The organism is Clostridium neuense, from assembly GCF_045310695.1.
Taxonomy (GTDB): domain Bacteria; phylum Bacillota; class Clostridia; order Clostridiales; family Clostridiaceae; genus Clostridium_S; species Clostridium_S neuense.
Genome location: NZ_JBJIAA010000007.1, coordinates 173,014 through 230,684 on the forward strand (window position 1 = coordinate 173,014; position 57,671 = coordinate 230,684).

A 57,671-nucleotide genomic window follows, 5' to 3' on the forward strand; every position below is an offset into this window, starting at 1 on the left:
AAAAATATTTATTTTATTGGAAATGCTTTTGGAAGTAACAAGTACTACTGGTGTAGGATTTAGCATTACACTTCCTTTAAAATTTAATTTATTCATATTCAAGTCTCCTGTTCTAATAAAAATAATTAACTTATGAATCTAGAACTAACATCAATAATTTTAACATATGATTAACAATTTAAGAAATTCTTTTTTTAAAAATAATACTGTGGTATAGTTTTTATATAAGACTATGCCTAAATTGTACCAAATGAAACTTTGTTTTAGATAATTTTAAAAATGTAAAGAATTTAACTTATTTAAAATGGAGTATTATATAAAATTGTATATAGTCGATGAGGAGAAAGTAAAGTGAAGATTAGAATAAGTAAGAAGAAAATTAAATATTTAGTAGGATTTGTAGGTTTAATTATTTTATTCATGGTGTTTCATTTTTTATTTAATAGTTCTCAGGATAATTTAGAGATACACGGAAAAATAATAAAGGAGATAAATAATAATAATACTTCTAGCAAACTAAATGAAAAAGATTCTAAAAATAAAAAAACAACATTATCTAGAAATTATGTTATGGTAAAAATCTTGAATGGTGATCATAAAGGAGAGACTATAAAATTAGATAATTTAGTAAACGATAAAACTAGCCATCAGTCATTTACCAAAAAGGGTGATGAAGTGTTAATTAATATCTCAGAGGATAAAAATGGACATATTAAAAGTGGCTCATACATATATGATGTTGTTAGATATAAATTTATATATGTACTTGTGATTGTATTTGTATTGCTGATAGCACTTATTGGTGGCATGAAAGGTATAAAATCAATAATAGGTATTGCAATAACAGGCTTTGCTGTTTTAAAGATAATGCTTCCACTTATAATGGCAGGCTTTGATCCTATAGTAGTATCTGTTTTTATATGTATTGGAGTTAGTATTTTAAATTTGCTTATTATTAGTGGAAAAAACAAAAAAACCCTTGCAGCAATAGTAGGGACTTGTGGTGGAGTTATAATTGCAGGAGTCATTGCTGCTGTATGCATCTCAGCACTTAGACTTTCTGGACTTACTGATGAGGAAGAACAAAATATTATTTACATAGCTCAAAATGTGAATTTTAACTTTAGTGGATTGTTTTTTGCAGGAGTGCTTATGGGGGCACTTGGAGCTGTTATGGATATCAGCATGTCTATTGCATCATCTATAAATGAAATAAATCAGCAAAAGGAAATGAGCATGGTGGATTTAATTAAATCTGGTATGAATGTTGGAAAGGACATAATGGGTACTATGGCGAATACCTTAATACTTGCTTATGCAGGAGGTGCAATGTATATTATGATATGGATATCATCCTACGACCTTCCTTTTCATAGGATTTTGAATCAAGATGTAATAGCGTCAGAGGCTGTTAAATCCCTAGCAGGAAGTATAGGACTTATTTTTACAATACCACTTACAGCAATTTTTTCTTCATTTATATTTAAAAGAGAAAAAAAATATGATCAAAAGGTTGATAAAATTATTGAATAATTTAAAGGGGGAAATTTGTTTTGGAAAAAATACTCGTAGTTGAAGATGAAGATAGGATGAGAAAACTTATTTCGACATATCTTAAAAGAGAAACATATGAGGTTCTTGAAGCTGCAGATGGAATAGAAGCAATTGATATATTTAATAGTGAAGAAATATCCTTAGCTATTTTAGATATAATGATTCCTCTTGTAGATGGATGGAGAGTATGCAGAACAATAAGAGAAAAATCTAGTATACCAGTAATAATTTTAACTGCCAAAAGTGAAGAAGAGGATAAACTTTTAGGATATGAGCTTGGAGCAGATGATTATGTTACGAAGCCATTTAGCCCTAAGGTTTTGGTTGCAAAAGTTAAAGTTCTTTTAAAGAGAGTTAATGCAAAAGAATTAGGTAGTGAAAATGATTTTGATGGACTTACTATAAATGAAGCGTCTCACGAAGTTATGCTTCAGGGAAATCAAATTTATTTGTCACCTAAAGAATATGAACTTTTAATATACTTTTCTAAAAATGCAGGAATAGTTTTAAGCCGCGATAAAATTCTAGATAATGTATGGGGGAAAGATTATTATGGTGATTTAAGAACAGTAGATACCCATGTTAAGAGGCTAAGAGAAAAACTTCAAGACAAGGCTTATCTTGTAAATACTGTAAGGGGAAGCGGTTATAAATTTGAGGTGAAAAAGTGAGAGTAAATGTAAAAAATAGTATAACCACTAAATTGTTTTTAATTACGCTTAGCTTTTTTATATTATTTATAGTATTTATTCTGTTATTTGAGTCTATATTTTTTCAAAAAATATATGAAAACAAGAGAAAAGATAATTTAAATAAAGCTGCATATACCTTTAAGAATTATTATAATAGTGGAATAAATAAGATGAATTCAAATGATATTGCAAGTTATATGAGAGAATTTGAAGAAAAAAATGATTGTACTGTTGCAATTTTGAATAGTTATGGAAATCTTAAGTATCTTACTAGTAAGGATAGTGAAGAGGGCAATTCTATTGATATTAATAGAATTAAAGAAATAATGTATAAGTGGGTTTCTGATCCGGGATCATTTATTGATATGAAAAGGACAGGAAAAAGCAAAACTTATGTATTTGAGAGCAAAGTATATAACATGAAGAATATAGTTTGTGTGGTCCCAAATACATCAACAAATGAATATATTTTTGCTATATCATCATTTACACCAATAACTGAAGCTTCAGCTGTAATGAAAGAAATTTTTATATATATTTTTATTGGAGGTGTAGTTTTAGTTTTAATAATGGCATTTATATATTCTAATATGATAACTAAGCCTCTTGTAAAGATAAATAAAGCTGCATCAAAAATGGCTAATCTTGATTTTAATGAAAAATGCAGTGTAGATAGAGAAGATGAAATTGGAAGTATAGGTAGAAGTTTGAATTTCCTTTCTAATAATTTGGATAATGCATTAAATTCTCTTAAAAATGCAAATGAAAAGTTAAAGAAAGACATTGAAAAGGAAAAGGAATTGGAGAAAATGAGGAAAGAGTTTGTGGCAGGTGTTTCTCATGAACTTAAAACTCCTGTAGGTCTTATAGAAGGATATGCAGAGGGACTTAAAGATAATATAGTTACATCAGATGAGGACAGAGAATACTATTTAAATGTAATAATAGATGAGGCCTTAAATATGGGAAATTTAATTTCTGATATGCTTGACTTATCTCAACTTGAAAGTGGTAATTTTAAACTTAATAAAGTATCAATAGATATAGGCGAATTAGTATGGAAGTGTTATCAGAAGTATTGTACTATTTTTAATGAGAGAGGTATAGAATTAGATATAAATATTGTAAATGCAAATGTAGTGGCAGATAAATATAGAATTGAGCAAGTGCTTAATAATTACATAAACAATGCCTTAAAATATGTAAGAAATAAGATATCAATAAACATGGTTGAAAAAGAAAATGAAGTTATGGTTAAGGTAATTAATGATGGTGATAAAATATCCGAAGATGAAATAGATAAAATTTGGGATAAGTTTTATAAGGTAGATAAGTCTAGAAATAGAAAGTCTGGTGGAACAGGACTTGGACTTTCAATAGTAAAAAATATAGTTGAACTTCATGGAGGAAAATATGGTGCAGTTAATACAGAAGATGGGGTGGAATTCTATTTTACATTAAATAAAATATAAAGGCTTTGTTTTAATAGGTAACAGTTAAAACAAAGCCTTATTTTTTAAAGTGTAATTAGTATATAAAGATAAAACCCCTTGAAATTTCAAACGGTTTATCTATAAATTAGAAGGGGCTGTCGCACTAAAAAATTATTAAACCGTAATTTATAAATAATGTTAATTATAAATTACGGTTTAACATTTTTGTGCGACAGCCTCTTCTACTGCTAGTTTGAAAGCTTAAGTGATAGAGTTTTTGTAGTATCATCTCTATAAACCTCAAGGTTTACTACATCACCTGCATTGTGCTGAGATTTAATTGAATTTAATTCCTCTACACTTTTTACTTTTTTACCATCAAATTTAGTTATTACATCACCAGCCTGTATTCCTGCTTTTTGAGCTGGACTAAAATCTTGGACTTGTGTCACATAAACCCCTACAGGAAGGCCGTGAGCCTTCAATTGACTTTCAGAATAAGTTTCAGTTGTTATACCAAGCATTAGTATTGGTTTTGATAAGCTTGAAATCTTAGGTTTAACTAAATCTATAGGAATTGCAAAACCTATTCCTTCGACACTAGTTCCACTGCTAGTGCTACTGCCAATTTTAGCACTGTTTATACCAATTACTTGTCCTTGAGCATTTACAAGAGGACCACCACTATTTCCAGGATTAATTGCCGCATCTGTTTGAATGTAAGTTTGCTTTTTAGATGATGTTTCATCTACACTTATTTGCCTATTTAAAGCACTTATAACTCCGTTGGTTACTGAACCTAGCAAATCTTGACCAAGAGGGTTTCCTATTGCATATACAGGATCTCCAACATTCATGCTGCTTGAGCTTCCAAGTTCTGCAACCCCAGGTACCTTAACATTGCTGTCTGTTATTTTTATTACTGCCAAATCCATCGATTCGTCGTAATTAACAACTTTTGCAGCCACTTGTTTTTTGTTATTAAATATTACTGTTATTGTGTCGGCACCTTGTATGACATGATTATTTGTTAATATATACCCTTCATTATTGAAAATAATTCCGGAACCCATACCATCTTCTTCACTACTTCCACTATTACGATTATTTCCGTAAAAACCAAACATGCTATCGTAATCTGAAGTGGATACTTTTGTTTTAGTTGATACACCAACTACTGCAGGTGCAACCTTTTTAACTATTTGAGCTCCTGTTAGGCTGCCACCTTGGCTTGCGACTGTAGAAGTATTGGTTGCTTTAAGAGTTGATGAAGAAGCATCTGTATAAGAATTTCCTGCATTTTGTGCTAGAGTTTTATATAATGGAGTATTTCTAAATGCACTTGATTTAGGAAGTATATAAAGTGCTCCAGCAGTTGAAATTGTTCCACCTATTATAGAGCATGCAAGCCCTACTATAATATATGAAGTGAATTTATTTCTTCTCTTGGGTTTTTGTGGTGGAATAAAATCATTATTTATTTTAAATTCAGTTGGCATTTTTAAATTATCAGTATTATCATTATTAAAATTATCCATAAATATTACCTCCGATTAATTGTTATTTAACATGCTTTAATGATAATATTTTTGTGTGACACTTTTGTGACAAATTTGTTTAAGTAGTTTTAACAAAAAAGTTACTGGATAGATTTAATTTTACATTGAAATTATAAATGATTAATAGTAAACTATTATCAGTAAAGGAGGAATATTATTGGATTTTATAAGGGAGATAATTCGTAGAGAAGCTTTTAAAAAGTTTATATTTTTTTCTATTTTGATTTTAATATTGTATTTTGCTAGAAAAATGTTAAATTTAGTTCTATTGACCTTTTTGTTTACATATTTAATAAATAGTGCGGAGGTTTTTATTGTTTCAAGGCTATCGAAATATGTGAAAATTAAAGAAGGAATTGTCACAATAATTCTATATATGTTAATAATAGCATTTATTGTTATAGCTTTTTATAAATATGTTCCAGTTGTTATAAATGAAGCTAAAAATCTTGAAGCACAAGCCGAGAGTTTTTATAGATCTAATGCTTTAGACAAATATGCTTTTATAGGTAAGTATGTATCTCCTATAATTGATAAGATAGATATTCAAAAGTACACTGAACCTGGCGCTAAATTTATCATTGAATTTGCAACAAGTTTAGGTAAAGTTAGTGTAAATGCATTTCTAGCATTAATTTTAAGTCTTTTCTTCATAGTTGAAAAAAGAGAAATTATAAAATTTGGAAGAAAGTTTGAAAAGAGTAAGCTATCAAGTATGTATAAATACTTCATATATTATGGAAATAATTTTTTAAATTCTTTTGGTAAAGTTATTAAAGCTCAAATAATAATAGCATTTGTAAATACGATTTTATCGGTGATTGGCCTTGCTGTAATGGGATTTCCAAGTCTTATGACTTTGGGACTTATGATATTTATATTGAGCTTAGTACCAGTAGCGGGTGTAATAATTTCATTAGTGCCTTTATCACTTATTGCGTTTAAAATAAATGGGCCAATAGAGGTTTTATATGTTTTAATAATGGTACTGATCATTCATTCCGTTGAAACTTATTTCCTTAATCCTAAACTTATGTCATCCAAAACTCATATACCTATATTTTTTACTTTTGTAATACTTTTAGTTTCAGAAGAGTTTATGGGTACATGGGGGTTGCTTTTAGGCATACCTCTGTTTATGTTTATACTTGATGTTTTTAGTGTAAATATTGCTGAAGGGGTTTCTAACAATATAAGAACTGCACTGCCGTTTAAAAAGAAACAGTAATTTTATTTATAATATTCAGAAAAAAGAGATGGTGAATTTGAAAATGCCCACACTAATTAAAAATTTTTTTAATAATAAAATTTCAAAGCAAATAAATGAATTCTTTAAAAGTAATATCGATGTTATTGTGTTTTTTGTAATATTATGTATAAAGCTAGTGAGCTATGGTAAAAGTATATCACCTGAGTATTTTGATTCAAGTGTTATTGTACCCATAATTGCATCTTTACTATTACTATTTAGTTTTTCGTTTTTGTTGAAAAATAAAAAAAGGATAAGATATTTATTTATTATCGATACCATAGTTAGTATTCTCATAATAGCAGATTTAGCTTATTATAGGTATTATAAGGACATAATAACTGTTTCAGCTGTTAGAGATGCTAAGCTACTAATTGGTGTAAAGGATGCTGTGGCGGATGTTATAAAGATTAATGACTTTTTATATTTAGCCGATATTGTAATTTTTATTCCTTTATTTAAAATGTACTATAAGAAAATTAATGTTAAAGTTCAGTCAATGATAGCTAGAACGGTTGTTTTTTTAATGATATTTACTATTGGGACAGTAGTGGATGCTAAGACCTTTAAAAAGGTTTCAGCAGAACAACCAACACTTTTAACTGCCATGAGTAATAGAATCTATCTTACTAAAATGATAGGAAATTTAAATTTTCACATAGTTGATGCTTTTAATTTTACGAGCACAAAGATAAAAAATTCAAAAAAGCTTCCAGAAAGTGAAGAAAAGCAGATAAAAAGTTATCTTGAAAGTAACAATAGTGTAAGTAATAAGTTTAGTGGTATAGGAAAAGGAAAGAATCTTATAATGATTCAAGTAGAAGCGCTTCAAGGCTTTGCTATTAATAAACAAATTGGTGGCAAAGAGATAACACCTAATTTAAATAAATGGGTAAATAAAAGCATGTATTTTGATAATTATTTTTATCAAGTTGCTGGCGGAAATACTTCAGATGCTGAATTTATGTCTCTTAATTCACTTTATCCAGCACAATCTGGCGCAGCATATTATACCTATGGTGGTAATACCCTGAATGCGTTACCTAAAGAATTAGGAGAGAAGGGGTACTACACAGCGGCGCTTCACGGATATAATGAAGGCTTTTGGAATAGAAATGTAATGTATAAAACTGAGGATTTTAATGATTTCTTTGGACAGTCTAAGTATACTGATGATGAAAATGTAGGGTTGGGATTAAGTGATAAATCTTTCTTAAATCAATCTTTTGATAAGCTCCAGCAATTTAAACAGCCATATTTTTCTTTCCTTATTACTTTAAGTAGTCATTATCCATTTAATGATGTTAAGGGATATGAAAATGGTATGGATACTTTAGATGTTGGAAATTATAAAAATACATTGTTTGGAAACTATTTAGAAGGTATACATTATACAGACAAACAGCTTGGAGATTTTTTAGATAAGCTTGAAAGTTCTGGCATAGCTGATAATTCTATTATTGTACTATACGGTGACCATTTTGCTATTCCTAAGCAAAATATAAATGATTTATATAAATTTGAAGGTTCAAATAGCACAGATGATTTAGCTTGGTATCAGTATCAAAAAGTACCTTTGCTGATACATTTTCCTAAAGATGAAAATAAGGGTATAAATCATGTTTATGCTGGCCAAATGGATATATATCCGACTATAGCTAATATGTTTAATATAAAAAATAGTTATATGTTTGGTAAAGATATATTTAATACATCAGATAGAAAGGTTACGTTCAGAAATGGATCTTTTACTGACGGAAAGGTATTTTATGTTTCTTGGACTAATACTTATTATGATATAAAAACGGGAAGTAAAATTAATGAAACTCCTGAACTTAAGAGTGCCAAGGAGAAGAGTTCTAAGGAATTAGAATATTCTGATGAGTTATTAAATCATAATTTATTAAAATCATGGACAAAGAAATAAGGAAGTTATCATATGATAACTTCCTTATTTTTGAGCAATTTAATTGCGTTTAAAAATTATTTTAATATTTTAAGTACTTCAACTTCATAATTACCGTCAGGTGATTCAACAGTTGCCTTTTTATTTACTTCCAATTTGTATAGAGATTTTCCTAGTGGAGAGTCAATGCTTATTTTCATATTTTTTACATCTGCTTCCACTGAACTTACAAGAGTTACTTCTTCTACTTCATCTATATCATAAAATTTAACCATTGCAGTTTTATTTAAATCAAATACATTTTCATTTACAGAAGTTTCAACAACAGTAGAAGTTTTTAAAAGCTCTTCTATCTCTTGAATTCTAGTTTCATTCATAGACTGATCGTCTTTTGCTGCACTATAATCAGCATTTTCGCTTAAATCACCTTGAGCTCTTGCAACCTTAAGTGCTTCTTTTATTTCTACTCTTTTAATTGTCTTTAAGTATTCAAGCTCTTCTTCAAGCTTCTTTTTTCCGGATTCTGTTAAAATAACTTTGTTCAATTATAAACACCTACTATCTTAAAATTATGTATTCGTTTTGATAGAAAATAATATATCATACACTATTATAATAATATTACTAAAATTAATTTATTTCAAGAGAATATAAATAAACTTTTGTCAATGCTAAGTTATAATCTGAAAATTAGTTGTCCTCTACATCATATAGATATTTTGCAATTTCTTCAATAATATCTAATTTTATATCATTTGGTAAACAATTAAACTTGTGTCTTAAGCTATCTGCTTTTTCACATTGTAATGCTGATATATCAATGGATTCCAATTTTAATGCTTTTATATTTGAATTATCAGAGTACAAGGAAGAAATAGCAAAATCTAATATTTGCTTAAATACGTCATATTCATATATACTTACCTTAAAGTAATTTAAATTTTTATTTCCATATTCCTCAAACCTGTTAACCAAATTTCTTAAAATCGCTAGAGTTAATTTATTGGACTCACTAATCTCACCAAGCAGCCAACTTGAATATTGAAAAAGCGTGTCTATGTCCGATACAGATATGGATATTGTACAGGTCATGTTTTCTATAATTTTAGTTGATTTATCTTTGTAAATATATATAAAATTATTGTGATAAAATTCTTCTATTATGCGTTTCAAAAGTTGTTTATTAGTTGCAAGAAGATCAAATTTGCAGCCATATACAAATCCTCTCTCAAGGCTTACTTGTCCCCAAACTATAGTCGCATTGCATGTCAAATTTAGATTTCCTATAGGAAATTTAAATGTGACTTTGTCTCCAATTTGCAGTCGTTTTAGTAAATTTAATTTTACACCACTTTCACTTATATCTAGTATTTCAACCTCATCAATTTTGTTTGTACCATTTACCATAAAAAAAGTTGTCAAACATCTAAATCTGATTCTCTTAAAGTTTCTTTGCTCTGTAAAATTTTTCATCTCATCCACCCTCATGTAAATATAAAAGTTATTATCATTAGGTATCTTAAAATCTTAAGATACCTAATAAAAGAAAATAAACCATATATATTATTATAAAGTATATTTACAAATAAATAAACAAAAATTAAACAGCAGTGCTTTTATTCCACTTACCACATCTATCGCCAAAACATCCTACTATTTCGTCATTGTTCTTAATTTGAACTACTTCACATTTATTTTCGCATCCACTGCATTCAAAGCTGGTTGATACAAAGTTTATATTTGCTAAATTAAAGCCTTTGAAATTTGTTTGAACTTTATATCTTTCTATATGATCCTTAGCTATTATAGCTGCTCCGACAGCCCCCATGACTTTATGATTAGGCGGAACTATTATTTTATATCCTAAGGATTTTTCGAAAGAGAGTTTTATTCCTATATTTGAGGCAACACCGCCTTGAAAGAAAATTTTAGGTAATATTTCTTTGCCTTTTCCTACATTGTTTAAATAATTTCTTACTAGGGCATCACATAGCCCGCATATAATATCATCTTCACTGTAACCAAGTTGTTGTTTGTGAATCATATCAGATTCTGCAAAAACAGCACATCTACCAGCTATTCTTATAGGAGAAGTTGATCTTAAAGCGTGTTCACCGAATTTATCTATTGGGATTTCTAATCTTTCAGCTTGTCGATCCAAAAATGAGCCTGTTCCAGCAGCACAAACTGTGTTCATAGCAAAATCACTTACAATTCCATTGCGCAAAATTATTATTTTTGAATCTTGACCTCCTATTTCAATTATTGTTTTTACATCTTTATCTAAATTTAAGGCTGCTATGGCATGAGCTGTGATTTCATTTTTAACAGTGTCGCCTCCTATGAGATATGAGGCTATTTGTCTTCCACTTCCAGTAGTTCCAACACCCAATATTTGTTTATCTGTATATTTGTCTTTTAAAATTCTGAAACCATTTTGTATTGCTTCAATTGGTTTTCCTTTTGTTCGAAGGTAGATACTTTCTACTACTTCTGCATTTTTATTTAAAAGAACTATATCTGTACTTACTGATCCAACATCAACACCCATGTAGTACATTATTTTCTCTCCTTTCAAGTAAATCTATAAATGCTTCAATTCTTGTAATGTATCCTGCTTCACCTGTCATTTCGTCAACTATAAGACTTAATATAGGAAAATTTTCGTCTTTTGAAATTTTAGGCAATATTGATTTTGCTACAATTTCTGGCATACATCCTAAAGGAAAAATTTGTATAGCACCATCGAAATCAGAATGACTTGACATAACTGCTTCTCCAATACATTCCCTTGCATGACCTCCTATATAATAAGGTAAATATTTTCTTGAATTAAATCTCAAGTCAATAGAATTTAATTTTAGTATAGAAAGCATGGCATCCTTAAACCACCAACTTGGGCTTAAATGTCTTGAAGTTGATACGCCATAATCCATGAGCTTATCTTCGATATAAAAATTTGAAAAAGGCTCTATAATAGTATATATTTCGCCTATTATAGCAATTTTTAAAGGATGTTTTTCTTTGTCTAGTTTTACGTTGTCAATTTTATTTTTACAAAGCTTAAGGAATTCTAAAAGCTTATCAGGTTCATTATATGAAAAGGCTTCTTTTTTGCAGTTTCTTAATATCTTTTTACAATCGCCAAGGTTTGCTTCATATCCAGCCTTTTTATGGGCTTCTTTTTCAATATAGTCTAAGAGGTTTATTATTCTATAAGCTTTATAAAGTGTTTTTAATTTTTGGTTTATACTTAGAGAACTTTCATTAGATATTTTTGATATTCTTCTGAAAAATTCTTCTTTACCAATAGCGCTTGGTTTATCTAGTACAATAAAATTAACATTATAACCTAGCTTTTTTAGTAAGTTCATTTGAAGTTCGCAATATTCTCCAAATCTACAAGGACCACAGCTTCCGGTTATTAGGACAGTATCAGCACCATTTCTTATGCTCTCTATATATCCTCCCATCATTATTTTGAATGGAAGGCACATTTCTTCAGGAGAATATAATGATCCTAATTCTAAACATTTTTTGTTACTTTGTGGAGGGAGGACATAGTCTATCCCTAGACCATCAAACACAGCTTTTGCTGCGTAGCATGTATTACCAAGATGAGGAAACGTTATTTTCATCTACACCGCATCTCCTTTCAAGCATATCTGCAAAAGCCTCTAATCTAGTATCAAATCCAGCTTCTCCTGTTTGCTCATCTATTTTTAGTATTAGCATTGGAAAAGACTTTAGTTTGTTTTTTATAAGTTCTATTAGTACAGAATCTATTCCGCATGAAAAAGACGAAATGTATATAATGCCATGAACAAGATTATTTTTTGCTGAAAAAACTGAGAAACCATAAGATTCTCTAGCAAAAGTCCAGAATGGTTTTTTAAATAAACTTGATGTTTCATTATTAATTAAATTTTCGTCTATAGCCTCTTCGGTAATTACACCTATACCTAGTTTATGTAATTTTTTAATTAAGTTTAGATTTGAATAGGTGTCATATATGTTATAAGGATGGCCTACTAGTGCAATATTAATGTTATAGTCTTTATCTTGAATTCCCAAAATTGAACTTTTTTGTGCAAGGAGAGCTTTTGAATATGCATTCTTTATTTTGTAGATGTTTTTTGTAAAAATAGCACCAGAGTTTTTTATAAATGTTATAAAACTTTTTTTATTATATGAGTATATTGGAAAAGAAATAATTTTAGGCATATTTGAGATATCATTTACAATCATCTCAGGAAGTCCGCAAAATTTTGGACATATAAACTCAGATTCTTTTAATTGCATAATTCTGGGAATAAGTATTATATCGCATTTATCTTTTAAATATGCAACATGTCCGTGAAAAATTTTAATTGGTAAACATGCTTCGTCGATTGAATATTTTATTCCTAAATTTAAAATATCCTTGTTTGTGTCTGGAGATGTTATAATTTGGGCACCTAATTCACTAAAAAAGGTTTTAAAAAAAGGATAGTACCTATAAGATAATAAACCTTTAGGAATTCCAACTTTCATGGTATATCATTCCTTCCTGATGTAATTTGATACATTTAGATATTTTAACCATAAACGTTATTTTTTATTCACGACTGCAACTAAAAATGGATAGGGTTAATATCCTATCCATTCAAGAAGTTTAATAGATTTTCATAATTATTTTTTGCGTCTTTATATCCTTCATTATATAAATCAATAAGTTTCTTTTTGTTTTTTTCGGTTCTTCCAACCATAGGAGGTTTCTGTGGTTGAATTATAAATGCTTTGCCATCCTTATTTAGTTTGTTTATATATTCAATAGTATTATTGTAAAGTTTATATCTTTGTATAAGTGAATTATATAATCCTTTATAATTGCGATATTTTTTGGAAGCAATCCATTTTAATTTAAATGGTTTTTTTATGTAGCCATGGCTTCTGGTTAAAATAATTACATTTTTTGTGTTACCGTCGCTTATAGATTTTTTTATTGGTATTGGATCAGAAAGTCCACCATCCATCAGTGTGAAGTTATTCACTTTTACGGATTTAGCTATAAAAGGAAGACTGCTGGAAGCTTTTATTATATCAAGAATGTTTTCATGTGTATAATTGCTCTTATTAAAATAAACTTCTTTTCCTGTAATACAATCAGTAGCTCCAATTACAAATTCTCCATCATAGTTGAAAAAAGTTTGAAAATCAAAGGGTAATAGTTTGGATGGAATTTCGTTAAATATAAAATCCATTCCAAAAATAGATTTATGTTTAATTAAGTTTCTATAACTTAAGTATCTTGGATCGGAAATAAAATCTATTGTTGCAGATTTTGTTCTTCCTCGCTGTTTTGAAACATAGGAAGCTCCATTGCATGCTCCCATTGATACACCTATTATGTAGGGAAAGTAGAGGTTTTTGTCCATAAAAAAATCAAGAACTCCAGATGTGTATACTCCGCGCATTCCTCCACCTTCTAATATGAGACCTATATTATTCAAAACATCATCTCCTTTCAATAATATGCCTTGTTTTTTATTATTATTAGAAACTAAGGATAAAAAGTTACTAATATCACAATTATAACAATATATTTTAATTTTAAAATAGTACATATGCTAAACTTTTACAAAAAATTAAAATATACTTTTAATCTATAAGTTTAATTCCCAGCTTTTTATAGAAATTAGTGGTAATTGTATCGCTTATATAAAGTTTATTATCTTTCTGAAATTTATGAACATAGTATCTCATACCCTCTCCATAAATGCCATCTGGATTACCATTATAATAGCCTTTATTTTTTAAAATTAATTGTAAATCATATACATCTGAACCGCGCATGCCTGGTTTTAAAAAGCGTGGATTTGAGCTAAAGTTACTGTAAGGATTACCAGCTACTATTACTTTTGTTCCTATTGGTATTATTTTATATAATTCAAAAACATCATTATTTCTCATTCTTATGCATCCATGGGAAGATGACCAACCAATTGAATTTGGAGAAGTAGTTCCATGTATTCCATATTTGCCCCAAGGCACATTAAATCCCATCCATCTTCCTCCAAAGCCTTCGCCCCAGGTATCTTTGTTTATGATTGTCCAATTTCCTATAGGAGAGGGGGTAGTTGATTTTCCTGATGCAATGGTGTAGCTTTTTATCATTTTGTCATCTTGGAATATAGCTAAAGTGTTAGTACTTACATCTACAAGTATTGTTGTCTTCTTTTTTGGGTCATAGTTAGATATAATACTTGTTTTTGATTTATATAAAGTAAATATAAAAATTAGTTCTAACAATAATATTGATAATAATACGGCTAGTATTTTATTGAATTTAGTCATTAAATTTCCTCCAATAAATTTCTTATACTTATATTGTACATATATACTAAAATATATTTATTTAGATGCCATTTAATGTATGTTTTATTGTAGATGTGTAAATTTATTCGTGACAGCATTAGTATTTTACGGTATAATATACTATATTAGCTAGTTGATTATTGGGGGGGCGGAGTTATGATAGACGAAGATAAATCATCTATAGTTTTGCTTGTGCAAAATTCACATAGGGTATTTTGTTATTTCAGTGTTTCAGCTGTTGAAATAAAAGGATTTCAAGATAGATATGGGGAAAATTCATGGAAAAATTCCAAACCAGTATTAAAGGTTTATGAAGTGATAAATGGTATTGTTTCTGAAATTAAAACAATTTATATTGATGCTTTTGCTAATAATTGGTTTATAAATTTAGAAAAAGATGATATAGATGTGTTTGTGAAGCTTGGAAGAGTTCTTGTAGATGATACTTTTGTAGCTTTAGCAGTATCAAATACAGTTACAACACCTAGGGATAAACAGTCCGGTGATTCGGCAGTTTACTATGTGGATATATCAGAAGATTTTATTGCTCCAAGCAACAACTTGCCAACATGTGGTGTAAATAAAAATGAAAATTGTATGCATAAGGAACCAAAGCCATATCCATTTGTTGATGGAAAAAAAAAATTAGACCATATCCCAAGCTCATGATTTGTTACTCTAGATATAATAATGATTATTTTGAAAAAACTTCAAAAGAAATTATAAATAATTATTTTAAATTTCCTGCTTGTACGTCTAAGGTTAAATAAGTTGATTGGAGTGAATAAATTTGAAAAAAGGATATGTTGCGTTTGTACTTCATGGTCATATGCCATTTATAAGGCATCCTGAGATTAATGATGCACTTGAAGAAAGATGGCTGTTTGAGGCTATGAGTGAGTGTTATATTCCACTTATTCAAGTTTTCGATGGGATTTTAAGTGATAAAATAAAATTTAAAATGACAATGTCTATAACACCGCCTTTAATGTCTATGCTTCAAGATGAATACTTAAATGAAAGATATCTTGAATATCTTAACAAATCTATAGAACTTTCCAATAAAGAATTAATAAGGACTAAAAATAATTATCAAGAAAATAAGGTTGCACATTTTTATAATGATAGATTTAAAGGACTTCTTGAAACGTACGAAAAATATAATAATAATCTAATGAATGCATTTAAAAAGTTTGATAAACTTGGATGTCTTGAAATAATAACTTGTTCGGCCACACATGCATTATTACCGCTTATTTCTGTAAATCCGGAAGCGGTTAGAGCACAAATTGCAACAGGTGTAGAATCTTACACTAAAATTATGGGGCATAGTCCAGAAGGTATATGGCTTCCTGAGTGTGCATATACCTATTCATTGGATAGTGTGCTTAAAGAATATGGCATAAAATATTTTATATCAGAAAGTAAAGCAGTACTTTATGCTTCTCCGAGACCTATGTATGGTACAAATGCTCCTATAGCAGTACCAAATGGGGTATGTACTTTTGGAAGGGATATGGAATCATCATATCAAGTGTGGAGTGATTTTATGGGATATCCTGGTGATTTTAGTTACAGGGAATTTTATAGAGATATAGGATATGAACTTCCTATGGATTATATAAAACCATATATAAATGCATCAGGTATAAGAATAGATACAGGTTTTAAATACTATAAAATAACTGGTAATTCTGAATATAAGGAAATATATAATAGGGATGAGGCAATGCAAAAAGTATGGCAGCATGCATCACATTTTTCTAAATGTAGAACTGATCAGATAAGTGAGATTTCAAAGCATATGGATAAGCCTCCTATTATAACGTGCCCATATGATGCTGAGTTATATGGACATTGGTGGTTTGAAGGACCAGATTTTATAAATGCATTTATAAGAAAGAGTGCTGAAGATTGGACGTCGTATGAACTTACAACTCCATCTGAGTATCTTAAAATGAATCCTATAGTTCAGTGTTCTACTCCTAATCCATCAAGTTGGGGGGAAAATAGCGATTACTCTGTATGGATAAATTCTTCTAATCAATGGATATACAGAGATTTGCATAAGTGTGAGGAAATAATGATAAGGCTTGCTAATACTTACACTGATCCAAGTGAACTTCAAGAAAAAGCTCTAAATCAAGCTGCAAGAGAACTTATGCTTGCTGAATCATCAGATTGGCCTTTTATTATAAAAAATAATACTACAGTTGATTATGCAGTTAGAAGAATAAACAGTCATCTAAATAGATTTAAAGCAATCTATGATGACATAACAAAAAATAATATACAAGCAAAAAACTTAGAGAAAATTGAAAGCATAGACAATATATTTCCAAATATAAATTATAGAATATATGCTAAAGCAAACGGATAAAATATAGGAGGGGTTTTCGTGGCAAATTGGTGGATGGTAAATTATAAAGCCAATGAAAGTTTAATTGATTTTTGGATAAAAAATGGCATAGTTACAGTTGGATGGAGTGAAATTGGAAATCCTTTAGAATATGAAACTAAAGATAAGCTTTTGATGAGATGTGATGAAGTTTATAGCAATGTAATGCCTGGTAAAAGAATACAATATGAGAGTCAAGTTTGGAGATTTTCAAGAGAAATAAATAAAAATGACAGGATAATTACATATAATGCTCTAACGAAAGAATATTATATAGGAATAGTTTTAGAAGAGTATAGGTATATGGCAGAGGTATATCCTAAACAACCTAATGTTTTAAAAGTAAAATGGGTAGAAAAACATATACATGAAAAACTAATTTCTAAGGAACTTAAGGATTCCTTAAGTCAAAATTATATTGTATTTAGAATATTTAATTGTGATGCAGAAATAGAGAGACTTCTTGTAAGTAATGGAAATGTTAAAGAGGCCCTGGATAAGGAAAATGAAATATATAATGCAGCTTTAGAATGTATTAAAGAATTACTTAAGAATATGGACAAAAACAAATTTAAATTTCTTGTAAGAGAGCTATTATGTATTATGAAATATAAGGTGAGTAATAATTATGACAATGACAGAGAAAATTCTTACCTTATTATAAGCGAAGATGAGCTTAGTTTTACAAAGAACATAATAAGAGTTTGTCATCTTAATGATGATGAAGTAGTGGACTTAAATACAATATTAAATGTTTTAAATAGTTACGGAGATAATGTTAATAAGTATCTTATTATTTCAAATAATTCTATATCACAAGCAATTAAAAATAGTATTAATGATAAAATTTTTATGATTAACTTATCAGTAGATGATATTGTCTTAAAGTTATTTGAATATTACGATGAATTAAGTGAAGACACTAAAAAGCTGCTTTTATTAAGGAAAGTATATATTTAAAAAGTAGTTTTAGGATAAATAAAAAGAGAGTATTTCTATTTCGAAATGCTCTTTTTTATTTATTTTACTAGAAAATATTTAGAACTTTAGAAAAATTAATGCCTTAGTAATTTTTATTAGTTGTATGCATATGACATTTTAGAGTATAATTTATCTATAAAAAATATAAAAATTTAATTGATGTTAACAACGGGAGATTTTATGGAAGAGAACATGTTGGATTTAAAAGAAGTTAAATTGAGTAATGGACTCCAAATTATATCCATTAAAAAAAATACTCAATTATTTTCACTGCATTTTGGAGTTAAGATAGGCTCACTTTATGAAGACAATAAAGAAAAAGGTATATCACATTTTATTGAGCATATGGTATTTAAAGGAACCTCCAATATGAATAACGAACAGTTAAATGAAGCTTTCGAAGAACTTGGTGGGGAGTATAATGCTTATACTGATTACAATTGCACAGTATATAGTGTAACTGCTTTAAATGAAGAGCTTGATAGGAGCTTATACTTAATTTCAGATATGATAAGAAATGCTGTATTTGATAAAACAGAATTTAATAAAGAAAAAGAAGTTATATTATCTGAAATTAGAAGTGTAAAGGATGATATTGAAGACTACAGTTTTAATAAAGTTCATGAAATTGGTTTTTCAAGGGGACCGCTGAAATATGATACTATAGGTAGTGAAAAAAATATAAACAAGTTTACAAGTGAAGATTTAGTTGATTTTTATAAAAGGTATTACTTGCCAAACAATTGCTGTATTGTAATAGTTTCCAATATAGGACATGAAGAAGTTATATGTAATATTGAAAAGTATTTTGACAGTTGGGCTAAGAAAGATATAATAAAAAGAAATATTTTGGCTGAAAAAAATTTGCCTGTAAAGAAGGTTTCATATAGAAATGATATAGAGCAAAGTACTATAATATATATGTTTACATTTCATGGTTTAACAAGAATGGAGGAAATGGCATTAAAAATACTTAATTATAGATTGGGAGAAAGTGCTAATAGCATTCTATTTAGAGAGATTAGGGAAAAAAAAGGACTTGCATATGATATATATTCTGAACTTAACACTTCAAAGTATGTGAAGACGATGTACATATACACGGCTGTTGGAAAAGGAAATATTGATTCTGCTGCTATGTGTATAGATAAATGCCTTGAAAAAATAAAATGTGAAAAAAACTTTATAGAAAGCAAATCTATTGCAGTAATGAAAAAGGTACTTAAAACTGCAGTGGTATCTACAATAGAGGATACTACTGATTTGTCTAATTATGTACTTCATCAGTGTTTGGATGGAGAAAACATATATGAGTTTTTAGAAGATATAAAAAATGTAGATTTAGTGAATTGTAATGATATAACTATGGTTGCTAATAAAGTTTTAAGTAATCCAACTATTCATATACTGACTTCAAAGGAAAGTGATTAGATTGAAGCATACTATAACGAAAATTGAGGCACAGAAAAATAAAAGGGAAAGAGTAAATATATATATAAATGAAGAATATTCTTTTTCGTGCAGCATGGAGTTAGTTTATAGATACAATTTAGAAAAGGGCAGGAATGTAGATTTAGATTATATTAAAGAAGTAGCTAATGAGGATAATTATATTTATTGCAAAGAAACAGCTCTTAGGATTATAGAAAGGACCTTGAAGACGGAGAAAGAAGTTATAGATAAATTGCAAAATAAAGGTTTTGAAAAGAACGTAATTGATAAGGTTATGGATTTTCTGAGGCAATATGATTTTGTAGATGATTATAAATATGTAAAGTGCTATATGAAAGAAAAACTTAAAGTCGATGGAAAAAAGAAAATAAAATTCAATTTACTAAAAAAAGGAATAGCAGAAAGTACTATAGATGAAGGATTTAGATTTTATGATAAAGATGAGGACGAATATATAAATTCATTAAGAAAAATTGCTGAAAAAAAGTACAATAGTCTTAAAAAGCAGAATCTGGAACAGATTAAACTTAGAAAAAAGCTGTGTGACTATTTGCTTAGAAAAGGATATTCGTGGAGTGAAGTAAAATTAGTTTCAAATGAGTTGTTTAATAGTAGTGACTTTGAATAATGTAGGAGATGATTTTATTTGAAAGTAAATCCTGTGACTATTTTTATAATTGTTTGCTTTGTATATCCACTTTTAAAAGGTTTTTTATTTAAGTTTTCTTCCTATGACCTTAAAAGGGACTGGGAAGGTGTAGTAAATAGCGTAGCTTTTATAGTAGCAATTTTTATAGGTATAAGATATTCTAAAAAATTGTTTTCAATGGAGAATATAAATAAACTATATAGTTTTCTGCCAGCAAATATATATAGTTTTGTAGAAAAGAAGCCAATGGTATTGTATTTTGTACTCATACCAATATTAGTTTATTTAATTTATATTATTATTAGAACTTTATTTAATTTTATAAATAGGCTTATTTTTTATAGATTATTCGATGGAATAGATAGAATGATTTCCAATAAAAGTAGTATAGTAAAGAGACTACTGGGTGCAATAGTACAAATTCCAAGATCAATATGTTATGTTATAACGGTATTATTTGTATTAAATATATTATCTATGGTAAATTTAAATAAAAATTTAAATGGGTATTTACAATCGTCTGAAGTATATGGATATTTGTGTAAACAAGTTATTCTTCCCGTTACAAGTTCAAATTTAGCTAAAAAACTTCCATCAATTATAGATAATTCTTTTAAAATTGTATACAAGCAAAAGGATACGATTAGCGTACCAGATAGTAATGATTCATCTAATAGCGTAGATAATGGAAAAACAATTGTTTATTATAATGGGGTAACTCTTGATGAGGGAGTTGCTTCAGATAGTCAAATTGATAATTTTGCAAAGAATCTTGTTCTTAATGAAGTTGGTACTGAAAGTAAAGCGAGAAAGATATATGAATGGATAGGGAATAATATATCATATGATTATAATAAGGCTAATTTGGTTCTTAACAATGATTACGATGTGAAGTCAGGTGCTATTTATACTTTCAATACTAGAAAAGGCATATGTTTTGATTATTCGTGTTTATATGTTGCTATGGCACGAGCGAATAATATGAAAGTAAGGCTTGTAACTGGACAGGGCTTTAATGGAGTGTCCTGGGTAAGTCATGCATGGAATCAAGTTTATATACCTGAAAGTGGTAAATGGATAAATGTTGATACTACTTTTGCAAAGGGTGGAAATTACTTTAATAAAGCAATGTTTTCAATGGATCATAAGGATGCTAAAATTATAGGTGAATGGTAAGGGGAGATGCAATTTAAAAAATATTGATAAAACTTGTGTGATTAACGATTAAAGGGATTACTTGTTTATAATTTGTTGCTCACTTAAATACATTGTCCAAATATTTAAATGGACATATGCTTTATTAATTATAAACAGTATTCCTAAAATTATATAAATTGCATAATGGGCTAGCTATGTTACTTTAAGCAAAGATGAACTTAACAAATGTATTGGTTTGCTTTGAAAAATATTTTGATTGAATTATTTAAGCTGATCTTAATTTCCCAAGCAATATATTTATTGCTTTTTCACATTCTGTATCAGCATTATTTAGAGCCCAAGCTCTGTTAAAGTATATTAAGGCTAGCTTGTTTTCTTTAAGCATTGCATAGCAGTAGCCTAAATTAAAGTAATATCTACTGTCTTCTTTTCTTTCTAAAGCCGCTCTTATAAGTTGAATAGCGTTTATATATTCTTTTAATTTTATAAAACAAACTGCTGCATTATACATTGAAGCGGTTTCGTTTTCTTTCATTTCAATAGCTTTGCAGTACATTTCAATAGCTTTTTTATAATTTTTTTTATTGTAATATTCTATTCCTTTGTCAAAATAGGCCATATAGTTTCCTCCTAATAAAATTATTTTATACATATAATTTATAACCAATATATGTAATAATATTCAAAAGTATTTTATTTTGAGTGACAAACCTTAATTTTTAAAATATATAGTGAAGTTAGCTCAACTACAAAATATATATGCACCATAATCACCAGAAGACGGCATTTTGGTACAAATAAATTTAAAGTTTTGAGGTGCTTTATTTTTATAAATAGAATAAATTAATTAATGAAGAATTAAAGGAGGATAAAGTTCAATAGTTATTATTATTAAATAACTATTATAATCTTGTTGTTTTATAAATTTATGTGTTATAATTAGGTTGCTTATAAAATTAATATAATGTAGGTAAATTGTTTCAATTAGCGAAATTCATGTGGATTAAATTGCCTAAAAGTAATGTTTTTATATAAATAAGTTTGATATTTTAGGTGATTTGTATTTAATTAATACAAAATAGGGTGATATGGAAATGCATCGCTAATATTGTATGTTTTAAACAAATTCTATTAGAAAATTTGTAGTATAAAATTATATGATAGGAAGGTAAATATGAATAATATTTTTAAATTGGGACTTGATGTAGGTTCAACTACTGTAAAAATTGTCATGCTTAATAGCAATGAAGATATTATATATAATAAATACAAAAGGCATTTTTCTGATATAAAATCAACTATTGTAGAAATTATAACAGAAGCCTATGACAAATTTAAAGATGAAAATGTAAAGGTCATGGTTACTGGTTCGGGTGGCTTATCAGTTTCAAAATGGCTTAATGTTGGTTTTACTCAAGAGGTAATTGCTTGCACAAAAACTATAGAAAAATTTATTCCTGAAACCGACGTTGCTATAGAACTAGGTGGAGAGGATGCTAAAATAACATACTTTGGTGGAGCTGTTGAGCAAAGAATGAATGGCACATGCGCTGGGGGAACTGGTGCATTTATAGATCAAATGGCAACGCTTCTTAAGACAGATGCTGCAGGACTTAATAAGCTTGCTCAAAAGCATAAATGTATATATCCAATTGCTGCAAGATGTGGAGTTTTTGCTAAAACTGATGTTCAGCCACTTTTAAATGAAGGAGCGGCAAAGGAGGATATTGCTGCATCAATATTTCAAGCTGTAGTTAATCAAACTATTAGTGGACTTGCTTGCGGAAAACCTATAAAAGGTAAAGTTGCTTTTTTAGGAGGACCATTGTATTTTCTTTCTGAGCTTAGACAAAGATTTATAGAAACTTTAAATTTAGGAGAAAATGAAGTGATTTTTCCTGAGAATTCTCAGTTGTTTGTTGCAATGGGTGCAGCTTTAGCTGCTAAAAACGAGGATTTTATTAGCTTTAAGGAAATTAAGAAAAGGCTTTTAAAGCTTAGCAGTAAGGAAACTTATGAAGTTCAAAGATTAAAACCACTGTTTAAGGATGAACATGATTATGTGAGCTTTAAGGATAGACACGGCAAAAGTAAGATAAAAACGGAGAAGCTTGAAGAATATAAAGGGGAATGTTTTTTAGGAATAGATGCCGGTTCTACGACTACTAAAGCTGCACTTATATCAAAGGAAGGTGCACTTTTATATTCTTATTATGGAAGCAATGAAGGAAGTCCACTTAAGCTTACAATAAAAATACTTAAGGATTTATATGAAAAACTTCCACAAGGTGCTGAGATTGTAAATAGTGCTGTTACAGGATATGGAGAAGGGCTTATTAAGGCTGCACTTTGTGTTGATATTGGGGAAGTTGAAACTGTAGCACACTATAAGGCAGCAGACTTTTTTCTGCCAGGTGTAGATTTTATACTCGATATCGGTGGACAGGATATGAAGTGTATAAGAATAAATGATGGAGTTATAAGCTCTGTTACTTTAAATGAAGCATGTTCATCAGGATGCGGTTCATTTATTGAAACTTTTGCTAAGTCTTTAAACATGACGGTTGAAGAATTTGCAAAGGCTGCACTTAAATCTTTAAATCCAGTAGATTTAGGGTCAAGATGTACTGTTTTTATGAATTCAAGAGTTAAACAAGCCCAAAAAGAGGGAGCTAAGGTAGGAGATATATCAGCAGGACTTTCATACTCTGTAATAAAAAATGCATTATTTAAGGTTATAAAGGTTAGAAATCCAGAAGAACTTGGTACCAAGGTAATAGTTCAGGGAGGAACTTTTTATAATGATGCTGTGCTTAGAGCTTTTGAGCTTATATCTGAAAGAGAAGCTGTAAGGCCAGACATTGCAGGACTTATGGGTGCTTTTGGAGCAGCAATAATAGCTAAAGAAAAATATGTTAGTGGACATGAAGCTACTATTTTGAAGCAGGAGGAACTTGAAGGTTTTAGCACTGAGATTTCCATGAAGAGGTGTGGAAAATGTGCTAATAATTGCCTCTTGACTATAAATGAGTTTTCTGATGGAAGAAAATTTATAACTGGTAATAGGTGTGAAAGAGGTTCAGGAAATGATGTAAAAAAGAATGATATACCAAATTTGTATGATTATAAGTACAAAAGGGTATTTGGATATATTCCTCTTAAAGATCCTAAAAGAGGTACAGTTGGTATACCAAGAGTTTTAAATATGTACGAGAATTATCCATTTTGGTTTACTTTCTTTACAGAACTTGGATTTAGAGTTGAACTTTCACCTAGATCTTCTAAGAAAATATATGAAATGGGTATGGATACGATACCTTCTGAATCAGTATGTTATCCAGGAAAGCTAAGTCATGGTCATTTGGTTAGCCTCATGAAAAGGGGAATAAAATTTATATTTTATCCTTGTGTTCCTTATGAAAAAAAGGAGCAGCTAGGTGCTAATAATCACTATAATTGTCCTATTGTTACCTCTTATGCTGAGGTTTTAAAGAATAATATTGATGGATTAAGATCTAAAGATATAATATTTAAAAATCCTTTTGTAGCTTTAGATAATAAAGAAAAATTAAATAAGAGACTTTATGAGGAGCTTTGTGATTTCGGAATTTCAAAGGATGAAGTTGAAAAGGCTGTAAGTAAGGCATGGGAAGAGCAAGAAAATGTAAGGCAGGATATAAGAAAAAAGGGAGAAGAAGTTCTAAAATATTTGAAGGATACAGGTAAAAAGGGAATAGTTCTTTCTGGAAGACCATATCATGTAGATCCTGAAATAAACCATGGTATTCCAGAACTTATAACAAGTTATGGGATGGCAGTGCTTACAGAAGATTCTGTTGCACATCTTGGAAATGTTGAAAGACCACTTAGAGTTGTAGATCAGTGGGTATATCATTCTAGACTTTATGCAGCAGCAAGTTTTGTTGCAACACAAGATAATATAGAACTTGTTCAATTGAATTCATTTGGGTGTGGGCTTGATGCAGTTACTACAGATCAAGTTCAAGAAATACTTCAAAACTTTGGAAAAATATATACTGTTATAAAAATAGATGAAGGAAACAATTTAGGAGCTATAAGGATAAGAATACGATCGCTTAAAGCTGCTATCAGTGAAAGAGATGCTAATAATATAAAACCTATAAGAATAAGTAAACCTACTAAGAGATTAGTTTTTACAAAAGAAATGAAGAAAAAACATACTATACTTTGTCCACAAATGTCACCAATACATTTTCAATTTTTAGAGCAAGCTTTTAGAAGTGAAGGGTATAATGTTGATGTACTTCCATCTGTTGATAAGGAATGTGTTGATGAGGGCTTAAAGTATGTGAATAATGATGCATGTTATCCATCTATAATAGTTACAGGACAGATGATAGCTGCTCTTAAATCGGGAAAATATGATGTTAACAATACATCTTTACTAATTTCTCAAACTGGGGGAGGATGTAGAGCAACAAATTATATTGGTTTTATAAGAAAAGCAATTAAAGAAGCAGGATTTGAAAATGTACCTGTAATTGCAATAAGTGCTCAAAAGATAGAAAAGAATCCGGGAATTAAATATTCTGTATCAACTGGAATAAAAGCAATTAAGGCAGTCCTCTATGGAGATCTTTTTATGAGAGTATTGTATAAGGTAAGGCCATATGAAAAAGTAAAAGGATCAGCAAATGCTCTTTATGATAAATGGGTTAAAGTATGCAAAGAGGATGTTAAAAATACAAAGCTCAATAGTTTTAAAAATAATATAAATGATATAATACATGAATTTGATACTTTTGAAATAAATGAAGAAGAAAAACCTAAGATTGGCCTCGTTGGTGAGATACTTGTTAAATTTCATCCTACAGCAAATAATAATATTGTGGATACTATTGAAGCAGAAGGAGCCGAAGCGGTTATGCCTGACCTTATGGATTTTGTCCTTTATTCAGCTTATAATGAGACTTTTAAGAATAGATATCTTGGAACTCCTAAAAAGGCTAAGGTTATTGGTGATGTTTTGATTAAAGCAATAGAATGGTTTAGAAAACCTATGAAAAATGCATTAGCTAACAGTAAAAGATTTGATTCTCCTAAGTCTATACAGGAGCTTGCAAAAGGAGTATCTGATATAGTCTCTATTGGAAATCAAATGGGGGAAGGTTGGTTCCTTACAGCAGAGATGGTAGAACTTATAGAGAGTGGTACGGAAAATATAATATGCATGCAGCCATTCGCTTGTTTACCTAATCATATAACTGGAAAAGGTATGATTAAGGAACTTAAAAGAAGATATCCTAAGGCTAATATATCTCCTATAGATTTTGATCCGGGTGCAAGTGAGGTTAACCAGCTTAATAGAATAAAGCTTATGATGTCTACAGCATTTAAAAACTTAAGTAGTGATGTTGACAGCTGTGAGGCTAATTCAAAGCAAGAAATAGCTGCTTCTAGAAAGTAAGTAAATAAATAGAATTTGTTATTTAAAGTTAGGTGCAGAAATGTTATTTCTGCATCTTTCTATACCAGCTTCTAAATAAATAAGGCTTACTATCCTTTAAAATATCCCAAAATAAATCAAGAGAATTTACTGTTTCCAAATCCCCAATAAGGTGTTTGGGATAGTAAACTTTTTTTGTATAAGAATTTCTTGGATCTATAACTCTTATTGAAGTGTCTTCTTGAACAAATATATGTGCGAATCTTACATCTATTTTTTTGAAGCCATTTTCTTTTATATAACATAAAAATTTGATTATTTCTATAATTAAATTTTCAGAGGTTCCATTTTTTTTAATATATTCTCTTATATTTGTTCCACCTATATATTCTCTTATCATATAATGATTATGAAATTCAAAGGGCTTTGGATAATAGGGACCATCTGAAAGTTTTTTTAGAATATAGTATTCTTCTTTACAGGTTTCCGGATTTTTAAATATTTTTACAACTTTGCCATTGTTCATAAGATATACGCTGCCACTATGACCTTTACCAAGAAAAGTACATTCATCGAGTCTTATTACAGTATTATTGTGGCAATTTTTTTGTTTCAATTTTTACACCTTCTTTTAATCTAACGTAAGAGATAAATTAAGAGTACCTTACTATTAGAGTATAAAAAATGAAAGGTAAGTGTTACATTATTTTTATATTAAAATATATTGACATAAGTTAAAAATAGTCTATAATATATACATAGTTGTTTTATATAATTATGCTTTGATGAAGAGGAGTAGGAGTATAAAGCATTAAGAGAGGGAAGTTATATTGCTGAAAGGCTTCCTATGTGAAATACTTTGAAGGTAGCTTCGGAGCACTTCTATTGAAATTATAGTAGATAGAAGCGGGGATTCTTACCGTTATGTATTGAGAGCTTGAAAATAGATTTTATATTTCAAGAATAAAGGTGGTAACGCGCACAGTCGTCCTTTTTGGGATTACTGTGCTTTTTATTTGCATGAAATTAATTTAAACTATTTCAAATGAAAAGTATAAAATAGAAAGGGAGATTTTTTATATGGATGATTCAAATAATATTGCAAAAACTTATAATCCAAAAGAATTTGAAGAAAGAATATATGATTATTGGGAAAGTGAAGGATTTTTTACACCAGAGGTTGATAAATCAAAGAAACCATACAGCATAGTAATGCCGCCTCCAAATATAACGGGAAAATTACACTTAGGCCATGCACTTGATAATGCACTGCAGGATTTTCTTATTAGAACAAAAAGAATGCAGGGATACTGTACATTGTGGCTTCCTGGAGAGGATCATGCAAGTATAGCTACAGAGGTTAAAGTTGAAAAAGAATTATTAAAAGAAGGCCTTAAGAAAAAAGAAATGGGTAGAGAGGTTTTTCTAGAAAAAGTTCATGAATGGTCTGATGAATATAGAGGTAGAATAAGAAATCAGCTTAAAAAAATGGGAGTTTCTGCTGACTTTACAAGAGAAAGCTTTACGATGGATGAAAAATTAAGTAAGGCTGTTAGAACTGTATTTGTAAAATTATACAATGAAGGACTTATATATCAGGGTAACAGAATAACAAACTGGTGTCCTAAATGTCAAACCGCATTGTCAGATGCTGAAATAGAATACGAAGAGCAGTCAGGATTTTTTTGGCATATTAATTATCCTGTTGAAGGTAGTGACGAATGTATTGAGATTGCAACTACAAGACCAGAGACACTTCTTGGTGATACAGCAGTTGCAGTAAATCCAAAGGATGAAAGATATTCTCATCTTGTTGGAAAAACACTTATACTTCCACTTGTTGGTAGAAAAATACCAATTGTTGCAGATGATTATGTTGATATGGAGTTTGGTACAGGAGCAGTTAAAATAACCCCTGCACATGATCCTAATGATTATCAAGTTGGAAAGAGACATAATTTAAAAGAAATAGTTATTTTAAATAACGATGGAACTATAGCGGATGGTTATGGAAAGTATTCTGGACTTGATAGGTATGAAGCAAGAAAAATAATGGTAGAAGATCTTAAAAAAGCAGGCCTTCTTGTAAAAATTAGAGAGCATGTTCATAATGTTGGTACTCATGATAGATGCGGCAGTGTAATTGAACCAATGATTTCTAAACAATGGTATGTAAAAATGAAATCACTTGCAGAGCCTGCCATAGAAGCAGTCAGGAATAAAAAGACTAAATTTGTACCAGAAAGATTTGATAAGATTTATTATAACTGGATGGAGAATATTCAAGATTGGTGTATATCAAGACAGCTTTGGTGGGGACATAGGATTCCAGTATGGTATTGTAAGGATTGTGGTGAGATAACAGTATCAGTTGAGGCACCTTGTGAATGTAGCAAATGTAAAAGTAAAAACCTTGAGCAAGATCAAGATGTTCTTGATACTTGGTTTAGTTCGGCACTTTGGCCTTTCTCAACTCTTGGATGGCCAGATAAAACTGAAGATCTAGAATATTTTTATCCAACAAATACACTTGTTACAGGCTATGATATAATCTTTTTCTGGGTAGCAAGAATGGTATTTTCAGGACTTCATAATATGGGAGAAGTTCCGTTTGATCATGTATATATTCACGGACTTGTAAGAGATGCTGAAGGAAGAAAAATGTCAAAATCACTTGGAAATGGTGTAGATCCACTTGATGTTATAGATGAATATGGCGCTGATGCACTTAGGTTTACTCTTATAGTAGGAAATTCAGCAGGAAATGATATAAGATATAAAACTGAAAAAGTTGAAGCAGCAAGAAACTTTGCAAATAAAGTATGGAATGCATCAAGATTTGTACTTATGAATCTTGACAAGGATATAATGGAAAAATATAAAAATTGCACTGAATACACTTTGGCCGATAAATGGATAATATCTGAAGCTAATAATCTTGCAAAAGAAGTAACTGAAAATATAGATAAATTTGAACTTGGAATTGCAGCACAAAAGGTTTATGACTTTATGTGGAACGAATTCTGCGATTGGTATATAGAACTTGTAAAACCAGCAATGTATGGTGATGATGAAAAAGCAAAGGGTGTAGCATTTAATGTGCTTTATAATGTTCTTACAGTAGGACTTAAATTACTTCACCCGGTTATGCCTTATATAACTGAAGAGATATATCAGCATATTGGTGGAGAATATAAGTCTATAAGTATTTCTAAATGGCCAGAATATGATGAAAAACTTCATGATGAAGCTTCAGTTGAGGCTATGAATTATGTAATAGAAGCTGTAAAAGCTATTAGAAATGTAAGAGCTGAAATGAATGTTCCACCTTCAAAGAAGGCTAAAGTAATAATACTCGCTGGAGATGAAAGCAAAAAAGCTTTTGAAGAAGGAAAAAGTTATTTTGAAAAACTTGCATCTGCTTCAGAGGTTGTGTTCATAAATTCGAAGACTGAAGTCCCAGAAAATGCTGTATCAGCAGTAACAAAAGGAGCAGAAATATTCTTACCGCTTTTTGAACTTATAGATAAAGAAAAAGAAATTGAAAGATTAAATAAAGAAAAAGAAAGATTAGTAAAAGAAATTGAAAGGGTTAGTAAAAAGCTTTCTAATAAAGGTTTTGTAGCAAAAGCACCAGCAGCGGTTGTTGAAGAGGAAAAGGCAAAGGGTGAAAAATATGAAAAAATGCTTAAAGCTGTAGAAGAAAGAATAAATGCCTTGTAAAATATATTAATATTTATTACAATATAATAAGTATATAGGAGTAGTTCCTATATACTTATTATATATTTTGGTGGTGATTTTTTTGACTTATGAAGAGACTATGAATTATATACACAGTACTTTAAAATTTGGAAGCATTTTGGGACTCTCAAGAATAGAAAAACTTTTGGACTTTTTAGATAATCCCCACAAAAAACTTAAGTGTATACATATAGCGGGTACAAATGGTAAAGGATCTACAACAGCAATGATATCTGAGATTCTCATTAATGCTGGATATAAAGTTGGAATGTATACATCACCATTTATAGAGGAATTTGAAGAGAGAATACAGATAAATAGGGTTAATATACCTAAAGAAAAATTGTGCAATATAATGGAAAAGGTTAAAGAAGCTGCTGAAAGGGTTAAAAAAGAAAGCACGGAATATCCTACGGAGTTTGAAATAATAACCTGTGCAGCTTTTCTTTATTTTTATATTGAAAAAATAGATTATGCAGTAATTGAAGTAGGACTTGGAGGGAGATTTGATGCAACTAATGTTATAAATCCAATTCTAACCGTTATAACATCTATAAGTTATGATCACATGCATATATTGGGAGATACTTTGAGTAAAATAGCTTATGAAAAGGCAGGAATAATAAAAGAAGGGGTTCCGCTTATTTTATACCCGCAAGTAAAGGAAGCGGGTGACATAATAAATGATGTTGCTAGAAATAAAAATGCCGAAATTATAAATGTCGATATAAATTCTGTTCATTACATAGAAAATGAAATAGAAGGGAAAAAATATTTGCAGCACATAACTATAAAAACTTTAAAAAACGAATATGATATTAGACTTGCACTTCTTGGTACTCATCAACTTTTAAATTCTGCAGTTGCGGTTTATGCAGTAGAAAAGCTTAAGGATATGGGGCTTAAAGTTGAAAAGAAAAATATAGTTGAGGCACTTTTTAGCGTTAAATGGAAAGGCAGACTTGAAATAATAAGTACAAATCCACTTGTACTTATTGATGGTGCACATAATATTGATGGGATTAGAAAATTAAACGAGAGTATACATACTTATTTTAATTACAATAGAATAATACTAATACTTGGAATACTAGCCGATAAACAAGTTGAAAATATGGTTGAATTAATAGCTAAGGATGCATATAGGGTTATAACCGTAGCACCTAATAACGATAGAGCAGAAACTGCAGAGGATTTATGTAATATAGTCAAAATATATAATAAGAATTCTGAATGGGAAAAGAACTATGATAAAGCTTATGATAAGGCAGTTTCATATTATGAAAATGGAGATTTGATTCTCGTATGTGGTTCGCTATACATGATAGGTGATATGAGAAAAGTGATTTTAAATAAAAAAAGTAGGGATATAGGAATTATAAAGTGGTTTGGTGGATATAATCCTGCAATAAAAAAATTTAATGACTTTGGTTTTATAATGAGAAATGGCAAGGAAGACATATATTTTAATAGAAATCACATACACTGTAATGTAGGAGAACTTGCTAAGGGAAGAGCTGTTAGTTTTGAAGAAGGATTAAATTACAGAAATAAAAGGGAACAGGCAATAAAAGTAAATTTGCTAAGATATGAAGATGATATAGAGCTTCTAAAAAAATGTGTAAAAAGTGAAATGTTTTCTAGCATTGAATTATATGATAGATTAGAAATACTCTGGAGGTTTGAGTGGGATTTTATACAAGAGAATTGGGATAGTTTTGATGTTATTTTGAAAATCACATATTTGTATAGGCTGTGTAGAGAAAACAAGGAATTTCCTATAATTGAAAAAATAAGTGAAAAGAATAGGTTAATAAGGGCTATGTTGTTACTTTTATGGAGTAAATTTAATGATGGAGAAAAGGCAATAGTGCTAAAAAAAGCAACAAGGCTTATAGAAGAGTATAAAGATGAGATTATTGGTGATAAGAATGAGAGAAGAAAAATATTGGAATTAATAATTCCAACTAGAGAAAAAGGAATTATTGATACATTGAAACCGCTAAGATTTTGGAGTATGATGGAATTTGTAGAAGGCTGCAGTGAAAAATCAATTGCGCGTGAGCTTGAAAACCCAAGGTCACCATTAATTGAAATTGCGTATGTGATAAATTCATATACAAAAATAAAATAATTTAGGCAACTTGAATTGTTTTGCCTTTTTTATAAGAAAATTATTTAAGTATGGTTGGTATAAAAGTTTGATAACCATACTTATTTGTATGTATTTTTATATAAAATTACATGTTGTAATTATATTGTAATAAATTTGTACATACTTATTATAATATTCGGTGGTATTATATATGTGGAACGAATTTAATTATAATTTTATATATCTTTTATATTTTTTTTATAATTAGTTCTTTAAACAAGATCTATGAATTAAAATTAAATTAGTTTCTATTTAGACATACTTTGCATATAGAAGGTGAATTTATTGAAAAACAAAAAAGGAATCATATTTATTGTATTAACTTGTTTTATTGTTTTAGGCTGTTGGGGGGCTTTTTTTCAAGTTGGTAAGTATTACTATGAAAAATCCAAGGTAAATGCAGAAATTAAAGTTACTCCTAAAGCAAAAAAGGTGAGTAAGAAGGAGAAGGAAAATAAAACTAATGTTAGAAGTGGAGTTGAGGTATGCACTGTTGATACTCCTCCAGGAGAATTTGAGCCATGGGAACTTCAGAAAAATAGTAATAAAAAAATAGCATATATCACTATAGACGATGGACCATCTTATAATACACCTAGAATATTAAACATACTTAAGGAAAATAATATAAATGCAACATTTTTTTTAATTGGACAAAATGCTGAAAGATATCCGCAGTTTGTGAAGCAAGAAGTTGCTGAAGGAAATTCTGTAGCTAATCATACTTATAGCCATCCACTAAGATATAGAGGAGATATTCAAGGATTTATGGATGATGTAAATAAATGCGATAAAGTACTAAAAAATATACTTGGTGATAAGTACATTCAAAAGTTTATGAGATTTCCTGGAGGTGCCTTTAGCACTCAAGTATCGCTTCAACCCTATAGAGAAGCAGTAAAACAAAACGGTTATAGATTCTTAAATTGGAATGCCTTGACGGGAGATGCAGATAGAAATCTTGAACCTGTAGATTATCTTATAAATCATGTTAAAAGTGACATAAGAGGGCATAAGATTGTAGTTGTATTGATGCATGATGCACCAGCTAAGGTTACTACTGTACAAGCTCTTCCAGAAATAATACAATATCTCAAAGAACAGGGGTACACTTTTGGAGTATTTAAATAAAGTGGGGGTCTAAACTGCTTATACATCTAGATGACAAATTTCAAGAAATTATGACACATGAATAGTTAGCAATTAAACTGGTTTGATATAGAAATGTTATGTTTTTATAGGCTTTCCACCATTTCTATATCTTTGTTTTAAATTGTAATTATTTGCTGATGTTTTGAAAGGTTTTTGTCATATATATAAAATATATGTTAAAAATACTTATTATGTATTTTTAATAACATTATTACATTGTTATAATATTAGAGGAACTTATTATATACAGAAGGTGAACTGATTGATAAAAAATAATAGAAAAATAAAAATGCGAAGGCGAAGAAGTGTTTTTTTATGCATTATTGTGATTTTAATACTTTGTACAATTTGCATATTTGTAAGAAATTATAGCGGAGCAGCATTTACAAAAGTATCTAGTAAAAAGGTTGTGACTCATAAAAAAGTTGCTGCCCAAAAGAAGAAAAAATTAGATTTGGAAGACAAAGATAAGGGCATAGAAGTTTTTAAAATGAAATCCGACCCAGGAGAAGTAATGCCATGGGTTGATCAAAAGGAAAGTACTAAAAAAATAGCATATTTAACTTTTGATGATGGGCCATCAATAAACACTACAAAAATACTAAAAATACTCGATGACAATAAGATAAAGGCAACATTTTTCTTAATAGGAAAAAATGCTGAGAGATATCCAGAGCTTGTAAAATCGGAATTGGCCGATAATAATTCTGTTGCAAATCATACATATAGCCATATTCTTAACTACAGAGAAGGTCCTGAGGTGTTTTTAGAAGATGTGAAAAAATGTGATTCGGTATTAAAAAATATAGCGGGTGATAAATATATTCAAAACTTCATGAGATTCCCTGGAGGTGCCTTTGAAAGTCAAAAAAGGCTTGAGCCTTTTAGACAAGCTGTAACCAATGCAGGATATAGATTTTTAAACTGGAATGATATGAATGGAGATGCTGATCACCCTAATGTACCTGTTGACACACTAATTAACAACGTCAAGAAATATACTCAGGGAAAGAAAATAGTTGTCATATTAATGCATGATGCTGCGGCTAAGTCAACAACTGTACAAGCATTGCCAACTATAATAGATTATTTAAAGTCTCAAGGATTTGTTTTTGGAAAACTAGAATGAATATAGATAAACAAGCTAAAATATATAAATTACTAATACTAAATTTATCCTGTAAAAATATATTTAACTCAGAGTACAATTGACAGAGTACAGTGAATGTGGATTTACCTTTTGTTTCTCTCAGGTAAATCTTAGAACTTAATAGTATTAGCTGCGCTGAATATTATATTTTAAGACATGCGTGAGCATTAAGTTTTAGACTTTTCGAAGCGATAGCGGAGAAAAATCATCCTTCGCTGGCCTCTGTACTCTAAGTAAAATCCTAGTTTTGTAGAATAAACTTGGTGTTAGCCATTTCAAATTTTCAGGTTGTCTATATATAAAAACAAGAGAGCTAAATTGATACTCTCTTGTTTTTATATATAGTGATTTCTAATGTTTTGTTAAAAATGTAAGTAGTTAGTAAGGATAAAATACATCCGCCTATTACATCTAATGGATAATGATGTCCAACATAAATTCTTGAGAAGCCAACTGCAGCTGATAATAAAATTAATATTATTCCCAAGATTTTATTATATTTTAAAATGCCTAGGGCTATAGTAAGAGTAACTATTGAATGATCACTTGGGAATGAAGAACTATGTCTATGATAATAAAGTAAATGTACACTATGGTGAATAAAAGGTCTATTAACAGGAAAAACTTTGCTTATAATAAAACTAAAAAACACATTTATAAGAGTTAAAAAGGCTGTCATAAGCACAACTTTTTTTGTATGAATATTTTTATGTAGTAAACTTAAAATAAAATGCAATAAGAGTATAGCCATAAAAATGTAGGGGATATTAATTTGTTATAATTAATTGTTTTAATATACATTATTTAGGCCCTAAAGTATTAGTGAAAAGAATTTTCAAATAAAATAGTATATTAAGTATACATAAATTGTATAATGCATTTTAAATTTCATTATAAAAAGTGGATACAAGCTTAAACTGTAATATCCACTTTCCGTATGGATGGGCGAAATATATATTTTACAATTTTTGAGCCTTAGATTTATAGAGCTTTTTTAACGTGACGAAGCATTGTTACTTCTCGTTTTTCCCATTATCTTTAAAGAGCTGCAAAAAGTTTTTTCCTGCTGATGAAAGATATCCAGTTTTAGACCATATTGCAGCTATCTGAGTCGACAGCATTTCATTATTAATTTCCTTGAAAATTAAATTAGACGAACCTATTAATCTTAGTGAGGATTTTGGAACTACAGCGATTCCAAGTCCTGAATTTGCCCAAAGAAGAGATGTTCTTGCATCATCATTTTTACAAAATACAGTAGGCTCAAAATTACAATCATCACAAGCTTTTAGTATAAGCTTTTCAAACCTTTTATAAAATATTATTGGCTTATTATTTAATTCTGTGATATTAATAACTTTACTATCATTCCAATTTAATTCATTTATCATTGCTGCAACCATAGGCTCCTTTGGTAAATAAATTGCATTTAGCCCAGAAGTATTAAATGGTGTTCTAACTATGGCAATTTCAATTATACCCTTATCTAATATTTCTAATAATTCATATGTGTTACCTTCATGTATATCAAAATTTACAAATGGGTATTTATCATGAAATGTATTTAGTCTACCAGTCAAAAGTGAGGCTCCAGAGGAAGATACAGTTCCTATGGATAGAGTCCCATATGTTCCTTTTTTAAAATCTTTTAGTTCATCCACAGTGGCTTCTGTTAATGTCAATATTTGTTTTGCACGCTTATAAAGCATAAGGCCTGCATCGGTTAATTTAATATGGTGGCTTCCTCTTTCAACAAGCTTTACACCTAGCTCATTTTCTAAATTTTTAAGCTGATAGCTTAAAGGAGGTTGGGCGATGTGAAGTCTTTTGGCAGCATTTGTTATTTGACCTTCTTCTGCAATGGTATAGAAATATTTTAGCTGTTTAATATCTATTTTAATCACCTTCTTATATACAATAAATGTATGATACTAATATATATTATGTATTTTTAATATATAAGTGTTTTTGCTATAATAATAAATGAAATTTGAAAAATATTCAATACATATTGAAAATTAGGGGGGCGAAGTTTGAATAACTTATTAAAATTTATAAAACCATATAAAAAGCAAGTTGTATTAGGTCCTATATTTAAACTGCTTGAAGCAATTTTTGAAGTATCAATACCTACAATAATGGTTTTAATAACAGACAAAGGAATAGGAACGAAAAATATTAATTACATAATTGAAGTAGGTCTCATAATGTTTTTAATGGCATGCCTCGGAGTAATTTCATCATTTACTTGTCAATATTTTGCATCAATAGCTTCACAAGGCTTTGGAACTGCGCTTAGAAATGAAATGTTTAAGAAGATAGGTAACTTTTCATATAATGAAATTGACGATTTTGGGACTCCATCTCTTATAAATCGTGTAACAAATGATGTAAATCAGCTTCAGCTTGCTCTTGCATTATTCATTAGACTTGCCATAAGAGTACCATTCTTGTGCATTGGTGGAATCATAATGGCAATGCTGCTTGATGTTAAATTATCTGTCATAATGTATTTATCAATTCCTCTCTTTGCTTTTGCAGTATATCTTATTATGAGTAAATCTCTTCCACTTTACAAGGTTGTTCAGAAAAAGTTAGATAAATTAGCACTTATATTAAGAGAAAATTTATCTGGAGTAAGAGTTATAAGAGCGTTTTCTAGAGTAGAGAGTGAAAAAGTAAGATTTAAAGAAGCTAATGAAAATCTTGCAGGTACCGCAATTAAAGTAGGTAAGATATCAGCACTTATGAATCCAGTTACAAGTATAATAATGAATTTTGCACTTATGGCAGTAATCTGGTTTGGAGGAGTAAGGGTAAATATAGGAGGAATGACAACAGGCAAGGTAATAGCCTATATAAACTATATAAATCTTGTTTTATCGGCGCTTATAGTACTTGCTAGTCTTATAGTTACCTTTACAAAAGCAACGGCTAGTGCCTCCCGTGTAAATGAAATATTTAATACACAGCCTAGCATTAAGTATAGTGGGAACGGTAGCTTCAGTAAAAATTATGATGAAAGTATTCCTATACTTAAATTTCATAATGTATCTTTTGCTTATAAGGATTCCAAGGAAGATGCTATAAGCAATATTTCTTTTGAAATAAAAAGAGGTCAAACGGTTGGAATAATTGGTGGTACAGGCTCAGGAAAAACTACACTAATTAATTTAATACCTAGACTGTATGATGCTAGTAAAGGAAGTATACTGATAAATGGTATTAATGTTGAGGAATACACTAAAAATGAACTTGAAAATAATATTGGATTAGTTCCACAAAAAGCTGTTTTATTTTCTGGCACTGTATCTCAAAATATAAGATGGGGAAATCAAAATGCTAGTATGGAGGAAGTAAAGAAAGCCGCAGAAATTGGAATGGCATCAGAATTTGTGGAAAGAATGCCTGAAAAATATGATACGTATATTTCTCAAGGTGGAGTTAATTTTTCTGGAGGTCAAAAGCAAAGACTTACCATAGCAAGAGCAATAGTCAAAAAGCCAGAAATACTAATTATGGATGATAGTTTAAGTGCACTTGATTATGCTACAGATGCAGCACTTAGAAAAGCTTTAAGAGAAAATTCTAGAGGAATGACTGTAATTATGGTTACTCAAAGGATAAGTACTATAAAAAATGCTGATTTAATAATTGTGTTAGATGATGGTAAACTAGCTGGAGTTGGAACACATGAGGAGTTACTTGAAAAATCAAGTGTTTATAATGAAATATGTAGCTCTCAAATGAAAAAGGAGGAGGCTATATAGATGAAAAAAAGTACGTTCTCTAGGCTTATAGGTTATGTTTTAAAATATAAGGGCTATATGTTTGCTTCATTGATATTTGCACTTATAAGTAATGTTCTTATTGCCTTTATGCCATTAATAATCGGAAAGGCTATTGATAAAATAGTTACTAAAGGCAAAGTTAATTTTGATGCTCTTATTAAAATAGTTATATTACTTGCGGTGATTTATATAGTAAGTTCGTTATTTACATGGCTTTTTACCGTCGTTGCAAATATTATAGCTTATAATACTGTCAAGGATTTAAGAAATGAGGCTTTGAATAAAATAAGTACATTATCTTTAAAATATTTTGATAGGACTCCACATGGTGATGTTATAAGCAGACTTACAAATGATATGGATAACATTTCAGATGGATTATTTCAAGGTATAACACAATTTTATCCGGGTATCATAACTATAATAAGTTCGCTTATCTTAATGTTATTTTTAAGTGTTAAATTAACCTGTGTAATAGTGCTAATGACTCCTCTATGCTTTTTTATTGCTTCATTTATTACGAAAAGATCTAATAAAATGTTTAAAGAGCAGCAAAAAACCTTAGGAGAACTAAATGGATATATAGAAGAAATGATAGGAAATCAAAAGGTAGTTAGGCTTTTTGGATATGAAGAAAGGGCACAAGAAGATTTCTCTAAGATTAATGGAAGGCTTTATAAGTGTGGGCAGCTTGCACAATTTTATTCATCGCTTACCAATCCCTCTACAAGATTTGTAAACAATATTACGTATATTCTAGTTGGACTAGTAGGAGGAATACTTTCTGTTTTGAGTGGATTAAGTGTTGGTGTAATTTCAAGTTTTTTAACTTACTCAACTCAATTTTCACAGCCAATAAATAATATAACAAGTGTAGCTACTCAACTTCAAGCTGCTTTTGCATCCTGTGAAAGAATATTTGCTATTTTGGATGAAGAATCAGAATTACAAGATTCTAAAGATGCTGAAATTGTAAAAAGTTGCGATGGAAATGTTGATTTTGAAAATGTGTTTTTTGCTTATGATAAGAAAGTACCACTTATAGAGGACTTCAGTGTTGATATAAAGAAAGGAAGTACTATAGCCATTGTAGGCCCTACTGGTGCTGGAAAGACTACTATGGTGAATTTACTTATGAGATTTTATGATTTAGATAAAGGAAAAATCACTATAGATGGTAAGGAAATAAATAGTATTACTAAAGATAGTCTTAGAAGTCAATTTGGTATGGTACTTCAGGATACCTGGCTTTTTGAGGGTACTATAAGAGAAAATATAGCTTATGGAAAGCCAAGTGCTACTTTAGAGGAAATAAAGAGTGCAGCTAAAGCAGCATATATTCATAGCTTTATAAAGAGACTTCCTGATGGATATGACACAATGATAACTGAAGCTGGTGGAAATCTTTCTGAGGGACAAAAACAGCTTTTAACCATAGCAAGGGTGATGCTTATAGATCCACCAATGCTTATATTAGATGAAGCAACCAGCAGTGTAGATACGAGAACAGAAATAAAAATACAAAATGCATTTCTTTCCATGATGAAGGGACGTACAAGCTTTGTTATAGCTCACAGACTTTCAACTATACGTGATGCGGATATGATACTTGTTATGAAGAATGGTCATATTGTTGAAAGAGGAAATCATGATGAACTTATAGATAAAAATGGAACTTATGCAGACCTTTATAATAGTCAGTTTAAGTATCAAGCTTGACCACAATACTTAAAGATAGAGTACAGATGACAGAGTACAAAGTACAGTGAAGGATGATTTTCTTCCGCTTTGCTGCAGAAAATCTAAAACTTATAAATGATATTATTTTGATATAAGAATTTATATATAATGGGTTGTACAAGTTTACAGCTAAAATTCCGTAGGAACGGAGGAATTTTTTCCTTGCAGTACTGTGGTAGCGAAGTAACAATGCTGAAGGAGCAGTTTAAAAAACTCCTAATAAATCTTTGCGAAAAAATCACAAAATACTTAGATATTTCAATTGTCTGAGCATCTTTTCAGCGAGTTATTGAAATATCTTAGGATTTTGTGATTTTTTCACATTAGCTTTATAGGAGTTTTTTAATGTGACTAAGCATTATTACTTCGCACTTTTTTTAAGTTGTGTAGCACCCATTTATTTTTACATATTCATATGTCAAGTCGCATCCCCAGGCAGTAGCACTAAAATCTCCGTCGTGTAAATCAATGGTTATTGTTGTAGCAGGTTCATTTAAAATTTGAACAGCGAAATTTTTATCAAATTCTAAAGCAGCTCCATTTTTACAAGTTTGTACTGAACCTTTTGAATTGGAGAATGATATATCAACATTATTTGGATTTATATTTGCACTGCTGTAGCCAAGAGCACATATTATTCTTCCCCAATTTGGATCACTGCCAAAGATAGCGGCTTTTACCAGGCTTGATTTTATAACAGCTTTAGAGCTTATTTTTGCATCTTCTAGTGATGGAGCATTAAGCACTTTTGTCTCAATTAATTTAGTAGCGCCTTCTCCATCCTTTGCAATCATTTTAGCAATTTCTATATTTAAAGTATGAAGTGCTTTTTTAAAGGAAACATAAGCTTCATTTTCTTGATCTATAATAGGATTTTCAAGGGAACCATTTGCTAGTATTATTACTGTATCATTAGTACTTGTATCTCCATCTACTGAAATCATATTATAGGAATCTTCAACACTTTCTTTTAGGGCTTTACTTAGCATATTTTTATCTATATTTATATTGGTTGCTATAAAACTTAGCATAGTTCCCATATTAGGATGTATCATACCGGAACCCTTTGCCATAGCAGATATTATTGCCTTTTTATCTCCAATGGAAAATTCAACTGCAACTTTTTTTTCTATAGTATCTGTAGTCATTATTGCTTTTGCAGCTTCGTTACCTCCAGTATAGGAAAGTTTACTGCAGGCTTCTTTTATTCCAGGCAATACTATATCCATTGGCAAAGGTACTCCAATAACTCCTGTAGAACAAACAAGAACTTCTTCTTCATTTATATTAAGGCATTCAGCTGTGATTTTTGCCATAGCTAAGGCATTCTCGTAACCATCTTCTCCATTGCATGCATTGGCATTTCCACTATTAACAACAATGGCAAAGGTTTTATCATTTTTTATATGCTCCATATCTAAAAGAACAGGGGATGCTTTAACTTTGTTTGTAGTAAAAGTTGCAGCTGAAACACATGCTTTTTCACTATAAATTACACACAAATCATTTTTCTTTTTTTTAAGTCCACTGTGTATTCCTATAGCTTTAAAATAAGGCACGTCAGTTAAGGATTTATCATAAAAAAGTTTCAATGCTATTCCTTCTTTCTCTAATAATATACTATTCAAGCTTAATTTTTTATATTTATTTCAGGCATATTTGGCATTTATGGAAACATGGGGATTATTTCAAGCCCTGTTTTTTCATCAAGCCCATACATTATATTCATATTTTGTACAGCTTGACCTGCAGCTCCCTTCATAAGGTTATCTATAGCGGCCAATATTACAATTTTATTTGTTCTTTTATCTATTCTTATTCCAATATCGCAGTAGTTTGAACCTTTTACCCATCTTGTTTCAGGTAATTCATCTAAAATTCTTATAAAAGGTTCATTTTTATAAAATTCTTTATATAAGCTATATACATCATTTAATGTTATTTCTTTTTTTAAGCTTCCATAACAAGTTGATAGAATACCTCTATCCATTGGGATTAAATGAGGAGTGAATACTAAGTTTATATTGTCTTTTGCAACATACGAAAGTGTTTGCTCTATTTCAGGGGTGTGCCTGTGAGTGGTAACCCCGTAAGCTTTCACACTTTCATTACATTCAACATATAAATTGCCTATAGAAGCTTTTCTACCAGAACCAGTAACACCGGATTTTGCATCAATTATTATAGAATTTTTTTCTATTAAATCATATTTTAATAAAGGGATAAGTGCAAGAGAAGAAGCAGTTGGATAGCAGCCCGGATTTGCAATTAAATTTGAAGCTTTAATTTTCATTTTTGCTATTTCAGGCAGGCCATATACAGCTTTAGATAATAGATTGCTGCAAGGGTGATCTATCCTATACCATTCCTCATAGGTTGCTTTTGATTTTAATCTATAGTCTGCGCCTAAATCTATTACCTTTACATTTTTGCTAATAGCTTTTTGTACTATAGAAAAAGTTTTGCCAGAAGGCATGGCAGTAAAAAGTACATCGATTTTTTGCAAGTAGTTTTCTACTGCATCTTCGCTATCTATACACGAAGCTTCAAGTATATTTTTGAAATTTCCGTATACAGAATTAAATTTATTATTAGCATAACTATGAGAAGCCAAAAAAACTATTTGTACATTTGGATGATTTATTAAAAGTTTAGTTAAAACAGCTCCAGCATAGCCAGTAGAGCCAATTATGCCAATTTTGATCATTTTTATCATCACTCCAGTTTTTTTATTTTAAATTGATTATACATAAAAATGACTAATTATTCAATAAAATTTGCTAAAAATATTGCATATACATTTGAGATTATGTATAATTATACATGTCAATAAATATAAGGTTGGTGTTGTAATGTGAAAAACGTTGAAAATGAATTAGAAGATCCTTTAGGAAAATTGAAAGAGTTTAAAGGTAAAACATTCGTAATTAAATACGGTGGAAGCATAATGAAGAATGAAGATTCAGAAAGAGCCTTTATAGAAGATGTAAAAATGTTAAGAAACATGGGTATCAACCTAGTAATAGTTCATGGAGGTGGACCAGAGATTTCAAAATGGCTTAAAATTTCTGGAGTTAAAAGTGAATTTGTTGAGGGATTAAGAGTAACTGATGAAAGAGTTATGGAAGTAGTTCAAATGGTTTTATCAGGCAAAATAAATAAAAATTTATCCCTTAGACTAAATATGAATGATGTTAAATCCGTTGGTTTAAGCGGAGTTGATAATAAAATAATACAAGCACAAAAAAAATATGTATATATAAATGATGAAAAAATAGATATAGGATATGTTGGTGAAGTTGTAAATATAAATGAAACTTTTATTTTAAATTTAGTTAAAAATGGTCAGGTACCTGTAATTTCACCTATAGGCTGTGATGATAAAGGAAATATATATAATATAAATGCTGATTATGCAGCTTCTTTTATAAGTTCAGCTTTAAATGCTGAAAAGCTTATAATTCTTACTGACGTAGAGGGTGTATACAGAGATATAAATGACAAAAATAGTCTTATAAAAAATTTACCAATAGATGAAATACAATATTATATTGAAGAAGGAATAATATCTGGTGGGATGATTCCTAAAATGCAATGTTGCACTAGTGCAGTTTTGGGTGGAACTAAAAATGTACATCTTATTGATGGAAGAAATAAGCATTGCATAATTAATGATATTTTAAACTATAATGGTACAGTTATATGTGGTAAGGAGGATGTAGAATGTCAAAAAGTTATTTAATGAATACCTATGGAAGATTTGATGTTATTTTTGAAAAAGGAAATGGAACAAAACTTATTGATTCAAAGGGTGAAGAATATATTGATTTTGTATCGGGGGTTGCTGTAAATTGTTTGGGTCATTGCAATCCTGTAGTGGTTAATGCCATAAAAAAGCAAAGTGAAAAACTTATACACATATCAAATTACTATTGGAATGAAAATGCTATGAAGCTTACTGAACTTTTATGCAAAAACTGCGACCATGATAAAGTTTTTTTATGTAATTCTGGTACAGAAGCAATAGAGGCTGCATTAAAGCTTGCAAGAAAGTACGGGCTTATGCATGGTGGAGAAGGTAAAAAAGAGATTATATATATGAATAATTCCTTCCATGGAAGAACTATGGGTGCACTTTCAGTTACAGGCCAAACTAAGTACCAAGAGAGCTTTAAACCGCTTATAGGTGATGTCACCAGTGTGAATTTTAATGATGAAGAGGATATAAAGAATAAGATAAGTGAAAGAACTTGTGCGGTTATAGTTGAACCTATTCAAGGTGAAGGTGGTATTGTACCTGCAAAAAAGGAATACTTAAAACTTCTAAGAGAATTATGTGATAAAAATAACGCGGTTTTAATTTTTGATGAAGTTCAATGTGGCATGGGTAGAACTGGGAGTCTTTTTGCTTATAAGAAGTTTGGTGTTATTCCTGATATTGTATGTATAGCAAAAGCTTTAGCGGGAGGTTTTCCTATAGGAGCAATGCTTGCTAAGGAAAATGTAGCAAAAGCCTTTGTTCCTGGTGATCATGGAAATACATTTGGTGGAAATCCTCTTGCAGCAGGTGTGGCATTAGCTGTGGTAAATGAACTTTTAAATAATGGTGTACTAGATAATGTTGAAGAAAAGAGCAAGTACATGTTTGATAAACTTAGCAAGCTTAAAGAAAAATATGATGTTATAAAAGATGTAAGAGGTATGGGACTTTTGATTGGTGTAAGTTTAAATTGCGATTTAAAAAATGTTATAAATAAATGTTTTGCAAATAAACTTCTTTTGATTACAGCAGGTAAGGATGTTGTAAGATTTTTACCACCTTTAAATGTAAGCTTTGAAGAAATTGATAAGGTACTTGAAATATTTGAGAAATCAATAAAAGAATGCTAAATAAAAAAGTGATAAGTGACAAGTGACAAGTGACAAGTTAATGAGGATTTTTTTTTCGCTTTGCTACGAAAAATCTTTAAATTAAGTTCAAATATTTTTAGTAGTGTAGAGGAGAAAAAGCAAGCATAATTTGATGCTTATCACCTGTCACTTGTCACTTTTTTTGTGTTATTTTGCTTCTTCAAGAGCTTTTGCAAGTTGGTCAGGACATGAAGTTCCTTTACCTTTGCAATCTACTCCTTTAAGCCTTTTTATAACTTCATCTACTGACATTCCTTCTACTAGCTTGGATAGGCCTAAAGTATTTCCGGCGCATCCTCCAATGAAGGTTAAATTTGTAACTTTATTGTCCACTATATCAAAATGAATTTCTCTTGAACATGTACCATGAGTTTTATATACGTGCATATGTAACCATCCTCCAATTATAAAATAGTATTATTTTTATAGGCTTTGTTTTAAATAAGTACAAAATAAAAGTATTTACTTTAAAGCAAAGTCTTTTATAAAATATACATTAAAAAAATAGATATTGTCAAGATTACAATAGCAATAAATATAAAAAATACATATTATATTATGGTGGAAGGCGGTGAGAAAATTGTGAGTTTTATTTATGTATGTAACTCCGGGTCTGATGATATATCAGTAGTTGATCCAGATAATTTATTAGAAATAGAGAAAATTAATCTTAGAGGAGGTGGAGGCAGGGTTGGTCCTCATTCTGTATGTAAGTATATGGGGGGGATAATTGCAGCAAATATTTATAGTAATACTTTAACCTCAATAGATGTTAATAGAAAAAACATTCATAAAGATTATTTTATAGGTATGAATTGTTCTGATGTAAGAATTTTTAATGATAATGCATATGTTGCATGTGGTGATTCTAATAATGTAATTAAATACAATTTAAAGCATGAACTCATAGAAGAAGCTATTCCATGCGGATATTTACCGCACAGCATTGATCTCAATAGTAAAAATAACATATTTGTAACATCAAATATGTTAAGCTCAGATATTACGATTTTTCATAGCGAAGATGTAGATGAAGTAAATACTGTAAGAGTAGGTGAATATCCTACGAAAGCTCTTTTTACAAGTGATGGTGAAAATATTATTGTCAGTGAAAGTAATATAGGTACTGATCATGTTGGAAGTGTTAACATAGTTTCAGTAAAAAATAAATTATCTGTATCAAGAATAAAAGTTGGAAAATGGCCGGTGGATATATGGTGTAGTGGAAATTTACTTTTTGTAGCTAATTTTGGGGATGGTACTGTAAGCATAATTAGCTTGAAAAATGTTAAAGAGATAAAAAGAATATATTTAGGAGGTATGCTTAGAGGTATAGTGCAATATAAAAATAAATTATTTATAAATGACAACTGCAATAATGTTCTAGTTTGTTTTGATATTTTAAGAAATAAAAAAAAAATAATACCAATAGGCAAAGAGCCAACTGGTATTGCAATTTTTTAATCTTGTGTAAGTAAACTTATGATTTTTGTATATAAATCAGAAGAAGAATTTTTCCATTTTGCACATAAATCTCTTGCTTGCTTATTGGAAACAACATTTAATTTTACTTCTATAAGAGTTATATCATTTTCAATAGCTTTTAAGGTTACAACATAGCTGTTTTTATTTTCTATTGTATAATCTGCAGTGACACTTATTGCATTTTTTATATTGTTTAAATTGAGTTTTATATAATTATCAATTATTGATTTTTTTTCATCCAAGAGTCTGTTGGAAAATAAATTTAAAACATTTATTCCAGAGCTAGTAATAGATATTCTATGTTTCCCATCTTGCTCTACAGATTCAATAAAATTTGATGATATAAGTTCTAGTATATATTGCTGAAGAATAAAGTAATTCATAAAATTATTTTCAAGGACTATTTCTGTAAGCTGATTTTTGGAAATAGGAAATTTTAATTCATTCAATATATAAAGTAAAAGAAGTTTGTTTTCAGCTAATTCTAATGTGTCTTCAAACATCTTTTTTCCCCCTCCATTAGTATATAAAACCTTATATAAGCACAAATATAATAATATTTTTAGCTTACAATTGACATAAATATTATAACATAAAAAGCACCTATTAAAAGGTGCTTTTTATAATAAATTTATAAAAATCACGTATATATTTTATGCAAACATAATAATTATTATAAAAAAGGAATAAATAATATTAAGTGAGTTTATGCTTTATAGGGATTTTTGCTCCTTTTTCACTACCAACAAAGTTTTCTTTTTCATAATGTGAGATTTTTGCTTTCTGGATTTTAGCTTCTCTTGGATAGTATTTATTTTGAATATTTAAATCCTCAGAAGAAAATTCCTCTTTGTGACCTTTTATATTTGTGAATGTTGCTCTTCTATTTGGCATTGGTCTCCTCCTTAAAATTATTATGTGAATAGTTTTTACTAATTTTTAATATTCATTCATATATATTTATTTTGAAGAATAAATTTTATATTGGAGGAGAGCAGTGCATATAATATTAACAACTAAGAAGGATATAAAGATAATATTAATTTCAATTGTAGCGGTTGTAGCAAGTTTTGTGATTTTTTTGTGTATCTATAAAAGCAATATTGGTGTGTTTTTAGGCAATAATAAAAAATTACCTATATATAATGTAGACACAAGTGATAAAAAGATAGCTATAACCTTTGATTCAAGTTGGGGGAATGACAATACTTTAAAGCTTTTAGATATTCTTGATAAATATAATGCAAAAGCTACATTTTTTTTAATTGGAAGGTGGTGTGATGAGTATCCAAAAGAAACTAAAGAAATATCAAAACGTGGAAATGAAATAGGAAATCACTCTAATAAACATCCAGACATGACAAACATGACTAAATCACAAATTGAAGATGATATTAAAAAGGCAGATGAAAAAATATTTGCTTTGACAGGGAAAAAAACAGAAATTTTTAGATGTCCATCTGGTTCTTATAACAATTCTGTTATTGAAGCTGTGGAGAAAACAAATCATAAATGTATACAGTGGGATGTTGATAGCATAGACTGGAAGGAGCAAGGTAAGGAAATTGAATATAAACGTGTTATAAGTAAAGTAAAGCCAGGCTCAATAATATTGTTTCATAATAATGCTAAATATACACCAGAAAATTTAGATAAGATATTAAAAAAGCTCAAAGGAGATGGTTACACTTTTGTAACAGTTTCAGGATTATTATATAAAAATAATTATTATATTGACTATAATGGAAAACAAATCAAAATTACCTATTGAAATTTGACGCAAAATTGTATTATAATGGAAAAGAAGTTTGTATTTTATTTTTATTTAGGGGATAGATTTAAATACTAAGGGAAAGAAGGGTTATAATGGACAACTTAATGTTAAATAACAAATTATATCTTGAAGGTGTGGTGGCTTCAAAACTTGAATTTAGCCACGAAATGTATGGGGAAGGTTTTTATAATTTTTATCTTGATGTTCAAAGATTAAGTGACGCAAAGGACAGATTATTTGTAACTGTTTCAGAAAGACTTATTACAGGTATGAATTTAGATGTTGGAAAGGAAATAATAGTAGAAGGACAATTAAGATCCTATAATAAATTTGTAGATGGAGCTAATAGACTTATACTTACAGTATTTTCGAGAAATATTCAACCTTGTCTAGAAAGAAGCAAAAATCCAAATCAGATATTCTTAGATGGATTTATATGTAAAAGACCTGTTTATAGAACTACGCCTTTTGGAAGAGAAATATCTGACATGCTTTTAGCAGTAAATAGGGCTTATAACAAGTCGGACTACATACCTACTATAGCGTGGGGAAGAAATTCAAGATTTTGTGAGAGTCTGACTGTGGGAGATAATATAAGAATATGGGGAAGGCTTCAAAGTAGGGAATATGAAAAGAAAGTATCAGATTCAACTGCTATAAAGAAAATAGCTTATGAGGTATCTATATCAAAAATGGAAAAAGTTGAAAAAGAGAATGAGGAATTTCAAGAAGAACAGGCAGAGGTTGAAGATACAATAAATAAAAGTGCTATTTAAAATATCTATGGACTTTACGTTTGGAACAATTTAAAAAAAATGTAAAACAGCATTAATTCAAAATTAATGCTGTTTTTACATTGTTTTATTTTCTTAAATCATCCATTATTTTTGTTTTGTCTTTGGTTTTATCATCAACTGTTTTTATTATTTTTGCAGGGCTTCCTGCAACAACAACGCCAGCTGGAACATCTTCAACAACTACAGAACCAGCTGCAATTACTGATTTATCACCTATCTTTACTCCTTCTAATATAACAGAATTAGCTCCTATTAAAACATCATCACCTATTTCGCAGGGAGATTTACTTGGGGGTTCAAGAACGCCTGCTACTACAGCTCCAGCTCCAACATGTGTTCTTTTTCCGATTTTACCTCTTGCACCAATTACAGCATTCATATCAACCATTGCGCCATCACCAATTTCAGCACCTATATTTATTACAGCACCCATCATTATTACAGCATTTTTGCCTATTGAAACTTTATCTCTTATAATAGCACCTGGTTCTATTCGAGCATCAATTTTTGTTAAATCAATTAAAGGAATAGCTGAATTTCTTCTATCTTGTTCTACTCTGAATTTTTTGATTTTGTTTTTGTTGTTTTGGAGAAAATTTGTTACATTCTCACTTTCTCCAAATATTACATAAAAATTATTTGTACCGAAGCAATCAACATTATTAGCTTCGCAATCGTCTAAATTTCCATTAACATAAACTTTTAATGGAGTTGTTTTTTTTGCATCTTTTATGTATTTAGCGATTTCGTATGGATTTGTTAAATCATAGTTCATTATATGTAGCCTCCTCAATATAAGTATATTGTCATATTATAATTTACAAATTTAGACTAGTAAATTATAATATATGTATATCAATTTATATTTTATCATAAATAATCATATAAATATAAAAATATTGTATAAATTATTATTAATAAGTTAAAATAATCATTATTGTACTAAATTATTAATGATTATACATAAAAAAAGCGACTTGTCAAATTAAAAAAATATGGAGAAGATTAAATATGAATCATATTAAAGAAGGATTTATAGAAATATATACGGGCGATGGAAAAGGAAAAACAACAGCAGCGCTTGGACTTGGTATGAGAGCAGCGGGAAATGAAATGATAGTGTATATGGTTCAGTTCTTAAAAGGCAGTGAGACAGGTGAATTAGCCAGTATAAAAAAACTTGAACCGTATTTTAAGATTTTTAGATTTGAGAAGGAAAGGGATTTCTTCTGGAATTTAAATAATGAGGAAAAAGAGGAACTAAAAATTGAGATAAGAAGAGCATATAACTTTTGCATGGATGTTTTAAAAAATCAAAAATGCGATATTCTTATTATGGATGAAGTTATGGGAGCATTAGGAAACAAGCTCCTAAGTGAAGAGGATATATTAAAGCTAATGGAATCAAAGCCAAAGAATGTTGAATTAGTTCTTACGGGAAGAAATGTGCCTTTAAACATAATAAATAAGGCAGATCTTGTTACTGAAATGAAACCGATAAAACATTATTTTGAAAAAGGGGTAACTGCAAGAAAAGGAATCGAATATTAGGGGGTCATAAGTTTGAAAAGTAGTAAATTATCTAAAAATACTCAGAGAATAGAAATGTCTGGCATAAGAAAATTTCATAATAAGGTATCAGGGGTTAAAGGAGCAATTTCACTTACTTTAGGACAGCCAGATTTTCCTGTTCCGAAAAAAATTAAAGAAGCAATTATTAGAGCAGTTAATGAAAATAAAACTGTATATACTCCAAATCCAGGAATACCAGAGCTTAGAAGTGAAATAGCAAATTATCTTAAAAGTTTTAATATAAATTATAGCCAGGATGAAATTTGTGTTACGGTTGGTGGAGCTGAAGGTATAATGTCAGCACTTGCTGCTATCATTGATTCTGGTGATAAGGTAATGATACCAGATCCGGCTTTTCCTGGATATATAAATTGTGCTAAGCTTTATGGTGCAAATATTATAAATTATGATTTGGTAGGAGAAAACTTTGAGATAGATTATAAACAAATTGAAGATATAATATTAAAAGAGAAACCTAAGGTTTTAGTTATGTCATATCCATGTAATCCAACTGGAGCTATACTCGACAAGGAAGGTGCAGAAAAATTACACAAAATAATAAGAGATAATGATATTTTGGTAGTAACTGATGAAATGTACAGTGCACTATGTTATGAAGACAATTATTATTCTATAGCTCAGTATGAGGATATTAGAGATAAGGTTATTTTAATAAGTGGATTTTCAAAAACTTTCTCAATGACTGGGCTTAGAGTAGGATATGTATGTGCAACTGAAGAAATTATGGAAGGCATAATGAAAACCCATATGTATGCTGTAACATGTGCAGCATCAATATCTCAATATGGAGTTTATGAAGGTCTTAAAAGCTGTCTACCTGATGTAGAATATATGAAAAATGAGTTTAAAAAAAGAAGAGATTACATGTACAAAGCCTTGAAAGATATAGGTTTTGAGGTTGGATTTCCTAGAGGTGCATTTTACATCTTTCCAAGTATTAAGAAATATGGCTTAACAAGTGAAGAATTTTGCGATAGACTCCTTAAAGAAGCAAAGGTTGCAATTATACCTGGCTCTGCTTTTGGTAAAAATGGAGAAGGATTTGCTAGAATCTCATATGCATACAGCATAGAAGAACTTAAAATCAGTATAGATAGAATAGATAAGTGGATTAAAAAGAATTTTTAAAATAAAATAAAAAAGGAAAGCCTGTTTTAGTGATAATTAGCTTAATTTAATAGCTGTGTTTTTAAGGTATTTTTGAGGAAACTATAGAGAAATATTTTTGATTTTACTTTATACGAAGTAACAACATTTTAAAATGTTGTTACTTCGTACTTTTTATTTTCAAAATTGATTATAAAATTTATGGATTTAGGAGAAAATAAATAGACGAGATTTATTTTTATATAGAAAGGATGGTGCATAAAATTGAAAAATTCCAGATTTAAGGCGGTTTCAATTTTTTTAGCAGTAATTATTGCGTTGGAATTATCATCCTGTAAAAGTACTTCTAAAAATAAAGAGCAGAAACAAAGTATTACTTACAATTTAATAAATGAGCCTGAGTCCTTAGATCCAGCGTTTAACAATTCTTTAGAGGGGAATAATGTAATTGAAAATATATTTGAAGGACTTACTAAATTAAATGATAAAGGAAAAATAGAAAATGGTGTGGCTGAAAAGTGGAATGTTACCGAAAATAATACTAACTACACCTTTTTTTTAAGAAAAAATGCAAAATGGTCTGATGGAAAACCATTAACGGCATATGATTTTGAATACCAATGGAAAAGAATATTAAATGCAGCTACAGGTTCTCCATATGCATACAAATTATACTGCTTAAAAAACGGAGAAGATTATAATAAAGGAAAAATATCAGAGAATGAAGTTGGAGTGAAGGCTATAGATAAATATACCTTAAATATACTTCTTCAAACTCCAAATTCTAAATTTTTAACAGCGGCTGCTTCACAAACCTTTATGCCATTTAGAAAGGAAATGGTTGGAGGTAAAAGCAATAAAAATATAAGTAATGGAGCATTTGTAATTAACTCATGGGAAAAAAATAAAAATATGATATTGGTAAAAAACAAAAATTATTGGGATAAAAAAAGTGTTAAATTGGATAAACTTAAATTTACATTTCAAGAAAATCCACAAAAATACTATAAAAATTATAAGGAAGGTAAAGTCGATATCATAGATTATCCACCTAGTGGGGAAATTGAAAAATTGATAAAAAATGGTGAAGCTAAGGAATATCAGTGTGAAGGTTTAGGCTATTTAAGTATTAATTTAGAGAAGATCCAAGATCTTGGGCTTAGAAAGGCAATCTCTTTAGGGATTAACAGGCGTATAATAGCAAGCAAGGTTTCTGGTAGTAATGGAAAAGCGGCAGTTAGTTTGATACCATTAGATGTCAAAGATAATAAGGGTAATACATTTAGCAGAGCATACTACAGTGCAGATGGTGATACGAAAAAAGCAAAAGAACTTTTTAAGGAATATTCACAGAAAGCTAGTATGCCACAATTAAGCATAATGTATATAAAGGAAGAAAATAACAGTAATACAGTGAAAATTATAAAGGATATGCTAAAGAGTAATTTAAACATTGATGTTAAATTAGTAGGATATGATACTAAGAAATTTAATGAGCAAATTTCAAAGAAAGACTATTATATGGCTTTAGAAAATATATTTGGTGATTATTCTGATCCGATGGTGTTTTTAGATGCTTTTGTAACTGGAAGAGGAGAAAACTTTGGAGGATACAGCAGTTCAAAATATGACACTTTAGTAATGCAATCTAGAAATAAGAATACAGAAAATGATAAGGAAGAGGAAATAAGAAGAGCCGAAAGTGTAATTATGGATGATATGCCTATAATTCCTATATATCAATTGAGTATAACAAGGGCTAAAAAAGATTATGTAAAAGCTTTAAGTATAAATAGATTTGGAATAGTTGATTTTAAAAATGCATATATAGAAAAATAATGAACAATAAAAGTTTGCTTTTATTGTTCATTATTATATTACTAAGGAGTTTTTAAAGCTCTATACTTCTAAAACATTTCCCATATCGTAAAGTCCAGAGGTTTTGTCAGCCATAAAGATACATGCTTTAATAGCACCTACTGCAAAAACCTCTCTTGAAATTGCTGTATGCTTAAGCTCTATTGTTTCTCCTTGCCCTGCAAATAAAATTTCATGTTCACCAACAATACTTCCACCTCTAACAGCATGAATTCCAATTTCATTATGTTTTTTAGGACTTATGCCATTTCTACCATTTATAAATGAAATATTATCATCGTTTATGGAATTTTTTATTGTATCTGCAAGCAAAATTGCAGTGCCGCTTGGTGAATCAACTTTTTGATTATGATGTTTTTCAATTATTTCAATATCATAATTATCGTAAAGTATTTGGCTTAGTTTCTTTAGAATTATATTTAAAGCGTTAATGCCAATAGACATATTAGCAGAACGAAAAATTGCATGTTCTTTGCTAAAAGCCTTTATTTTCTCAAGCTGCTTATCAGAGTAGCCAGTAGTACATAAAACTATAGGAACTTTAATTTTATCTGCATAGTTTAAAATGGAATCGAGGGAATCTGGTCTTGAAAAATCGAGGATTACATCACAAGGAACATTTACTTCGTCTATAGTTTTAAAAAGAGGATAAGAAAAATGCTCAGTTGAAAATTTATCTATTCCACCTACAATTGAAATATCATCTTTACCACAAGCGGCGTTTGTAACAGCGTGCCCCATTTTTCCACCGCATCCATTTAATAAAATTTTTATCATAAATTTACCTCCATAATCTTTTGAAATTATTATTTTAAATGTCTTATATAAAGATAAACCATCTGAAACTTGAAATTTATTTGTACTAAAATGCTGTTCCCTTGGCATTATGGTGCATATAAATTTCAATAGTTGAAGTGGTTTATCTTTAGTGAAACCGCTGCAAAACTTAAGCTATATATGTCCCCAAATACCAATATCAAAAGAATTATGATGCATATATAGTTTTTAGTTGAGTTAGTTTCAATATATTATAATATACCATAGTTTTTTAATTCATTTTTTAAAATACTAAGATTTTTATCCTCCATGCTGCACAGAGGAAGTCTTAAATCTCCAACGTTCATTCCTAAAAGATTCATAGCTGTTTTAACTGGTATAGGGTTTACCTCTATAAACAAACTATTGATTAGAGCTAAAGAATCTAATTGTAATTTTAATGCTTCATTAGTTTTACCATCCATATATAATGTACACATATCATGGACTGTTTTAGGTGCGATATTTGCAAGAACAGATATTACGCCTATGCCACCTAAGGATAGTATTGGTATAATTTGATCGTCATTTCCGGAGTATATATCAAATCTATCTTTGCATAAAGCCTTTATTTTTGCAATTTGACTAATGTTTCCACTCGCTTCCTTTATTGCTATAATATTTTTTAAATCCTTCATCTTGTATAAAGTTTCTGGTAATATATTTACACCGGTTCTTCCAGGGACATTGTATAAAATGATTGGTATATTTACACTATCATTTATCACTTTGAAATGTTCAATTAACCCTTTTTGAGTGGTTTTATTATAATAAGGTGTTATAACAAGAATACCATCAGCACCAGCTTTTTCTGCAAATTGACTCATTTTAACAGCTTCAGAAGTATTGTTGCTTCCAGTTCCTGCAATTACGGGTATTCTCTTATTTACTGTATCTATAGTAAATTTTATGGTTTCTTTTTTTTCTTCTAAAGTCATTGTGGAGGCTTCTCCGCTTGTTCCACAAATTACAATTGCATCTGTAGCACTTGTAATATGCCAGTTAAGTAAATCCTTTAGTTTGTCAAAGTTTACTCCATTATCAGTAAAAGGTGTTATTATTGCAACGGCAGAGCCTTTAAAAATGCTCATGAACTTCACTCCCCATAATATATTTTGAATAAGATTATCTATAATATTATATAATGCTTCAACGAAAAAATATATAATTTTATGAGACTTTAAAGTACAAAACAATATAAATCACATAGATAAACCTATAAGTTAAATGATTTTATTTATTATTTATCAGTTTTAAATATAAAAATTGATAAATTATCAAAGATATAGCTCTTGGATAATCGACTTACCACTTTGATAAAGAAAAATATATAAAAAAAATATTTCAAAAAAATATTTATTCATTTTTGATAATATTTATGCAAAATATAAAATCTTAAATATACATCGAAAATAAGGAAATTAAACTTATATTAAATAAGATACCTGTAAAATATGATACTTGTAAGTGCATTAGATAAATATTTAAATATATAATATATATGTAAAATGAATAAAAGAAGGTGTATTTATTCAAATATGATAATCATCAAATAAGTAATCCATGAACTGTAAACGTTTTTTAAGGATTCGTTGGGGTTGACCAAAAAAAAGAAAGATGGTAATATAAGTATTATTAAAAATGAAAAACATTTTAGATTTAATTTTTATATAGGTAATTTTTAATGATTATACATATAAATATATACATTAAATATAAATTATTATATAAAGATGTTAAACATATTTTAGTAAATTAAGTTTAAATTGTTTTTATATTATAAAATTTAAAGTAAATTTTAAGGGGGAAAAATAATGAAAAGAAAGACATTAGTTTCTGCTCTTGCAGCAGTAATGAGTGCATCAGTATTATTAACTGCATGCGGTCAGTCAAGCTCTACTACAACAAGTAGTGACAATGAAAAGAAAACAGATTTAACTAAGGCAAATGTAACAGTAATAAAAGCAGAAGATACTAATAAATTGCCTAGTGTTGCTAAAAACAGAAAAGATACTATGGTAATTGGTATGGTGGCACCAGATTCAGGAAACCTTATACCTTATTTAACAAGTAATTCATATAATTATTATTTAACTGAAATGATGTTTGATTGTCTTGGAAATTTAAATGATGATGGTACTCCAACACCAGGGATAGCAACTTGGACTACATCATCAGATGGATTAACTTATACATTTAAAATAAAAAATGGAATCAAATATAGCAACGGTACAGAAATGACTGCTGATGACGTTAAATTTACTTTCATGTATTTATTAGACCCAAGCTATAAAGGAAAAATGTTTGACCCAACAACAACTTATATTAAAGGATGGGAAGATTTTAATAAAGGAAAGACAAAAGACCTTGAAGGAATACAAGTTATAGATAAGAATACAGTTAAAATTACACTTGAGCAAAAAAATGCAACTGCAATTTATACTCTTGCACATACTATGATATTATCAAAAGATTACTATGGTAAAAATTATAAACCTGGAGATGTTTCATCTGTAGATGCATTACAAAATTCTCCTATGGGTTCAGGAGCTTGGATACTTAAGTCTAAGAAAGATGGACAGGAATATGACTTTGATGCCAATGAAAATTATTGGCAGGGAAAACCTAAAATTAAACATATAATAGTTAAAAATGTTACTGATGATACAAATATTCAGGAACTTAAAACAGCAGGTATAGATCTTACAGATCCTACTTGTAGTGAAGAAAATGTTAGTGAACTTAAAGATGCTGGATTTATC

At 29.4% G+C, this 57,671-nt stretch carries 48 protein-coding genes and 1 other annotated feature (2 of these 49 only partly in view); of the genes, 27 read left to right on the forward strand and 21 right to left on the reverse strand.

Annotation, left to right across the window (positions count from 1 at the left end; all coding sequences use genetic code 11):
• Positions 1-96, reverse strand: the 5' portion of a protein-coding gene (locus ACJDT4_RS10130) for a flavin reductase family protein (protein WP_406787445.1). Its footprint begins 525 nt before the window's first position; only the first 96 of its 621 coding nucleotides appear in the window; its start codon is at positions 94-96; its stop codon lies off the left edge, out of view.
• Positions 97-420: 324 nt separating this feature from the next.
• Here ACJDT4_RS10130 and ACJDT4_RS10135 point away from each other — a divergent pair, with 324 nt between their 5' ends.
• Genes ACJDT4_RS10135 through ACJDT4_RS10145 form a run of 3 tightly spaced genes read left to right on the forward strand, consistent with a single transcriptional unit; the run spans position 421 to position 3,718 of the window.
• Positions 421-1,533, forward strand: a complete 1,113-nt coding sequence (locus ACJDT4_RS10135; protein WP_406787497.1) for a YibE/F family protein — start codon at positions 421-423, stop codon at positions 1,531-1,533.
• 20 nt (positions 1,534-1,553) lie between these two features.
• The gene (locus tag ACJDT4_RS10140; RefSeq protein WP_406787446.1) at positions 1,554-2,225 is read left to right on the forward strand and encodes a response regulator transcription factor; all 672 of its coding nucleotides are present in this window, start codon (positions 1,554-1,556) and stop codon (positions 2,223-2,225) included.
• A complete protein-coding gene (locus tag ACJDT4_RS10145; protein ID WP_406787447.1) occupies positions 2,222-3,718 on the forward strand; it encodes an ATP-binding protein in 1,497 nt (498 codons plus the stop codon). Before ACJDT4_RS10140 ends, ACJDT4_RS10145 begins: the two co-directional genes overlap by 4 nt.
• Before the next feature lie 209 nt (positions 3,719-3,927).
• On the opposite strand, the gene ACJDT4_RS10150 is transcribed toward ACJDT4_RS10145, so the two are convergent.
• Positions 3,928-5,217, reverse strand: coding sequence for a S1C family serine protease (locus ACJDT4_RS10150; protein ID WP_406787448.1), 1,290 nt, complete (start codon positions 5,215-5,217; stop codon positions 3,928-3,930).
• A 178-nt stretch (positions 5,218-5,395) separates the two neighbouring features.
• Here ACJDT4_RS10150 and ACJDT4_RS10155 point away from each other — a divergent pair, with 178 nt between their 5' ends.
• Positions 5,396-6,466 carry an AI-2E family transporter gene (locus ACJDT4_RS10155; protein WP_406787449.1) on the forward strand — a complete coding sequence of 357 codons (1,071 nt, stop codon included), beginning with the start codon at positions 5,396-5,398 and terminating at the stop codon, positions 6,464-6,466.
• A gap of 43 nt (positions 6,467-6,509) precedes the next feature.
• On the forward strand, positions 6,510-8,414 hold the full coding sequence (locus ACJDT4_RS10160) for an LTA synthase family protein (protein WP_406787450.1): 1,905 nt from the start codon (positions 6,510-6,512) through the stop codon (positions 8,412-8,414).
• 56 nt (positions 8,415-8,470) lie between these two features.
• Here ACJDT4_RS10160 and greA read toward each other — a convergent pair whose 3' ends face one another.
• The 7 genes from greA to ACJDT4_RS10195 form a co-directional block, all read right to left on the reverse strand.
• Positions 8,471-8,938: a transcription elongation factor GreA gene (gene greA, locus ACJDT4_RS10165; protein ID WP_406787451.1), complete on the reverse strand. Its 468-nt coding sequence runs from the start codon at positions 8,936-8,938 to the stop codon at positions 8,471-8,473.
• A gap of 145 nt (positions 8,939-9,083) precedes the next feature.
• Positions 9,084-9,866 (reverse strand): PilZ domain-containing protein, encoded by a 783-nt coding sequence (locus tag ACJDT4_RS10170; protein ID WP_406787452.1) that lies wholly within the window; start codon positions 9,864-9,866, stop codon positions 9,084-9,086.
• 127 nt (positions 9,867-9,993) lie between these two features.
• Positions 9,994-10,953, reverse strand: a complete 960-nt coding sequence (locus tag ACJDT4_RS10175; protein ID WP_406787453.1) for an acyl-CoA dehydratase activase — start codon at positions 10,951-10,953, stop codon at positions 9,994-9,996.
• Positions 10,934-12,031, reverse strand: a complete 1,098-nt coding sequence (locus tag ACJDT4_RS10180) for an acyl-CoA dehydratase activase-related protein (RefSeq protein WP_406787454.1) — start codon at positions 12,029-12,031, stop codon at positions 10,934-10,936. The genes ACJDT4_RS10175 and ACJDT4_RS10180 overlap by 20 nt, the downstream gene beginning before the upstream one ends.
• Positions 12,003-12,926 carry an acyl-CoA dehydratase activase-related protein gene (locus tag ACJDT4_RS10185; RefSeq protein WP_406787455.1) on the reverse strand — a complete coding sequence of 308 codons (924 nt, stop codon included), beginning with the start codon at positions 12,924-12,926 and terminating at the stop codon, positions 12,003-12,005. The genes ACJDT4_RS10180 and ACJDT4_RS10185 overlap by 29 nt, the downstream gene beginning before the upstream one ends.
• Positions 12,927-13,030: 104 nt before the next feature.
• The gene (locus ACJDT4_RS10190; RefSeq protein WP_406787456.1) at positions 13,031-13,885 is read right to left on the reverse strand and encodes a patatin-like phospholipase family protein; all 855 of its coding nucleotides are present in this window, start codon (positions 13,883-13,885) and stop codon (positions 13,031-13,033) included.
• A gap of 148 nt (positions 13,886-14,033) precedes the next feature.
• Positions 14,034-14,729: a L,D-transpeptidase family protein gene (locus ACJDT4_RS10195; RefSeq protein WP_406787457.1), complete on the reverse strand. Its 696-nt coding sequence runs from the start codon at positions 14,727-14,729 to the stop codon at positions 14,034-14,036.
• Positions 14,730-14,906: 177 nt separating this feature from the next.
• Here ACJDT4_RS10195 and ACJDT4_RS10200 point away from each other — a divergent pair, with 177 nt between their 5' ends.
• From ACJDT4_RS10200 to ACJDT4_RS10225, 6 genes are all read left to right on the forward strand, one after another.
• On the forward strand, positions 14,907-15,419 hold the full coding sequence (locus ACJDT4_RS10200) for a DUF4912 domain-containing protein (protein ID WP_406787458.1): 513 nt from the start codon (positions 14,907-14,909) through the stop codon (positions 15,417-15,419).
• Between the two features lie 121 nt (positions 15,420-15,540).
• On the forward strand, positions 15,541-17,130 hold the full coding sequence (locus ACJDT4_RS10205; protein ID WP_406787459.1) for a glycoside hydrolase family 57 protein: 1,590 nt from the start codon (positions 15,541-15,543) through the stop codon (positions 17,128-17,130).
• A gap of 18 nt (positions 17,131-17,148) precedes the next feature.
• Positions 17,149-18,108 carry a restriction endonuclease gene (locus ACJDT4_RS10210; RefSeq protein WP_406787460.1) on the forward strand — a complete coding sequence of 320 codons (960 nt, stop codon included), beginning with the start codon at positions 17,149-17,151 and terminating at the stop codon, positions 18,106-18,108.
• Between the two features lie 201 nt (positions 18,109-18,309).
• Positions 18,310-19,560: a M16 family metallopeptidase gene (locus ACJDT4_RS10215; protein WP_406787461.1), complete on the forward strand. Its 1,251-nt coding sequence runs from the start codon at positions 18,310-18,312 to the stop codon at positions 19,558-19,560.
• A gap of 1 nt (position 19,561) precedes the next feature.
• Positions 19,562-20,209 carry a recombination regulator RecX gene (gene recX / locus ACJDT4_RS10220; protein WP_406787462.1) on the forward strand — a complete coding sequence of 216 codons (648 nt, stop codon included), beginning with the start codon at positions 19,562-19,564 and terminating at the stop codon, positions 20,207-20,209.
• Between the two features lie 18 nt (positions 20,210-20,227).
• Complete coding sequence (locus ACJDT4_RS10225) at positions 20,228-21,406, forward strand: transglutaminase-like domain-containing protein (protein ID WP_406787463.1); 1,179 nt, start codon at positions 20,228-20,230, stop codon at positions 21,404-21,406.
• Between the two features lie 247 nt (positions 21,407-21,653).
• Here ACJDT4_RS10225 and ACJDT4_RS10230 read toward each other — a convergent pair whose 3' ends face one another.
• Positions 21,654-22,007, reverse strand: a complete 354-nt coding sequence (locus ACJDT4_RS10230; protein ID WP_406787464.1) for a tetratricopeptide repeat protein — start codon at positions 22,005-22,007, stop codon at positions 21,654-21,656.
• Between the two features lie 555 nt (positions 22,008-22,562).
• Between ACJDT4_RS10230 and ACJDT4_RS10235 the strand changes: the two genes are divergently transcribed.
• Positions 22,563-26,837 (forward strand): acyl-CoA dehydratase activase-related protein, encoded by a 4,275-nt coding sequence (locus ACJDT4_RS10235; RefSeq protein ID WP_406787465.1) that lies wholly within the window; start codon positions 22,563-22,565, stop codon positions 26,835-26,837.
• Positions 26,838-26,880: 43 nt separating this feature from the next.
• Here the strand turns inward: ACJDT4_RS10235 and ACJDT4_RS10240 are convergent, their stop codons facing one another.
• Positions 26,881-27,432, reverse strand: coding sequence for an RIO2 family protein (locus ACJDT4_RS10240; RefSeq protein WP_406787466.1), 552 nt, complete (start codon positions 27,430-27,432; stop codon positions 26,881-26,883).
• Positions 27,433-27,589: 157 nt separating this feature from the next.
• Positions 27,590-27,812, forward strand: a binding site (T-box leader).
• A gap of 84 nt (positions 27,813-27,896) precedes the next feature.
• Here ACJDT4_RS10240 and ACJDT4_RS10245 point away from each other — a divergent pair.
• The 4 genes from ACJDT4_RS10245 to ACJDT4_RS10260 all read left to right on the forward strand — a co-directional run bounded on the left by ACJDT4_RS10245 (position 27,897) and on the right by ACJDT4_RS10260 (position 34,996).
• Positions 27,897-30,539 (forward strand): valine--tRNA ligase, encoded by a 2,643-nt coding sequence (locus ACJDT4_RS10245; RefSeq protein ID WP_406787467.1) that lies wholly within the window; start codon positions 27,897-27,899, stop codon positions 30,537-30,539.
• A gap of 82 nt (positions 30,540-30,621) precedes the next feature.
• Positions 30,622-32,694 (forward strand): bifunctional folylpolyglutamate synthase/dihydrofolate synthase, encoded by a 2,073-nt coding sequence (locus ACJDT4_RS10250; protein ID WP_406787468.1) that lies wholly within the window; start codon positions 30,622-30,624, stop codon positions 32,692-32,694.
• Between the two features lie 306 nt (positions 32,695-33,000).
• The gene (locus ACJDT4_RS10255) at positions 33,001-33,846 is read left to right on the forward strand and encodes a polysaccharide deacetylase family protein (protein WP_406787469.1); all 846 of its coding nucleotides are present in this window, start codon (positions 33,001-33,003) and stop codon (positions 33,844-33,846) included.
• A 283-nt stretch (positions 33,847-34,129) separates the two neighbouring features.
• Positions 34,130-34,996 (forward strand): polysaccharide deacetylase family protein, encoded by an 867-nt coding sequence (locus ACJDT4_RS10260; RefSeq protein ID WP_406787470.1) that lies wholly within the window; start codon positions 34,130-34,132, stop codon positions 34,994-34,996.
• A 334-nt stretch (positions 34,997-35,330) separates the two neighbouring features.
• Here ACJDT4_RS10260 and ACJDT4_RS10265 read toward each other — a convergent pair whose 3' ends face one another.
• Positions 35,331-35,768, reverse strand: a complete 438-nt coding sequence (locus ACJDT4_RS10265) for a phosphatase PAP2 family protein (RefSeq protein WP_406787471.1) — start codon at positions 35,766-35,768, stop codon at positions 35,331-35,333.
• A 262-nt stretch (positions 35,769-36,030) separates the two neighbouring features.
• Entirely contained in the window at positions 36,031-36,912 is an 882-nt protein-coding gene (locus ACJDT4_RS10270; protein ID WP_406787498.1) for a LysR family transcriptional regulator, read from the reverse strand.
• Positions 36,913-37,050: 138 nt separating this feature from the next.
• Between ACJDT4_RS10270 and ACJDT4_RS10275 the strand changes: the two genes are divergently transcribed.
• The gene (locus ACJDT4_RS10275) at positions 37,051-38,787 is read left to right on the forward strand and encodes an ABC transporter ATP-binding protein (protein ID WP_406787472.1); all 1,737 of its coding nucleotides are present in this window, start codon (positions 37,051-37,053) and stop codon (positions 38,785-38,787) included.
• Entirely contained in the window at positions 38,788-40,527 is a 1,740-nt protein-coding gene (locus ACJDT4_RS10280) for an ABC transporter ATP-binding protein (protein WP_406787473.1), read from the forward strand.
• Positions 40,528-40,925: 398 nt separating this feature from the next.
• On the opposite strand, the gene argJ is transcribed toward ACJDT4_RS10280, so the two are convergent.
• Together argJ and argC are read right to left on the reverse strand one after the other, a co-directional pair.
• Positions 40,926-42,140: a bifunctional glutamate N-acetyltransferase/amino-acid acetyltransferase ArgJ gene (gene argJ / locus ACJDT4_RS10285; RefSeq protein WP_406787474.1), complete on the reverse strand. Its 1,215-nt coding sequence runs from the start codon at positions 42,138-42,140 to the stop codon at positions 40,926-40,928.
• A 74-nt stretch (positions 42,141-42,214) separates the two neighbouring features.
• A complete protein-coding gene (argC, locus tag ACJDT4_RS10290) occupies positions 42,215-43,255 on the reverse strand; it encodes an N-acetyl-gamma-glutamyl-phosphate reductase (RefSeq protein WP_406787475.1) in 1,041 nt (346 codons plus the stop codon).
• Between the two features lie 147 nt (positions 43,256-43,402).
• On the opposite strand from argC, the gene argB reads away from it, so the two are divergent.
• Positions 43,403-44,290, forward strand: coding sequence for an acetylglutamate kinase (argB, locus tag ACJDT4_RS10295; protein ID WP_406787476.1), 888 nt, complete (start codon positions 43,403-43,405; stop codon positions 44,288-44,290).
• Complete coding sequence (locus ACJDT4_RS10300; RefSeq protein WP_406787477.1) at positions 44,272-45,438, forward strand: aspartate aminotransferase family protein; 1,167 nt, start codon at positions 44,272-44,274, stop codon at positions 45,436-45,438. Before argB ends, ACJDT4_RS10300 begins: the two co-directional genes overlap by 19 nt.
• A gap of 168 nt (positions 45,439-45,606) precedes the next feature.
• Here ACJDT4_RS10300 and ACJDT4_RS10305 read toward each other — a convergent pair whose 3' ends face one another.
• Positions 45,607-45,846, reverse strand: a complete 240-nt coding sequence (locus ACJDT4_RS10305) for a TIGR03905 family TSCPD domain-containing protein (protein ID WP_406787478.1) — start codon at positions 45,844-45,846, stop codon at positions 45,607-45,609.
• 195 nt (positions 45,847-46,041) lie between these two features.
• Between ACJDT4_RS10305 and ACJDT4_RS10310 the strand changes: the two genes are divergently transcribed.
• Positions 46,042-46,923, forward strand: coding sequence for a YncE family protein (locus ACJDT4_RS10310; RefSeq protein ID WP_406787479.1), 882 nt, complete (start codon positions 46,042-46,044; stop codon positions 46,921-46,923).
• Here ACJDT4_RS10310 and ACJDT4_RS10315 read toward each other — a convergent pair.
• Both ACJDT4_RS10315 and ACJDT4_RS10320 read right to left on the reverse strand, forming a co-directional pair.
• Positions 46,920-47,447: a DUF4364 family protein gene (locus tag ACJDT4_RS10315; protein ID WP_406787480.1), complete on the reverse strand. Its 528-nt coding sequence runs from the start codon at positions 47,445-47,447 to the stop codon at positions 46,920-46,922. The two genes, ACJDT4_RS10310 and ACJDT4_RS10315, sit on opposite strands and share 4 nt — an antisense overlap.
• 193 nt (positions 47,448-47,640) lie before the next feature.
• The gene (locus ACJDT4_RS10320) at positions 47,641-47,838 is read right to left on the reverse strand and encodes a hypothetical protein (protein ID WP_406787481.1); all 198 of its coding nucleotides are present in this window, start codon (positions 47,836-47,838) and stop codon (positions 47,641-47,643) included.
• 103 nt (positions 47,839-47,941) lie between these two features.
• Between ACJDT4_RS10320 and pdaB the strand changes: the two genes are divergently transcribed.
• Both pdaB and ACJDT4_RS10330 read left to right on the forward strand, forming a co-directional pair.
• A complete protein-coding gene (gene pdaB, locus ACJDT4_RS10325; RefSeq protein ID WP_406787482.1) occupies positions 47,942-48,715 on the forward strand; it encodes a polysaccharide deacetylase family sporulation protein PdaB in 774 nt (257 codons plus the stop codon).
• A gap of 95 nt (positions 48,716-48,810) precedes the next feature.
• Positions 48,811-49,494 carry a single-stranded DNA-binding protein gene (locus tag ACJDT4_RS10330; protein ID WP_406787483.1) on the forward strand — a complete coding sequence of 228 codons (684 nt, stop codon included), beginning with the start codon at positions 48,811-48,813 and terminating at the stop codon, positions 49,492-49,494.
• Between the two features lie 85 nt (positions 49,495-49,579).
• On the opposite strand, the gene dapD is transcribed toward ACJDT4_RS10330, so the two are convergent.
• Positions 49,580-50,290, reverse strand: coding sequence for a 2,3,4,5-tetrahydropyridine-2,6-dicarboxylate N-acetyltransferase (gene dapD / locus ACJDT4_RS10335; protein ID WP_406787484.1), 711 nt, complete (start codon positions 50,288-50,290; stop codon positions 49,580-49,582).
• A gap of 236 nt (positions 50,291-50,526) precedes the next feature.
• Between dapD and ACJDT4_RS10340 the strand changes: the two genes are divergently transcribed.
• From ACJDT4_RS10340 to ACJDT4_RS10350, 3 genes are all read left to right on the forward strand, one after another.
• Positions 50,527-51,066 (forward strand): cob(I)yrinic acid a,c-diamide adenosyltransferase, encoded by a 540-nt coding sequence (locus ACJDT4_RS10340; RefSeq protein ID WP_406787485.1) that lies wholly within the window; start codon positions 50,527-50,529, stop codon positions 51,064-51,066.
• A 54-nt stretch (positions 51,067-51,120) separates the two neighbouring features.
• Positions 51,121-52,236 carry a pyridoxal phosphate-dependent aminotransferase gene (locus ACJDT4_RS10345; protein WP_406787499.1) on the forward strand — a complete coding sequence of 372 codons (1,116 nt, stop codon included), beginning with the start codon at positions 51,121-51,123 and terminating at the stop codon, positions 52,234-52,236.
• Between the two features lie 243 nt (positions 52,237-52,479).
• Positions 52,480-54,054 carry a peptide ABC transporter substrate-binding protein gene (locus tag ACJDT4_RS10350; RefSeq protein ID WP_406787486.1) on the forward strand — a complete coding sequence of 525 codons (1,575 nt, stop codon included), beginning with the start codon at positions 52,480-52,482 and terminating at the stop codon, positions 54,052-54,054.
• A gap of 60 nt (positions 54,055-54,114) precedes the next feature.
• Here ACJDT4_RS10350 and dapB read toward each other — a convergent pair whose 3' ends face one another.
• Both dapB and dapA read right to left on the reverse strand, forming a co-directional pair.
• Positions 54,115-54,870, reverse strand: coding sequence for a 4-hydroxy-tetrahydrodipicolinate reductase (gene dapB, locus ACJDT4_RS10355; protein ID WP_406787487.1), 756 nt, complete (start codon positions 54,868-54,870; stop codon positions 54,115-54,117).
• A 251-nt stretch (positions 54,871-55,121) separates the two neighbouring features.
• Positions 55,122-56,000, reverse strand: a complete 879-nt coding sequence (dapA, locus tag ACJDT4_RS10360; protein ID WP_406787488.1) for a 4-hydroxy-tetrahydrodipicolinate synthase — start codon at positions 55,998-56,000, stop codon at positions 55,122-55,124.
• A gap of 723 nt (positions 56,001-56,723) precedes the next feature.
• On the opposite strand from dapA, the gene ACJDT4_RS10365 reads away from it, so the two are divergent.
• On the forward strand, positions 56,724-57,671 hold the 5' portion of the coding sequence (locus tag ACJDT4_RS10365) for an ABC transporter substrate-binding protein (RefSeq protein ID WP_406787489.1). It continues 777 nt past the right edge of the window; the window shows 948 of its 1,725 coding nt (coding positions 1-948); the start codon lies at positions 56,724-56,726; its stop codon lies beyond the right edge, outside the window.

Bases quoted from the DNA above. Each gene is read 5' to 3' on its own strand.
- ACJDT4_RS10135 (WP_406787497.1), top strand. From the start codon at position 421: ATGGTGTTTCATTTTTTATTTAATAGTTCTCAGGATAATTTAGAGATA.
- ACJDT4_RS10150 (WP_406787448.1), bottom strand. From the start codon at position 5,217: ATGGATAATTTTAATAATGATAATACTGATAATTTAAAAATGCCAACT.
- ACJDT4_RS10160 (WP_406787450.1), top strand. From the start codon at position 6,510: ATGCCCACACTAATTAAAAATTTTTTTAATAATAAAATTTCAAAGCAA.
- ACJDT4_RS10170 (WP_406787452.1), bottom strand. From the start codon at position 9,866: ATGAAAAATTTTACAGAGCAAAGAAACTTTAAGAGAATCAGATTTAGA.
- ACJDT4_RS10175 (WP_406787453.1), bottom strand. From the start codon at position 10,953: ATGTACTACATGGGTGTTGATGTTGGATCAGTAAGTACAGATATAGTT.
- ACJDT4_RS10180 (WP_406787454.1), bottom strand. From the start codon at position 12,031: ATGAAAATAACGTTTCCTCATCTTGGTAATACATGCTACGCAGCAAAA.
- ACJDT4_RS10185 (WP_406787455.1), bottom strand. From the start codon at position 12,926: ATGAAAGTTGGAATTCCTAAAGGTTTATTATCTTATAGGTACTATCCT.
- ACJDT4_RS10195 (WP_406787457.1), bottom strand. From the start codon at position 14,729: ATGACTAAATTCAATAAAATACTAGCCGTATTATTATCAATATTATTG.
- ACJDT4_RS10200 (WP_406787458.1), top strand. From the start codon at position 14,907: ATGATAGACGAAGATAAATCATCTATAGTTTTGCTTGTGCAAAATTCA.
- ACJDT4_RS10215 (WP_406787461.1), top strand. From the start codon at position 18,310: ATGGAAGAGAACATGTTGGATTTAAAAGAAGTTAAATTGAGTAATGGA.
- ACJDT4_RS10230 (WP_406787464.1), bottom strand. From the start codon at position 22,007: ATGGCCTATTTTGACAAAGGAATAGAATATTACAATAAAAAAAATTAT.
- ACJDT4_RS10235 (WP_406787465.1), top strand. From the start codon at position 22,563: ATGAATAATATTTTTAAATTGGGACTTGATGTAGGTTCAACTACTGTA.
- ACJDT4_RS10245 (WP_406787467.1), top strand. From the start codon at position 27,897: ATGGATGATTCAAATAATATTGCAAAAACTTATAATCCAAAAGAATTT.
- ACJDT4_RS10265 (WP_406787471.1), bottom strand. From the start codon at position 35,768: ATGGCTATACTCTTATTGCATTTTATTTTAAGTTTACTACATAAAAAT.
- ACJDT4_RS10280 (WP_406787473.1), top strand. From the start codon at position 38,788: ATGAAAAAAAGTACGTTCTCTAGGCTTATAGGTTATGTTTTAAAATAT.
- argC (WP_406787475.1), bottom strand. From the start codon at position 43,255: ATGATCAAAATTGGCATAATTGGCTCTACTGGCTATGCTGGAGCTGTT.
- ACJDT4_RS10300 (WP_406787477.1), top strand. From the start codon at position 44,272: ATGTCAAAAAGTTATTTAATGAATACCTATGGAAGATTTGATGTTATT.
- ACJDT4_RS10305 (WP_406787478.1), bottom strand. From the start codon at position 45,846: ATGCACGTATATAAAACTCATGGTACATGTTCAAGAGAAATTCATTTT.
- ACJDT4_RS10315 (WP_406787480.1), bottom strand. From the start codon at position 47,447: ATGTTTGAAGACACATTAGAATTAGCTGAAAACAAACTTCTTTTACTT.
- ACJDT4_RS10320 (WP_406787481.1), bottom strand. From the start codon at position 47,838: ATGCCAAATAGAAGAGCAACATTCACAAATATAAAAGGTCACAAAGAG.
- ACJDT4_RS10330 (WP_406787483.1), top strand. From the start codon at position 48,811: ATGGACAACTTAATGTTAAATAACAAATTATATCTTGAAGGTGTGGTG.
- dapD (WP_406787484.1), bottom strand. From the start codon at position 50,290: ATGAACTATGATTTAACAAATCCATACGAAATCGCTAAATACATAAAA.
- ACJDT4_RS10340 (WP_406787485.1), top strand. From the start codon at position 50,527: ATGAATCATATTAAAGAAGGATTTATAGAAATATATACGGGCGATGGA.
- ACJDT4_RS10345 (WP_406787499.1), top strand. From the start codon at position 51,121: ATGTCTGGCATAAGAAAATTTCATAATAAGGTATCAGGGGTTAAAGGA.
- dapB (WP_406787487.1), bottom strand. From the start codon at position 54,870: ATGATAAAAATTTTATTAAATGGATGCGGTGGAAAAATGGGGCACGCT.
- dapA (WP_406787488.1), bottom strand. From the start codon at position 56,000: ATGAGCATTTTTAAAGGCTCTGCCGTTGCAATAATAACACCTTTTACT.